The organism is Sporolactobacillus spathodeae (genome assembly GCF_016908935.1).
Lineage (GTDB): Bacteria > Bacillota > Bacilli > Bacillales > Sporolactobacillaceae > Sporolactobacillus > Sporolactobacillus spathodeae.
Map to the genome: position 1 here is coordinate 1 of NZ_JAFBEV010000014.1, position 57,671 is coordinate 57,671.

At 46.8% G+C, this 57,671-nt stretch carries 55 protein-coding genes and 1 other annotated feature (1 of these 56 running past the window's edge); of the genes, 1 reads left to right on the plus strand and 54 read right to left on the minus strand.

The annotated features are described in order from the left end of the window. Positions 1 to 167: 167 nt before the first annotated feature. The 9 genes from rnc to JOC27_RS08245 form a co-directional block, all read right to left on the minus strand. The gene (rnc, locus tag JOC27_RS08205) at positions 168 to 893 is read right to left on the minus strand and encodes a ribonuclease III (protein ID WP_205006807.1); all 726 of its coding nucleotides are present in this window, start codon (positions 891 to 893) and stop codon (positions 168 to 170) included. Between the two features lie 109 nt (positions 894 to 1,002). Further along, the gene (gene acpP / locus JOC27_RS08210; protein WP_205006808.1) at positions 1,003 to 1,245 is read right to left on the minus strand and encodes an acyl carrier protein; all 243 of its coding nucleotides are present in this window, start codon (positions 1,243 to 1,245) and stop codon (positions 1,003 to 1,005) included. Positions 1,246 to 1,353: 108 nt separating this feature from the next. After that, the gene (gene fabG / locus JOC27_RS08215; RefSeq protein WP_205006873.1) at positions 1,354 to 2,100 is read right to left on the minus strand and encodes a 3-oxoacyl-[acyl-carrier-protein] reductase; all 747 of its coding nucleotides are present in this window, start codon (positions 2,098 to 2,100) and stop codon (positions 1,354 to 1,356) included. Beyond that, positions 2,100 to 3,047, minus strand: coding sequence for an ACP S-malonyltransferase (gene fabD / locus JOC27_RS08220; protein WP_205006809.1), 948 nt, complete (start codon positions 3,045 to 3,047; stop codon positions 2,100 to 2,102). The genes fabG and fabD overlap by 1 nt, the downstream gene beginning before the upstream one ends. Before the next feature lie 53 nt (positions 3,048 to 3,100). Continuing rightward, positions 3,101 to 3,700, minus strand: coding sequence for a transcription factor FapR (gene fapR / locus JOC27_RS08225; protein WP_205006874.1), 600 nt, complete (start codon positions 3,698 to 3,700; stop codon positions 3,101 to 3,103). A gap of 197 nt (positions 3,701 to 3,897) precedes the next feature. Then, the gene (recG, locus tag JOC27_RS08230) at positions 3,898 to 5,940 is read right to left on the minus strand and encodes an ATP-dependent DNA helicase RecG (protein ID WP_205006810.1); all 2,043 of its coding nucleotides are present in this window, start codon (positions 5,938 to 5,940) and stop codon (positions 3,898 to 3,900) included. Next, positions 5,937 to 6,845, minus strand: coding sequence for an L-serine ammonia-lyase, iron-sulfur-dependent, subunit alpha (gene sdaAA / locus JOC27_RS08235; protein WP_205006811.1), 909 nt, complete (start codon positions 6,843 to 6,845; stop codon positions 5,937 to 5,939). Before sdaAA ends, recG begins: the two co-directional genes overlap by 4 nt. A gap of 36 nt (positions 6,846 to 6,881) precedes the next feature. Continuing rightward, complete coding sequence (sdaAB, locus tag JOC27_RS08240; RefSeq protein WP_205006812.1) at positions 6,882 to 7,544, minus strand: L-serine ammonia-lyase, iron-sulfur-dependent subunit beta; 663 nt, start codon at positions 7,542 to 7,544, stop codon at positions 6,882 to 6,884. 16 nt (positions 7,545 to 7,560) lie between these two features. Then, positions 7,561 to 7,947 carry an Asp23/Gls24 family envelope stress response protein gene (locus JOC27_RS08245; RefSeq protein ID WP_205006813.1) on the minus strand — a complete coding sequence of 129 codons (387 nt, stop codon included), beginning with the start codon at positions 7,945 to 7,947 and terminating at the stop codon, positions 7,561 to 7,563. 276 nt (positions 7,948 to 8,223) lie between these two features. On the opposite strand from JOC27_RS08245, the gene rpmB reads away from it, so the two are divergent. Continuing rightward, positions 8,224 to 8,412 carry a 50S ribosomal protein L28 gene (rpmB, locus tag JOC27_RS08250; RefSeq protein WP_205006814.1) on the plus strand — a complete coding sequence of 63 codons (189 nt, stop codon included), beginning with the start codon at positions 8,224 to 8,226 and terminating at the stop codon, positions 8,410 to 8,412. Positions 8,413 to 8,623: 211 nt separating this feature from the next. Here rpmB and spoVM read toward each other — a convergent pair whose 3' ends face one another. The 45 genes from spoVM to JOC27_RS08475 all read right to left on the minus strand — a co-directional run. Next, positions 8,624 to 8,704 (minus strand): stage V sporulation protein SpoVM, encoded by an 81-nt coding sequence (gene spoVM / locus JOC27_RS08255; RefSeq protein ID WP_010630993.1) that lies wholly within the window; start codon positions 8,702 to 8,704, stop codon positions 8,624 to 8,626. Positions 8,705 to 8,803: 99 nt separating this feature from the next. Further along, positions 8,804 to 9,445 (minus strand): thiamine diphosphokinase, encoded by a 642-nt coding sequence (locus JOC27_RS08260; protein WP_205006875.1) that lies wholly within the window; start codon positions 9,443 to 9,445, stop codon positions 8,804 to 8,806. Positions 9,446 to 9,469: 24 nt separating this feature from the next. Beyond that, a complete protein-coding gene (rsgA, locus tag JOC27_RS08265; RefSeq protein ID WP_205006815.1) occupies positions 9,470 to 10,351 on the minus strand; it encodes a ribosome small subunit-dependent GTPase A in 882 nt (293 codons plus the stop codon). A 56-nt stretch (positions 10,352 to 10,407) separates the two neighbouring features. Next, the gene (gene pknB, locus JOC27_RS08270; RefSeq protein WP_205006816.1) at positions 10,408 to 12,369 is read right to left on the minus strand and encodes a Stk1 family PASTA domain-containing Ser/Thr kinase; all 1,962 of its coding nucleotides are present in this window, start codon (positions 12,367 to 12,369) and stop codon (positions 10,408 to 10,410) included. Further along, complete coding sequence (locus JOC27_RS08275) at positions 12,366 to 13,115, minus strand: Stp1/IreP family PP2C-type Ser/Thr phosphatase (RefSeq protein WP_205006817.1); 750 nt, start codon at positions 13,113 to 13,115, stop codon at positions 12,366 to 12,368. Before JOC27_RS08275 ends, pknB begins: the two co-directional genes overlap by 4 nt. A 40-nt stretch (positions 13,116 to 13,155) precedes the next feature. After that, positions 13,156 to 14,520, minus strand: a complete 1,365-nt coding sequence (rsmB, locus tag JOC27_RS08280) for a 16S rRNA (cytosine(967)-C(5))-methyltransferase RsmB (RefSeq protein WP_205006818.1) — start codon at positions 14,518 to 14,520, stop codon at positions 13,156 to 13,158. Continuing rightward, positions 14,517 to 15,467, minus strand: a complete 951-nt coding sequence (fmt, locus tag JOC27_RS08285; RefSeq protein WP_205006819.1) for a methionyl-tRNA formyltransferase — start codon at positions 15,465 to 15,467, stop codon at positions 14,517 to 14,519. The genes rsmB and fmt overlap by 4 nt, the downstream gene beginning before the upstream one ends. Positions 15,468 to 15,509: 42 nt before the next feature. Continuing rightward, positions 15,510 to 17,927, minus strand: a complete 2,418-nt coding sequence (gene priA / locus JOC27_RS08290; protein WP_205006820.1) for a primosomal protein N' — start codon at positions 17,925 to 17,927, stop codon at positions 15,510 to 15,512. Then, entirely contained in the window at positions 17,924 to 19,138 is a 1,215-nt protein-coding gene (gene coaBC, locus JOC27_RS08295) for a bifunctional phosphopantothenoylcysteine decarboxylase/phosphopantothenate--cysteine ligase CoaBC (protein ID WP_205006821.1), read from the minus strand. The genes priA and coaBC overlap by 4 nt, the downstream gene beginning before the upstream one ends. Before the next feature lie 108 nt (positions 19,139 to 19,246). Further along, complete coding sequence (gene rpoZ, locus JOC27_RS08300; RefSeq protein ID WP_205006876.1) at positions 19,247 to 19,447, minus strand: DNA-directed RNA polymerase subunit omega; 201 nt, start codon at positions 19,445 to 19,447, stop codon at positions 19,247 to 19,249. 5 nt (positions 19,448 to 19,452) lie between these two features. Next, positions 19,453 to 20,070 carry a guanylate kinase gene (gmk, locus tag JOC27_RS08305; protein ID WP_205006822.1) on the minus strand — a complete coding sequence of 206 codons (618 nt, stop codon included), beginning with the start codon at positions 20,068 to 20,070 and terminating at the stop codon, positions 19,453 to 19,455. A gap of 24 nt (positions 20,071 to 20,094) precedes the next feature. Next, entirely contained in the window at positions 20,095 to 20,349 is a 255-nt protein-coding gene (locus JOC27_RS08310) for a DUF370 domain-containing protein (protein WP_338062790.1), read from the minus strand. A gap of 26 nt (positions 20,350 to 20,375) precedes the next feature. Further along, a complete protein-coding gene (locus JOC27_RS08315; protein ID WP_205006823.1) occupies positions 20,376 to 21,263 on the minus strand; it encodes a YicC/YloC family endoribonuclease in 888 nt (295 codons plus the stop codon). An 83-nt stretch (positions 21,264 to 21,346) separates the two neighbouring features. Continuing rightward, positions 21,347 to 23,071 carry an Rqc2 family fibronectin-binding protein gene (locus tag JOC27_RS08320; protein WP_205006824.1) on the minus strand — a complete coding sequence of 575 codons (1,725 nt, stop codon included), beginning with the start codon at positions 23,069 to 23,071 and terminating at the stop codon, positions 21,347 to 21,349. A gap of 158 nt (positions 23,072 to 23,229) precedes the next feature. Next, complete coding sequence (locus tag JOC27_RS08325; RefSeq protein WP_205006825.1) at positions 23,230 to 24,603, minus strand: amino acid permease; 1,374 nt, start codon at positions 24,601 to 24,603, stop codon at positions 23,230 to 23,232. Positions 24,604 to 24,780: 177 nt separating this feature from the next. Continuing rightward, positions 24,781 to 25,416 (minus strand): orotate phosphoribosyltransferase, encoded by a 636-nt coding sequence (gene pyrE, locus JOC27_RS08330; protein WP_205006826.1) that lies wholly within the window; start codon positions 25,414 to 25,416, stop codon positions 24,781 to 24,783. Beyond that, positions 25,398 to 26,126, minus strand: coding sequence for an orotidine-5'-phosphate decarboxylase (pyrF, locus tag JOC27_RS08335; protein ID WP_205006827.1), 729 nt, complete (start codon positions 26,124 to 26,126; stop codon positions 25,398 to 25,400). Before pyrF ends, pyrE begins: the two co-directional genes overlap by 19 nt. Beyond that, positions 26,123 to 27,031: a dihydroorotate dehydrogenase gene (locus JOC27_RS08340; RefSeq protein ID WP_205006828.1), complete on the minus strand. Its 909-nt coding sequence runs from the start codon at positions 27,029 to 27,031 to the stop codon at positions 26,123 to 26,125. The genes pyrF and JOC27_RS08340 overlap by 4 nt, the downstream gene beginning before the upstream one ends. Continuing rightward, complete coding sequence (locus JOC27_RS08345; protein ID WP_205006829.1) at positions 27,025 to 27,807, minus strand: dihydroorotate dehydrogenase electron transfer subunit; 783 nt, start codon at positions 27,805 to 27,807, stop codon at positions 27,025 to 27,027. The genes JOC27_RS08340 and JOC27_RS08345 overlap by 7 nt, the downstream gene beginning before the upstream one ends. Continuing rightward, entirely contained in the window at positions 27,804 to 31,043 is a 3,240-nt protein-coding gene (carB, locus tag JOC27_RS08350; protein WP_205006830.1) for a carbamoyl-phosphate synthase large subunit, read from the minus strand. Before carB ends, JOC27_RS08345 begins: the two co-directional genes overlap by 4 nt. Beyond that, a complete protein-coding gene (gene carA / locus JOC27_RS08355) occupies positions 31,036 to 32,127 on the minus strand; it encodes a glutamine-hydrolyzing carbamoyl-phosphate synthase small subunit (protein WP_205006831.1) in 1,092 nt (363 codons plus the stop codon). Before carA ends, carB begins: the two co-directional genes overlap by 8 nt. Positions 32,128 to 32,177: 50 nt before the next feature. Continuing rightward, entirely contained in the window at positions 32,178 to 33,086 is a 909-nt protein-coding gene (locus tag JOC27_RS08360; RefSeq protein WP_205006832.1) for an aspartate carbamoyltransferase catalytic subunit, read from the minus strand. A 253-nt stretch (positions 33,087 to 33,339) separates the two neighbouring features. Continuing rightward, positions 33,340 to 33,909 (minus strand): bifunctional pyr operon transcriptional regulator/uracil phosphoribosyltransferase PyrR, encoded by a 570-nt coding sequence (gene pyrR, locus JOC27_RS08365; RefSeq protein ID WP_275587810.1) that lies wholly within the window; start codon positions 33,907 to 33,909, stop codon positions 33,340 to 33,342. Positions 33,910 to 34,390: 481 nt separating this feature from the next. Beyond that, entirely contained in the window at positions 34,391 to 35,314 is a 924-nt protein-coding gene (locus tag JOC27_RS08370) for an RluA family pseudouridine synthase (protein ID WP_205006833.1), read from the minus strand. Then, on the minus strand, positions 35,314 to 35,784 hold the full coding sequence (lspA, locus tag JOC27_RS08375) for a signal peptidase II (protein WP_205006834.1): 471 nt from the start codon (positions 35,782 to 35,784) through the stop codon (positions 35,314 to 35,316). Before lspA ends, JOC27_RS08370 begins: the two co-directional genes overlap by 1 nt. A gap of 329 nt (positions 35,785 to 36,113) precedes the next feature. Next, on the minus strand, positions 36,114 to 36,770 hold the full coding sequence (locus JOC27_RS08380) for a TraR/DksA C4-type zinc finger protein (protein ID WP_205006835.1): 657 nt from the start codon (positions 36,768 to 36,770) through the stop codon (positions 36,114 to 36,116). 94 nt (positions 36,771 to 36,864) lie between these two features. Continuing rightward, positions 36,865 to 39,639: an isoleucine--tRNA ligase gene (gene ileS / locus JOC27_RS08385; protein ID WP_205006836.1), complete on the minus strand. Its 2,775-nt coding sequence runs from the start codon at positions 39,637 to 39,639 to the stop codon at positions 36,865 to 36,867. Between the two features lie 370 nt (positions 39,640 to 40,009). Beyond that, positions 40,010 to 40,233: a binding site (T-box leader), on the minus strand. A gap of 43 nt (positions 40,234 to 40,276) precedes the next feature. After that, the gene (locus tag JOC27_RS08390; protein WP_205006837.1) at positions 40,277 to 40,798 is read right to left on the minus strand and encodes a DivIVA domain-containing protein; all 522 of its coding nucleotides are present in this window, start codon (positions 40,796 to 40,798) and stop codon (positions 40,277 to 40,279) included. A 57-nt stretch (positions 40,799 to 40,855) separates the two neighbouring features. Then, positions 40,856 to 41,629, minus strand: a complete 774-nt coding sequence (locus JOC27_RS08395; protein ID WP_205006838.1) for a YlmH family RNA-binding protein — start codon at positions 41,627 to 41,629, stop codon at positions 40,856 to 40,858. A 7-nt stretch (positions 41,630 to 41,636) separates the two neighbouring features. Next, a complete protein-coding gene (locus JOC27_RS08400; protein WP_205006839.1) occupies positions 41,637 to 41,903 on the minus strand; it encodes a YggT family protein in 267 nt (88 codons plus the stop codon). A 22-nt stretch (positions 41,904 to 41,925) separates the two neighbouring features. Beyond that, the gene (locus JOC27_RS08405; protein WP_205006840.1) at positions 41,926 to 42,357 is read right to left on the minus strand and encodes a cell division protein SepF; all 432 of its coding nucleotides are present in this window, start codon (positions 42,355 to 42,357) and stop codon (positions 41,926 to 41,928) included. A 5-nt stretch (positions 42,358 to 42,362) separates the two neighbouring features. Beyond that, positions 42,363 to 43,055 (minus strand): YggS family pyridoxal phosphate-dependent enzyme, encoded by a 693-nt coding sequence (locus tag JOC27_RS08410; protein WP_205006841.1) that lies wholly within the window; start codon positions 43,053 to 43,055, stop codon positions 42,363 to 42,365. Further along, the gene (gene pgeF, locus JOC27_RS08415) at positions 43,052 to 43,897 is read right to left on the minus strand and encodes a peptidoglycan editing factor PgeF (protein ID WP_338062791.1); all 846 of its coding nucleotides are present in this window, start codon (positions 43,895 to 43,897) and stop codon (positions 43,052 to 43,054) included. The genes JOC27_RS08410 and pgeF overlap by 4 nt, the downstream gene beginning before the upstream one ends. 77 nt (positions 43,898 to 43,974) lie before the next feature. Next, positions 43,975 to 44,247 (minus strand): YlmC/YmxH family sporulation protein, encoded by a 273-nt coding sequence (locus JOC27_RS08420; RefSeq protein ID WP_205006842.1) that lies wholly within the window; start codon positions 44,245 to 44,247, stop codon positions 43,975 to 43,977. 164 nt (positions 44,248 to 44,411) lie between these two features. Further along, positions 44,412 to 45,191 (minus strand): RNA polymerase sporulation sigma factor SigG, encoded by a 780-nt coding sequence (gene sigG, locus JOC27_RS08425; RefSeq protein ID WP_205006843.1) that lies wholly within the window; start codon positions 45,189 to 45,191, stop codon positions 44,412 to 44,414. Positions 45,192 to 45,435: 244 nt separating this feature from the next. Then, on the minus strand, positions 45,436 to 46,146 hold the full coding sequence (gene sigE / locus JOC27_RS08430; RefSeq protein ID WP_415641049.1) for an RNA polymerase sporulation sigma factor SigE: 711 nt from the start codon (positions 46,144 to 46,146) through the stop codon (positions 45,436 to 45,438). A gap of 228 nt (positions 46,147 to 46,374) precedes the next feature. Then, complete coding sequence (gene spoIIGA / locus JOC27_RS08435) at positions 46,375 to 47,298, minus strand: sigma-E processing peptidase SpoIIGA (protein ID WP_205006845.1); 924 nt, start codon at positions 47,296 to 47,298, stop codon at positions 46,375 to 46,377. Positions 47,299 to 47,794: 496 nt separating this feature from the next. Continuing rightward, complete coding sequence (gene ftsZ, locus JOC27_RS08440; protein ID WP_205006846.1) at positions 47,795 to 48,964, minus strand: cell division protein FtsZ; 1,170 nt, start codon at positions 48,962 to 48,964, stop codon at positions 47,795 to 47,797. Positions 48,965 to 49,136: 172 nt separating this feature from the next. Then, positions 49,137 to 50,423 (minus strand): cell division protein FtsA, encoded by a 1,287-nt coding sequence (ftsA, locus tag JOC27_RS08445; protein ID WP_205006847.1) that lies wholly within the window; start codon positions 50,421 to 50,423, stop codon positions 49,137 to 49,139. A 597-nt stretch (positions 50,424 to 51,020) separates the two neighbouring features. Further along, positions 51,021 to 51,779, minus strand: coding sequence for a cell division protein FtsQ/DivIB (locus JOC27_RS08450; RefSeq protein WP_205006848.1), 759 nt, complete (start codon positions 51,777 to 51,779; stop codon positions 51,021 to 51,023). Between the two features lie 230 nt (positions 51,780 to 52,009). Then, positions 52,010 to 53,107 (minus strand): stage V sporulation protein E, encoded by a 1,098-nt coding sequence (gene spoVE, locus JOC27_RS08455; protein WP_205006849.1) that lies wholly within the window; start codon positions 53,105 to 53,107, stop codon positions 52,010 to 52,012. A 57-nt stretch (positions 53,108 to 53,164) separates the two neighbouring features. Further along, complete coding sequence (murD, locus tag JOC27_RS08460) at positions 53,165 to 54,526, minus strand: UDP-N-acetylmuramoyl-L-alanine--D-glutamate ligase (RefSeq protein ID WP_205006850.1); 1,362 nt, start codon at positions 54,524 to 54,526, stop codon at positions 53,165 to 53,167. Next, positions 54,526 to 55,497: a phospho-N-acetylmuramoyl-pentapeptide-transferase gene (gene mraY, locus JOC27_RS08465; protein WP_205006851.1), complete on the minus strand. Its 972-nt coding sequence runs from the start codon at positions 55,495 to 55,497 to the stop codon at positions 54,526 to 54,528. Before mraY ends, murD begins: the two co-directional genes overlap by 1 nt. A gap of 67 nt (positions 55,498 to 55,564) precedes the next feature. Then, the gene (locus tag JOC27_RS08470) at positions 55,565 to 56,950 is read right to left on the minus strand and encodes a UDP-N-acetylmuramoyl-tripeptide--D-alanyl-D-alanine ligase (protein WP_205006852.1); all 1,386 of its coding nucleotides are present in this window, start codon (positions 56,948 to 56,950) and stop codon (positions 55,565 to 55,567) included. 36 nt (positions 56,951 to 56,986) lie between these two features. Continuing rightward, on the minus strand, positions 56,987 to 57,671 hold the 3' portion of the coding sequence (locus JOC27_RS08475; protein WP_205006853.1) for a UDP-N-acetylmuramoyl-L-alanyl-D-glutamate--2,6-diaminopimelate ligase. Its footprint extends 782 nt past the window's final position; 685 of the gene's 1,467 nt are visible here — the last part of the coding sequence; the start codon falls outside the window, past its right edge; its stop codon occupies positions 56,987 to 56,989.

A 57,671-nucleotide genomic window follows, 5' to 3' on the forward strand; every position in this document is an offset into this window, starting at 1 on the left:
TTTTAATCACAAAATCGCATACATTCTTAACATACTAGAAAAACTTCGTTGAGCCAAGCCCTGTGAAAAATAGCTAATCCTTAGTTTCGCTTATACTTAATTCCCCTGAAATCTTATACATTTTTAAACGTACAGAAAAGACAGCCGAGAGTTCCCGGCTGTCTTTATTACCTGACGATGCTTTTTAATGCTTCACGTGCAGCATTTTGTTCCGAGTCCTTCTTTGAATGACCCCTGCCGCTGCCGATGACCTTGCCGTCCAGTACGACTTTCGAGACAAATTCGCGCTGGTGCGCTGAACCCTTCTCTGTAACTAGTTCGTAATCCAGTTCGCCAAGATTTTCCCGTTGCACCGTTTCCTGCAATTGGCTCTTAAAATCCATCACATGGGAAAAAGTACCATCTTCAATTCTCGGATAAACAACCGACTCCAAAAAGCGGCTGACTTCTTGCAGCCCCTGATCGAGATACAACGCGCCAATGAATGCCTCGAACACATCGCATAGCAGTCCTGGTCGCTTGCGGCCGCCCGTTGTCTCTTCGCCGCGGCCAAGGAAGATATTTTTTTCGAAATCGAGTGAATTTGCGAATTGGACAAGTCCGGTTTCGCAGACAATTGCCGCCCGAAGTTTCGTCATCTCTCCCTCGGATAAATTCGGATAATGCTTGAACAGATACTGAGAAACCATTAATTCAAGCACGGCATCTCCAAGAAATTCAAGCCGCTCATAATCATCCGTAGCGCCACGGCGATGCTCATTCACATAAGATGCATGGGTAAAAGCCTGTAGCAGCAGTTTTTCATTGGTAAAAACAAACGAGAATTTAGCCAACAGCTGATGAATGTGATCCAATGTTTCGTTTTGTTCTGCCTTCTTCTTTGATTCAGGCATCTATCATTACCTCCGCTTGCCCAAAACCCAGCCCTTTTCTCTAAATAAAAGAAAAATCCCGATTTCATAAAAATTATTTTATAAAAGCGGGACTCCATGAGTTAGGATGTCAAGATTTGTGGCTCTGTATGTAAGTAATGACATCACCAACAGATTGAATCTTTTCTGCATCTTCATCTGAAATTTCCAGATTAAATTCGTCTTCAAGTTCCATGACAAGTTCTACGATATCAAGAGAATCGGCGTCCAGGTCTTCTTTGAAGGAAGCTTCCGGTTTTACATCGGCTTCGTCCACACCAAGTCTGTCGACAACGATTTTCTTCACACGTTCAAGTACATCTTGTTCTGCCATGTCTTCACCTCCCCTCAAAGATACCCTAAATTAAAATAACAGGAAATGGCATAAGAGTCAAAACTTATTTTGCATACGACAGCTAAATGACGTTCTTGCTCAACTATTTTATTGCATCGCCATTCCGCCGTCAACGCTGAGCGTCTGACCCGTCATGTAATCCGCAGCGCCCGAAGCAAGGAAACAAGCGACATGCGCAATATCTTCCGGCTGACCCAGACGTCCAAGTGGAATATCAGCTTTCATTTTGTCCTTGATTTCGTCGCTGAGTTTATCAGACATATCCGTTGCAATAAAACCAGGTGCGATCGCATTGACTGTAATGCCGCGCGAAGCGACTTCGCGTGCCGTTGTCTTTGTCAATCCAATGACGCCCGCTTTAGCAGCGACATAATTAGCCTGCCCAGCGTTGCCAAGGATGCCGACAACGGAGGCAATATTAATAATCTTCCCCTTTTTCTGTTTCATCATCGGCCGAAGCATTGCTTTGGTCATCAGGAAGACACCCTTCAGATTCGTATTGATCACGGCATCCCAGTCTTCTTCTTTCATGCGCATCAGCAGACCGTCACGCGTAATCCCAGCATTATTAACAAGAATGTCAATATGTCCGAATTTCTCCAATGCACGCTTGCAGATCAACTGGACATCCTGTTCCTTTGAGACATCGCCCTGGCAGACAAAAGCCTCTCGTCCCATGGCCCGGATTTCCGCGGCTGTCTCTTCTGCGCGTGCCTGATTGCCCGAATAATTGACCACAATCGAGGCACCTTCACGCGCAAATGCCAACGCAATAGCACGGCCGATACCGCGCGAAGCACCAGTAATGAGTGCTGTCTGGCCTTCGAGAATCATCACTCTGCACACTCCTTTAATTGTTCACTGACCGAATCAAGTGAAGCGATATCGTAAACGGACAGGATACGGGCACCGCGATGAATTTTTTTAATTAATCCACTCAGCACTTTTCCCGGTCCGACTTCAATATACGTGTCAACACCATTTGCTTTAAGCCGTTCGATCGATTCAATCCAGCGAACCGGCGAATAGAGCTGTTCAATAAGATGCGTGCGGATTTCATCTACTTGCGTCTCTTCAATAGCCGTACGATTAGCAATCACAGGTATTTCCGCGTGATGGATCGAAAGCGTATCCAGTGTCTGTCGCATCGCCTCAGCGGCAGGTATCATTAAAGAAGAATGGAATGGTCCACTGACTGATAACGGAACCACGCGCCGAGCGCCGCTTTCGCTTGCTAGCGTCGATGCTTTTGACACACCCTGAATTGAACCGGAAATAACAATTTGACCTGGAGCGTTCAGATTTGCCAGTTGGACAGGATTACCTTCTGCGCTGACTTTGTGACATAACTCGTCGAGTACATCTGCTTCCAAACCGAGCACGGCAGCCATCGTTCCTTCTCCGGCCGGAACAGCTTTTTCCATATGCAAACCGCGTTGTCGAACCCCATAAACGGCATCCTCGAAAGAAAAAACGCCAGCCGCATAAAGGGCGCTGTATTCGCCAAGACTGTGTCCAGCAACATAATCGGGACGGATACCCTTTTTACGAAGCAGATCATAGAGCAGACAGCTAACCGTTAAAATTGCCGGCTGCGTATTTTCCGTCAATGTGAGTTTCTCTTCGGGTCCATTCATAATTAAATCAGTCAGCGGAAAACCGAGCCGCTTGTCCGCTAATAAAAACTTTTCTTTCGATTCCGCAGACTTCTCCAACAAGTCTTTACCCATGCCGACTTGCTGCGAACCTTGTCCCGGAAAAACACATGCCACTTTAGTCAATGGTCAATAACCTCCTCAGTAACTTACCTTGCACAATCAAACTTTATACGCGTTCATGATTCTTCGTGTGCCGGTGCTGTCACGCCAGCCGTTTTCGTTTTGCCACTTGAGCGAAACATTGTAAAAACGCCTCGGAATACATGATCCTGTCCGGCATAACTGTTGACCTCGACAATTGTTCGGACATGTTCCTTCTCAATCACCTTTGCTTTGGCAACAACCCGCTCGCCGGTTTTGACTGGGCGGATAAAGTGAATCGACGCTTTCGAAGTCAGTGCCAACGCATCATTAATGACAGCGACTGCAAGTGAATTGGCCTGGGCAAAAAGATGATGGCCACGTGCAATACCAGTCCGGGAAAAAACATGCTCCTGACCGATTTCAAGCAGCGAAATGGCCTGCGCATCCAGTTGTAAGTCGACAATTTCGCCGATGACCTCATCTTCATGAAGCGCCTTCACATCATCAAATTGCCGTTTTGCGACGTATTTAATTCGCTCCCGCAATTCGGGAATCGACAACTCCATCCTGTCCAAGCGTATCGTTTGAACACTAACACTGAATTTCTTTGCCAATGCATCATCCGTAATAAATGGATTCTCAGCTATCGTCTGTTTGAGCATCGCCTGGCGATCCTGCTTGCTCTTTCTCAAATTTCGGACACCGTCCTTTGCGCTTGCCCCATTGATGTTGATCAATCGCCGTTCTTATGACTAGATAATAATAGCAAGTATATCACAAGCGGGCGGGTCCGTGTAGGGCAAGGCAAAAAGGAAGAAACTGATCACCTTTTACAAGCTTTCCAACCTTAATAGCTTACGATTCAGATCCCGCCTAGGTTTCAAGAAATTTAATCAAGCCTCTTTTTATCAAGTATCCCTGCAGCTCTAAGCGGTGCACGAAGCAAATGGTACGCATCCTCTTGCCAAAATGACTGACTGCGAACCATTTTGGCTGCATCCTGCCTGGCTGCGGCAAGTGTTTGAAAATCATGCACAAGGTCAGCCAATTTAAAATCCGGCAGACCACTTTGTTTGCTGCCGAAAAAGTCGCCAGGTCCGCGTAACTTCAAATCTAATTCAGATAATTTGAACCCATCCGTTGTCTCTGTCATCCACTTCATCTTTTCCTTACTTGTCTCCGACTTTGCTTCAGCGACAAGCACACAATATGACTGATTGCTGCCACGCCCAACCCGACCGCGCAGCTGGTGCAACTGCGATAAACCGAAGCGGTCGGCGTCATTGACAATCATCAGTGTCGCATTCGGCACGTTGACACCGACTTCGACAACAGTTGTGGCGACGAGGACTTGCACCTGATTCATTTTAAAACGATTCATAACGTCCGCCTTCTCCTCAGGATTCAGGCGTCCGTGCATCAAACCGACCTGAATGCCCGTGAGTGCTTGTGTCAGCTGGCTATGCATATCGAGTGCATTCTGTACGTCAAGCTGTTCAGATTCTTCAATCAGCGGACAAACAACATATGCCTGGCGTCCGGCAGCAACGGCACGGCGGATAAACGTAATCACTCGATCCATCAAGTCATGGCGCACCCAATAGGTTTTTATTGGCTTTCTACCACCGGGCAATTCGCTAATTGTTGAGACATCCATATCGCCGAAGACAGTCAAAGCAAGTGTCCGCGGAATTGGCGTCGCCGTCATGTACAACACGTCCGGTTCCTGCCCTTTTTCCCGCAAAAGGCGTCGCTGAACGACACCAAAACGGTGTTGCTCATCGGTTACCACCAAGCCGAGGCGTCGGTAATGAACCTCATCTTGAATCAACGCATGGGTGCCAATTAATATATCAATGGCGCCTTCCTTCAATTGTTCAAGCAACAGCTTTCTTTTTTTCCCGCGAACATTCCCGGTCAGTAGTGCGGTCCGAATTGAAAAAGCGGAAAAAAGCTGTTCCAAGCTGTCCGCATGCTGTTCCGCTAGGATCTCCGTCGGCGCCATCAACGCCCCTTGATAACCAGCAGTCACTGCGGCGAATAAGGCAATCGCAGCGACGATCGTTTTCCCTGAACCTACATCACCCTGTAGCAGGCGATTCATCGCTGACGGTTGCTTCATGTCCTCAAGAATTTCATGGAGTACTGTTTGTTGCGCATCCGTCAGATGAAACGGAAGTGCCTCGATAAATGCCTGAAGACGTACGTTATCTACTGCAAAAGCCACACCGTTTTTTGCTTTCTGTCGCTTTAATCGATGTGCTTGCATTTTTAGTTCATATATGAGGAATTCTTCATAAACAAGTCGGCGCCGCGCCTGTTTCAAACGCTGAGTGGATGAGGGAAAATGAATTTCGCGTACGGCTTCTTCGCGTCCCAGAAGGCGGTAGCGCTCTCTAAGCGAATCCGGAAGATTCTCAGCTAATTGCCCGGCGAATTGTGTCAAGGCCTGGCGAACGATTGTCCGCAATTTTTTTACAGAAATTCCTTCTTTAACTGGATAAACCGGTAGCCATTCACCTTTGTCGGTTGGAAGGCCATTATGAAATTCAGTTACAGTCAATACGGCCCTTCCCTGTTCCCATTTTCCCGTCAGTGTCACCGTATCCCCTAACTTCAGCGTCCGCTTGAGATACGGCCGATTAAAGAGAACGGCGGTTATGAGATATCGACCGGAGAGCACCCGTACCGAAATACGTGATCGCTTTTTCGCATAATATGAAAAAAGCGGTTCGCTCTGAATCTTGCCGACGATTGTTGCATGCTCGCCATCAGCAATCGTGCTCAGATCCCGAACCGCATAATTTTCATAGCGATATGGAAAATAATTAATAAGGTCAGCCGCAGTAGCAATTTCCAGTTTCTGCAGCTGATCGGCAAAAGCGTGACCGACTCCTTTTATTGATCCAACTGGAAAGTCTGCAAGCGTCATGGATGCTTCGTGACGGATTTTTGTCCATCGTGTCCGAAGATCTGTCTTTTCAACGCTCTGCCTCTCGGCGTATCTGCGAGACCGCCTTGTGCTGTTTCGCGGAATGCGGCCGGCATCATCCTGCCAACTCGATACATCGCTTCAATCACTTCATCGCATGGGATTCGGCTTTCAATTCCTGCAAGCGCCATATCGGCTGCAACAAGTGCCGTCGACGCACCTACCGCATTTCTTTTCACACAGGGAACCTCGACAAGTCCGGCAACCGGGTCGCAGATCAGGCCAAGCATATTGCCAAGTGCGATCGCCATGGCGTGCGCCGATTGCTGTGGCGATCCGCCCGCAAGTTCCACCGCCGCCGCAGCTGCCATACCCGTTGCCGAACCAACTTCAGCCTGACAACCGCCCGCCGCTCCAGATATAGAGGCATTATTCGCGACGACAAAGCCGAAAGCACCCGCTGTGAACAAAAAGCGAACCATTTGGTCGCGTGTCGGTGCCGGTTTCAGACGCTCACATAAGCCAAACAGCGTTCCTGGAACAACGCCTGCCGATCCAGCCGTTGGTGTCGCGCAGATAACGCCCATAGCCGCGTTGACTTCATTCGTTGCCATTGCCTTGCTGACCGCGTCAAGCATGGCGACGCCTGAGAGCGTCTGCCCCTCAGCTAGATATGCCTGTAACCGTTTCGCATCACCACCGGTCAGACCCGAATGTGAACGGATATTTTCGCTAATGCCTCGCTTGACCGCGTCTTCCATTACATCCAGATTGCTGGACATTTTTGCAAAAATAGCTTCACGGTTGCTCCCGGTTGTTTCAATTTCCGTCTCTATCATAATTTCCGATATCTTTTTTTGATCTTTTTCCGCCAATTCGACAAGTTCTTTAACTGTCTGAAACATAAGTCAATCTTCCCCTTCTGCAAGCCTCTTGCACAGTTAAGATAAAACAGCAACATGAAGTATATTCGGCAAAAGCCCAACTTCCTCCGCAAGTTTCCCGCCGATTTCCTCATCGGTCTGAATCACCATCAGAGCGAGGCTCCCTTTAACTTTACGTGAGACTTCCATATAGGATATGTTCATTTCGTATTTTGCGATCAGTGAAGCAACTTCCGCCACCGCGCCATATTTATCCTGATGGAGAATAAACAGAGCCGGATTACTGCCAGACAGCGAAATATTAAAACCGTCGACTTCGATTATCTCAATCTTTCCGCCGCCTATCGACACCCCCACCACTTCAATGTCACTTTGCTGATCGGATAAGCGTATTCGGACTGTATTTGGATGTTCTGTCTCCGTTTCTTTATCGGCTATAAATGAGATTTTCAAATCCTCTTTTTGGGCCAACTCAAGTGCATCAGGCAAGCGCGGATCGTTGGGTTCGAAGTCGAGCAAACCGGCAATTATCGCCACATCCGTCCCATGTCCCTGATACGTTTCAGCAAATGATCCGTAAAGCGTAATCGCTGCTTCCATCGGCTGTGCGCCAAATAAATGACGCGCCACCCGCCCGATTCGTACAGCACCCGCGGTATGTGAACTGGATGGGCCAATCATTACCGGACCGATTATGTCAAAAACGCTGCGATATTTCATCAATCTATACTCCTTTTCAATCTTCTGAATCCTGATCCGCCGGCTTTTCAGCCAGGCGAACCCCCTGTACATAAACGTTGATTTCCACCGCCTGGAGACTGAGCATCTCACTCAGCGCCTCTTTTACGCGATGCTGCAGTTCAATGGCCACATTGGAAATCTGTGTGCCATAACTGACAATAATATACATGTCAATCAATAAATTATCGTCTTCATCAAAAGAAGCGACGACACCTCGACTGAAATTTTCTTTTTTCAGCAGTTCATCAAACCCGTCCTTCAACTGGTTTTTCGATGCCATGCCAACAATTCCTTCACATGAGACAGCTACTCCGCCAGCAATCTTTGTAATGACATCCATGGAAATATCAATTTGTCCGTAATTATTCGTCGATGCTATCATGTTCGTACTCCCTTCAGATTGTGAACCTTATTCTCATCAGCAATGTAACTGTTTCTTTTCATTCTTTCTTATCAATTGCTGTAACAAGCCATTCACGGACACGTTCCGCAATCTCCCGACAACCCACTTTTCCTACTAATTTTACACTAGCCGTTTTAAATTGGAAAGATTCAGCTTGACTGAGTCTAAATTATTAATTCTGGTTGCTTCCTCTTCCTGTGCATGGTAATATAAAATTATTGCTTAATGAATGTTTGTGCAGGGAGGGTATCTTGAATGGGACGTAAATGTTTCGTTACAGGCAAAACAACCAAATTTGGTCAGAATCGTTCATTTGCTGAAAATAAATCGAAACGTACTTTCAAAGCGAATCTGCAAAAAGTTCGCATTCTCGTTGACGGCAGTCCAAAACGCGTTTATGTATCAACTAAAGCGCTGAAGGCTGGAAAAGTCGAACGCGTTTAATGCAACGAAACCGTTGGTTGGAAACAGCCGGCGGTTTTTTTGTACTTTTAGTACCGCGGAAATGATCGCAGAATCATCAAATGGACCCAATTGTATGAGAAGTACTTTCTGGAAACAAGTGCAGTTAATTTTCGTGTAAAATCAAAGATTTCAATCTCGTAAAAAAGGTGCCCCGCGCTCGTGCGGGGCACCTTTTTTATCTGCCGCGTCCTTACCCCTTCCGGAAGGAACCGAGGAGGGCTCTAACAATACTACCTAAAAAACGCGGCAGTTTAATCGTGTAAAATTTCATGGCTACTCCTCCTTGTTGTCAAGCGCCGTCAACCATTATCACGTGCTTCTAGATTATATGAATGGACGATTGGATCTAGACCAAAGCCGTCCTACCGCTTTAATCGCTGCAGCGCATCATGAGCAAAAGCCCGGAAGCAAACGAAACTGAGGATACATTGCTCGCTTGCTCATTGCTGATACACAAGCTGGAACCTAACACAAGTTCCGCATCATGCAGAGGATATTTCACTCCTCGAAGCGTTAGCCCTGTGACTTTGCCGGAAATCGCCAGAAAAGAGAGGTAGGGGTAATTGGGCTCCTTCTCTAAATGGTATATGCCTGAATCCAATAATTCGATACTATTTTTTTTATCCACAAGCTGCATGCGCGTTGCTTTGCGACTCGCTTTAAGTAGCAAATAAACCGCGGAAAGGGCGTGATCTTGGCGCCCACCAGTCACGCCGAAGATCAGCAATTGTTGCGGTTTCTTGGCAAGCGCCCAGTCAATTGCCAGTTCCAAATCCGTTTTATCCTTCTCACATGGGAAAGTCTCGCAGTCAACCGCCTGTTCTGCGATCACGTGGTACTCCACTTTCGATACGGAATCAAAATCCCCGAATGCTTTGATCGGTTTAATGTTTTTACTTAAAAGGACAAAAGTCCCGCGATCTGCGCCTATCCATTGAAAGTTTTCATACTTTGGATCAAGTAAATCTGGAATCAGCGTCTCCGGTCCCCCGGCAACAATCGCCAGCTTCACTACCAATCGCCTGCCTTCTTCAATTCAATAAACCTTTTTTCTCTGACTGATTTCATGAAAAAACATACAATAGTGTTGATACCGTGCCTCACTAATTTGGCCGTGATCACGTGCTGTTTTTACCGCACAGTCTGGTTCAGCAATGTGCGTGCAGCCTCTAAATCGGCAGGAATCACGAAGCGTCCGGAATTCAGGAAAACAATCTTCAAGATCATTTGCTTCCACTTCTGCAAAGTCAAGCGAACTGAACCCAGGCGTATCGGCAACGAATCCACCGCAAACCGGCAGAAGTTCAACATGACGGGTGGTATGCTTACCACGCCCAAGCGCCTGAGAAATCGCCTGAGTATCAATCGAAAGCTGTTCGTTCAATGCGTTGAGCAAGGATGATTTTCCCACTCCGGATTGCCCGGTAATCACACTGATCCGCCCGCGTATCAGTCCTGAAACATCCTCCAGTCCATCGCGATGAAGGCTTGATGTCAAGAGTACCGGATATCCGGCTGCTTGATAAGGCGCGATCCGTTTCGATAGCTTTTCGCGCGCTTCAACACCTAGCAAATCTATTTTGGTAAGACAAATCAGCGACGAAATTTGGTGACTCTCCATATGAACGAGAAAGCGATCCAAAAGGCCGTCATCAAAGTCCGGCTCAGCAACAGAGAAAATCAGCAAAGCCTGGTCGACATTGGCGATTGGCGGGCGATTCAACACGTTTTTCCGTTCGTTGATGGACAGAATATAGCCGTCTATCGGATTTTCTGCTTCGAAGACCACTGAATCGCCAACGAGCGGGCTCACTTTCTTTTTGCGAAAGATCCCTCTTGCCCGGCATTGAATAACGTTCTCTCCATTTTTTACATAATAGAATCCGCTGAGGGCTTTAATGATTATTCCTTCTGGCATCGAATGGCTCCCTTTTGTTTTTTTCCGCGAGATAATTTGCTGAATGATTGTTTCTTTTACTGTCCGTTCGGATAATCAACGGTCCCTGTTTTCTCCTTATTGTCGTCAATCACAATTCGGTAACTTCCTTGGGTTCCCGGCAAGAGTTGAAAAGGAATCGTGTAGGTTTTCGTTTCAGTAATTTCTTCATCGGCAAAGAGTGAATCATGATGATTGGCGTCCGTATAGTAAATCTGCACGTGAGAAGGTTGTGAATTGGAACCTGCATTTGCGTTGGAATTTGCAGAATAAACCACTTTGATCGGCTGATCGACTTCCGCCATCGCCTGCTTCTTCCCTTTTGAGAAGGACACAACGATCTTTGTCCCCTTCGCGACCTGCTTGCCTGCCACCGGTTCCTGGCTGATTACTTCTCCTTTGGCAACACTATCTGAATAATCGCCAGGCATATATTCAGGACTTAATCCGGCCGCTTTGAGCATGCGAACCACTTCATTTTTTGTTTTGCCACTGAGATCTGGCACCGTCACTTGAGGTTCGCCGCCGCTATAGGTCAGTCTCAAAACCGTTTTTGACGGGACGACCCGTTTTCCTGGCATCGGACTCTGGCTGATCACCTGGCCTTCTGGAACGGTGGACGAATCCACTGCATGCCAAACGACATCTTTATACCCTACATCCGGCAACGTGTTTAGCAAAGAATCCCGATCATAACCGACATAATTGTCTACATTGATCGTACTCTGTCCCGTACTTACAAACAGAATAATCTTTGAACCCGCCTTTACTTCAGTTCCAGATTCTGGATTCTGTTTAATCACCGAATTTTTTTGCACATTTTTACTAGCCTGCGCAATCCGTTTGACTTTCAAGTGATGATCCGTCACAATCTGTTTGGCTTGAATATAGTTCTGCCCAACGACATTGGGTACTTGGACATTCGCCACATAAAATAGCTTCGGAAGGACGGCAAGACCAATAATCAGTCCAGTTGTAATGAGTAAAATCAGGATGCCAAGCATTGTCAACAACCGTTTGGCGCGTAATTTCTTCTTTTTCTTCGGTTTGTCAGCCTCTATCACTGCTTGATCAGTAATCGGATCGTTTTCCGTCTTCAGCGGCGGAATTTTAATCGTCTTCTCCGCATCCGCCTCGACCGTCTCTTCATCTGGGAAAACAAGCCGTTCTTCGCCGCTTCGTTCCGGAGACAAAGCCGTGTTGAGGTCAGCATACATCTCAGCGACATTGGCGTAACGATCGCCTGGATTTTTGGCCAATGCCCGAATGATAATATTCTCCAAACTCTGCGGAATTTCTGGTCGGAAATCACGCGGAAAAGGCATCGGTTCTTTCAACTGTTTCAATGCGACAGATACTGGCGATGTGCCGGGGAAAGGAACACGTCCAGTCAGCAATTCGAACATCACGATACCAAGTGAATAAATATCAGATTTGACGGTCGCCTTTCCGCCTTTCGCCTGTTCTGGCGACAAATAGTGGGCAGATCCCATTATTGAGTGTGTAAACGTGATCGTTGCGCTGCTGACCGCCATCGCAATACCGAAGTCGGTGACTTTAACGTGCTCAGATTCGTCGATTAAAATATTGTGTGGCTTAATATCTCGATGAATGATGCCGTGGGCGTGAGCATGCGCAATCGCCGCGTCAATTTGCTTCATGATCGGTACCGCTTCGCTGATTGCGAGCGGTGAATAGTCCTTAATAAATTCTTTCAGGCTCATGCCGTGTACATATTCCATGACGATGTAATAAAGATCATCTTCTTCACCGATATCGTAGATAGCTACGATATTCGGATGGGACAGACTAGCCACAGATTCAGCTTCTCGGTGAAAACGTTTGACAAATTCTTCATCGCTCGCTAAATCGGAGCGGAGAATCTTTACAGAGACTAGGCGATCAAGAATCAAATCCTTTGCTTTATAGACGAGCGCCATGCCGCCTTCGCCGAGACGGGAAAGAATCTGATAACGCCCACCAATTCGTCTACCTATCATCGCGTTTCACCATCCGAATCATGAGAGATGATGATTAGACTGATATTATCTTCGCCGCCAGCTTCATTTGCCGCCTGAATCATTTTCTCAGTTTTTTCTTCAAGGGGTCCTTCACTTTCCATAATCGCGCGCATCTGTAGGCTGGATAGCTTGTTCGTCAATCCGTCCGAACAGAGGATCAGATGAGAGCAGTCGCTCCAGTCACGAGTGAATGTGTCAAGCGCAATTGTCGGCTCAGTACCAAGCGCACGCATCAAAACATGCTTCTCAGGATGACTTTCAGCATCGGCGCGGCTGATCTGACCGCTTTTGACTAATTCATTGACAAGCGTATGATCTTCGGTAATTTGCCGTGCTTCAGAACCTTGCAACCAAGAATAAACGCGGCTGTCGCCAACCGTTGTAATCACTATAAAGTCTTCACTGCATAACGCAGCTGCGAACGTCGTTCCCATTCCACGGCAATCGTCATTGGCTTCTGAATAATCATAAAGATGGACATTCACCGTACGCACCAAATGGTTCAGCCAAGTAACAGCTGCATCTTCTGTCAGTGGTTCTTCGAGCTGATTCCATTTCTCTTCAGCGAACTTCAGCGCCATGCCGCTGGCTACCTCACCGGCCGCATGTCCCCCCATTCCATCAGCAACGACGCCGAGTAGCTGATTATTTTTATAAAAGACATTGACACTGTCTTCATTATGGCTTCGCTGCCTGCCGACATCACTGCCAAAAACAGCTCTCATGATTTTCCCTCCACTGCCAGATTTCACTCAGGTTAGATGCTTATTGTCCCGTTTCACTTCGGCGCAAACAGGCGATAAAAAAACCGTCCGTATTAAAATCAAACGGCATCAGCTGAAGCCAGCCTTCCAGCGGATGCACGCGCTCTCTGACACTGGCCGGCAAATGCTGAGCAAAATCCGAATCCGGCTCAAACTCCGGATGTTCCGCAAGAAATTGACTAATTTGCCAATCGTTTTCCGCTCGGCTGATTGTACATGTACTGTAAATCAATAAACCGCCGGGTCGGACAAGTGGTGCGGTACGTTCGAGTATTTCCTTTTGCACTTTGACAAGCTGAGCGATGTCTTCCGGATTCTTCTCCCAACGGATTTCCGGCTTCCGTCGAATGACGCCAAATCCGGAACAAGGGACATCGAGCAAAACGCGATCAAAAGACTGAGATGCAAACTGATCTGCCGCTCTACGCGCATCCAGTGCTCGTGTTTCAATACATGAATCGAGCCCGAGCCGTTTGGCGGCCTCATCAATCAGCTTCGTCTTGTGCGGATGCAAGTCGAGTGCAATAATCCGCCCCTTCCCGTCCATTCGTTCAGCAAGGTGCGTCGTTTTTCCTCCGGGACCGGCACAAGCGTCAAGCACGAGCATTGAGGCTTCGGGTGCCACGGCATCGGCAACAAGCATCGAGCTCTGATCCTGGATCGTCAACTGTCCAGATACAAAGAAAGGTGACGCAGCGATTGATCCGCTGCTTGCAAGAACAAGTCCATCTGGCGAAAGCGTGCTAGATTTTGCGTCGATTCCTACTTCATGCAGCTTGTCGATTAAGGTATCCGGATCCAGGCGTGTCCGATTGACGCGTACGGAAACAAGTGGCGGTTGGTTATCTGCCTCAGCAATGCGCCGCGCCGTCTCAAGATCCCACTCCTCGCGCCAGAGACGAAGCAGCCATTCAGGATGACTATTCTGAATCGCGTCGCGCCGTTCCTCTGGCTGAATTGCGTTGAAATCAGGAAGGCCTTCACGGATCAAACGACGGAGTACACCATTTACTAGGTTACTGATTCCGCGATGGCCACGTTTCTTCGCAATCTCTACTGCCTCATTCACGAGGGCATGGTCCGGGATGCGATCGAGATACATTTTCTGATAAATGGAAAGCCAGAGCAGCACCCGTACCCAAGTGTCGAGCTTTCTCTCTTTCGCAACATAAAGGGATAAGACATAGTCGAGCGTCATTTTCCGCTGCAGAACGCCGTAGACGAGTGTTGTGATTAACCCTCGATCATGCGTGCTGAAGGTATTCTTTGATAAAGCTTCATTTAAAACGATCGGACTATAGGATCCCTTTTTCAAAATCGCCAATAAAAGATCGAGCGATTGTTCACGCGCTGTTATCTTGTTCATCGGTTTACTCCAAACTGCATGCCGGTTTGAAGCGTGCGGCCGCTGCCATTTAGAAAATCAGTGGCGCGCATCCGTTTCTTGCCGGCCGGCTGACATTCGGTAATGCGAAGCACTTCCCCCGATCCGGTCGCGACGAGAATGCCGGCATGATCAAACGCGGTAATCTTGCCCGGTTCTTCCTCTGTCTGAAGCCCGGTTTGTTGGGCCGAAAATATTTTAAATACTTTACCATCTAGAGAAGTATAGGCACCAGGGAAAGGATTCAATCCACGAACTAAATTGTGGATTTCCTTGGCGCTTTTCGACCAAACAATGGCTTCATCTTCGTGCTGAATGCTTGGTGCGAAGCTGACACGCGATTCCTCCTGCTGAACAGGATGAACGCTTCCTGCCTCAATTGCTGGCAATGTTTCCATCAACAGTTGGCTTCCTGCAGCACTGAGTTTATCGTGCAATCCGCCAAACGTTTCATCGGCATTAATCGGCACGTGGACTTGAGCGAGCATATCGCCAGCATCAAGCTGCTTAACCATATACATAATCGTGACGCCGGTTTCTTCCTTACCATCAATGATCGCCTGCTGAATCGGGGCAGCGCCGCGATATTCGGGAAGAAGCGATGCATGAACATTGACGCAACCAAGCCTTGGCCCATCGAGTAGCGATTGTGGCAGAATCTGCCCGTATGCGGCCGTAATCAATAAATCCGGTGCATACGACAGAATATCGGCGACAGCATCCTTTCGCCGTACCTTTTCCGGCTGAAGCACCGGAATATGATGGCGAAGCGCTGATTCTTTGACTGGCGGTGCAGTCAGAACGTGCCGACGCCCTTTAGGCCGATCCGGTTGTGTCACCACACAAACAACTGTATAGGACGGTTCGCTGATTAAATTTTCCAAAATAGGTACCGCAAAATCTGGTGTTCCCATAAAAACGATTTTCATTAGATAATCATCCTCTATCTTGCACTGCACTTGATCGGATCCTCACATCAGAACTACTGGGTTCAGATCAATCGACAGCTGCAGTCCGTTTTTCCCAGTTTCACGAAAATGGCTGTTAATTTTTCGTAGCAGCGGCAAAAGCGCTGATTCTCTTTTGTATTTTACCATGCACTGGTAACGATATCTATCTTTGATCCGTGCGATTGCAGGAACAACGGGTCCATATATCAGCGCGTCGGGCGACAAATGCCGGCGCAAGGCCGCAGCGATCCGCTCGGCCGCTTCCGCCGCTTTCGCTGGCTCCGGATGGGTCAGATTAATCAGAACCAGATAATAAAACGGCGGATAGCCGCGACGATAGCGAATCTGCATTTCTTCCTGATAGAAGCGCAAATAATCATGTTGTGAAGCATCAACCACAGCATAATGCTCCGGTGTATAAGTCTGTATGATCACTTCTCCAGGGAGATCATGCCGCCCTGCACGCCCGGATACTTGGGTCAACAATTGAAAAGTTTTCTCTGAAGCGCGGAAATCCGGGAGATGAAGCATGGAATCAGCGGCAAGTACGCCGACAAGCGTCACTTTTGGAAAATCAAGGCCTTTGGCAATCATTTGAGTGCCAAGCAAAATATCCGCCTGCTGATCGCCAAAAGCACGCAATAGTTTCTCATGACCGCCCTTTCGTCGAGTTGTATCAACGTCCATACGAATGACGCGGGCTTCGGGCAACAGCCGCGCCAACTCAGCCTCAACCTTCTGCGTTCCTGTGCCAAAATAACGTAGCGAATCACTGCCGCATGAGGGGCAAGTCTCCGGAACTTGCTGTTGATAGCCGCAATAATGGCATTTAAGTAGATTCCCTTCGCGGTGATACGTCAGTGAAATATCGCAATGTGGGCATTTGATCACCGTGCCACAAGAGCGGCACATGACAAATGTCGAGAAACCGCGGCGATTCAAAAAGAGAACGGTTTGCTCGTTTCGAACAAAGCGCTCTTTTAATTTTTCAAAGAGTGTGCCTGAGAAAACTGTGTGGTTGCCTGAGCGCATCTCTTCACGCATATCGACGATCGAAACAGGCGGCAGCGGGTGATGATTAAACCGTTCCTTCAAAGTCAGCAGCGTGTACACCTTTTTTTGCGAGCGGGCAAACGATTCAAGTGAGGGCGTTGCGCTCCCCAGAACGACCGGACAGTGGTGTTGACGCGCCCGATGAACGGCCACGTCTCGTGCATGATAACGCGGCTGATCTTCTTGTTTATAGCTGCTTTCGTGTTCCTCATCTATAATAATCAAACCGAGCTTCTGGAACGGCGCGAATACCGCAGATCGTGCACCGACGGCGACCGACACTTGACCGTTGCGAATTTTCCGCCACTCATCAAATTTTTCACCTTTGCTCAGGCCGCTATGGAGGACGGCAACCGCTTCGCCGAAACGCCGTTTGAAGCGTTCGACCATTTGCGGCGTTAGCGCAATTTCCGGAACAAGAACAATAGCCTGTTTGCCACTCGTGATTACATGCTCGATCGCCTGTAAATAAATTTCAGTTTTCCCACTTCCTGTGACGCCATGACAGAGAAAGACACGGGATTCCTCCTGCGTAATGGCTGTGTCAATCGGCGTCAAGGCGGCACGCTGTTCCTGTGTCAGTGGAAGCTTATGCGTTTGGTTGCGCGCCTTACCCGCGTAAGGGTCCCGTTTCGCCTCGATTTTGCCAAGCTCAAGCAACCCTTTTTCGCAGAGACGGTGAATTGCTGTGCGGCTGAGCTGATGCATTCCGGTTAATTCTTTTAGTGCTATGTAAGTATCGCTAGCATGCTGCTCAAAAAAAGCAAGCACATCCTTCTGCCGCTGTGATCGCGCATCGAGCGCCTCCAGAGCGGCGTGCAATTTCTCTTTAGGAACCGCGGGGCGGCATGCTGGCAATTCCTTGATCTTAGCTTGATTTTTGACAACCTGGCGAACGATGATAACTTTTTCGTTCAATGCTTTCTGCAGGCTTTTCAACAGTTGCGGCGCTTCTTTGACCAACGTCTCCCATTCTGGTGCGACACCCGCAAATACACGTTGCAATTCAGGAAAATCATGTGTTAGCCGCGCCTCATCTAGAATAATCAGTTGCTTGCGGTATTCTGCTTTCATAACAGCAGGCAGCATCGCTTGATAGGCGGCGACAGTTGGACAGAGTGTGGTGTCAGCAAGCCAGCGCCCGAGATTAAGCAATTCGTCCGTTAGCACAGGTTGTGGATCAATAAGTGCATCCAAGGCTTTTAAATGCTCAAAAGCCGTTTCTGTTTTCAACTGGGTTACAAAACCAAGCCGGCGTGTCGTCCCAAAAGGCACCGTAACACGCATGCCAATCTGCAACGTGCCGATCCAGTCTTCCGGCACGAGATAATCAAAGGCGCGATCGACCGGAGCCGCTGGAATGTCGACAAAGACTTCGGCAATCACTGGCACTCACTCTCTTCAAATAGAGCAGCAAGGGCTGCACAAATTCTTGAGGCGACCTCATGTTTCGGTAGCCGTTGATGCGGCTCATATCTGCCATTGGCAAAATAAAAAGTCACCTTATTCGTATCTGTCGCGAACCCATCTGCGGCGAGATTAGCAACTAGCAGATCAAGATGCTTCGTTTCTAGCTTTCGCTTGGCGTTGGCTTCAAGGTTTTCCGTTTCCGCGGCGAAACCAATCAGAATCTGTTTCTCCTTTTTCAATCCGAGTTCCTTTAAAATATCTGGATTTCGCACGAGCCGAACCAGTAACGGACCGTCCTGCTTCTTTATTTTCTGCGCATGAGCCTCTTCCGGCCGGTAATCGGCAACCGCAGCAGATTGGATGACGGCATCGACATTCTGATAATCACGAAGTACGGCCGCGCGCATCTCCAATGCCGAAACGACACGCACAATGGTCACATTTGGCGGCGCATCAAGCTGCACCGGACCAGAAATCAACGTCACATCGGCACCGAGCCGAGCCGCCTGTTCGGCGATTGCATAGCCCATTTTTCCGGTTGACAAATTGCTGAAGAAACGGACCGGATCGAGTCCTTCCCGCGTCGGTCCAGCAGTGACCAGTATTTTTTTTCCTCTAAGCGGTGCATCTTTTTCCTGCTGTTCCATAAAAAATTCAGTGGCGCGTGCAGCAATCGCCTCGGGCGCAACGAGACGTCCTTTGCCCGTCCAACCGCAAGCTAGCTTGCCACTCTCCGGTCCGATAAAGTGATAGCCGTAGTCGGCCAGAAGCTTTATATTGTGCTGCACCGCTGGATGCTGGTACATATTGCTATTCATCGCGGGGGCTACGAGCACCGGGCAGCGGGCAGCCAGCACGACCGCCGTCAGCATATCATCCGCACGTCCCGCGGCCAGGCGCGCCAACGTATCCGCAGTGGCCGGTGCGATCACAATCAGGTCGGCATGATCTGCCAAATCTATATGTGCGATTTGTCCTTCTTTTTCATCCGTGAAGACGGAACAGTGTACGTGGTGCCTTGTCAATGCCTGAAAGGTCACCGCGCCGATAAATTGTTCCGCTGCCTTCGTCATAACGACATGGACAGATGCCCCTGCCTTCACCAATAGGCGAACCAGTTCTGCCGCTTTATATGCCGCAATTCCGCCGGTAACACCGACAATAACCGTTTTTCCGGCTATGCCCATGGCAATCTCCTCCTGTTGCCCGCCGATACGAGCACAATTCCTGCTGTATTTCTATAAATAGCAAAAAAGCAACAACCTGACTGCGGCTGCTGCTTATCCGATCATCGTTTACTTGCTGACTTTGTAATTGAGCAGTCCAGCACTAACTTCCTCAAGCGCCTGTCCGACAAGTTTCGACGAACGCGGATGCTGCAACATCAAATGGCCGGTCCCATCTTGAAGCTGGCGCGCGCGTTTTGCAGAAAGCGAAACGAGTGTATAAGTGGAATTTACTTTCTCCAGCAGGCTGTCAATTGACGGATAAATCATCATTTTCAATCAGCTCCTTCACTATCTTTATACTTTTCAATGATATGGTCTACACGGCAATGTTCAGCGAGTACAATTGACTCGATTCGATCGCACGCTTTTTCAACCTGATCATTTTCAACGACATAATTATAGTTCTCCATCAGTTCCATCTCCGATTTGGCGACAGACATCCGGCTTTCAATTAAATCGGCAGTTTCTGTGCCACGACCAATGATCCGTTTCTTCAATTCGCCAAGAGTTGGCGGTGCAAGAAAAATAAATGTAGCTTCCGGAAAACGGCGCTTGATTTGCAGCGCGCCTTGGACTTCGATTTCGAGAATGACATCCTGACCGGCATTGATCGTCTCGCGAACGTAATCCACAGGCGTTCCGTAGAAATTGCCGACATACTCCGCCCATTCAAGCAGCTTGTCTTCACGAATCATTTGTTGAAATTGTTCGCGGTCTCTGAAAAAATAGTGGATGCCGTCTTTCTCGCCTTCCCGCGGTTTACGCGTGGTGACGGAAATCGAATATTGTAAATGCGTCCCGCGTGCGCGCAAGGCTTTGCACACCGTTCCTTTTCCGACTCCTGAAGGACCGGAGAGAACAACGAGCAATCCTTTTTCTTTAAAACTCATGATTCCAATGCCTCCAACTGTTCTTCATTCCTCGACTTCACTCTGCTGCATGACCCGCTGAGAAATTGTCTCGGGCTGAACAGATGAAAGAATAATATGATCACTGTCTATGATCACCACGGCCCGTGTTCGCCTGCCGTAAGTCGCATCAATCAATTTATTGCTGTCTCTGGCAATTTTAATTAAGCGTTTCACCGGCTGTGATTCGGGGCTGATAATCGAGACGATCCGATTCGATGCAGCCATATTGCCAAAACCGATATTGACCAGTTTTGTCACCCGACACTCACTTCCCCCAAATTCAATTATTCAACATTCTGTATCTGCTCGCGGATTTTCTCAAGTTCGCTCTTCATCAGCACAACAGATTGGCTGACTGCCGTACTGTTTCCTTTTGCCCCTATCGTATTAATTTCCCGATTCATTTCTTGAATCAAAAAATCAAGTTTCCGTCCAACAGGTGCCGCGTCAGTATCCGGATCAAGAGAATTTTCCAACTGCTGCAAATGACTGTCTAAGCGAGTCAATTCTTCATCAATCGACGCCTTATCAACAAATATTGCGACTTCATTAAGGAGTCGTGCTTCATCCAAAGCCGCCTGATGATTTAAAAATTGTTCCATATGTTTACGGAGCCGTTCGCTATGCTTCTCGTGCACAGCCGGTGCAAGGCGCGCTAGGCTCGCCCGTTGTTCCTTTAGCGCAGCGATTTTCTCATGAAGGTCTGCACACAGATGTCGTCCTTCAGCCGCACGCATTTCGGACAGTTGCCGACAAGCGTCCTCGACTGCCTGCAGGATATGTGGCGCCGCTTTTAGCGCTGCATCAGATCCGGCTTCCTCCATTGAAAAAACACCTGGAAGAAGCGGCAATGCGTTGAATATCGTGTTTTCCGATCCGGTTCGCTCCTGCATTTCTTTAATTGACGCAACGTATTGATTGACGACAGACCAATTCGTACGCACATTTGGCCCGATCGTTGTCCCGCCGTCAATCGTCAGATACAGTGTCAATGCGCCTCTTTCAACATGCGATCGCACGGTTTTTTTGATGGCTTCTTCCAAGCAGGAAAAAGCACGCGGCAAATTCATCGTTAGATCGAAAAATCGATGATTGACCGATTTCAATTCAACCCGAACCGACATCTGTCCTTCCGAAACGACGGCCATGCCAAAGCCTGTCATGCTGTTCATCAAATCACTTCCACTTTCCATTTTATACAAAATGAGGGCGGCGAATCAAGTCACGTTGAAAAATAAATCGCTTATCCATGCGATTAAGGGTGCGCAGGCATATTTCTTAATTGGAGAACAAGTGCTTCATCCGGTGTCACATAAAGCGTCCGATTATCAGTATAGATAACAAAGCCAGGCTTGGCGCCGCTTGGTTTTTTGACAAATCGAATCCGAGTGTAGTCCACAGGCACGCCGCTACCCAGCCGTGATTTGCTGAAAAACGCCGCTAGCACTGCCGCTTCTCTTAGCGTGGCTTCGCTTGGATTCTCTGAACGAATCACAACATGCGACCCCGGGCTATTTTTTGTATGCAGCCAAATCTCGTTACGTCCAGCCAGACGCGTTGTCAAATAGTCGTTTTGTTTATTATTTTTACCGACGAGCATGACGGTGCCATCACTCGCATAATACTGATCAATCTCCGGCTTATTTTTTTTCATTTTAGCGGCGCCACGCACTGTTTTCTTTTTTAAGTAACCGCCCTCTTCAAGTTCCTCGCGAATTTCGCGGATATCTTTCAAAGAAGCGGATTCAATTTGCTGCGCGAGCCCGTCAAAATAACGAATTTCTTCATCCGTCTCCTCAATCTGCGTTTGAACAACTATCTTGGCTGTCTTCGCTTTGGCATATTTTTTGAAATAGGCCTGGGCATTCTCGGACGGTGTCCGGTTCGGATTAAGACTGATAGTGATTTCCTTCTGCTCGGGATCATAGTAATTAACAACAGCTACAGCACGCATGCCTCTTTTTAAGACATGCATATTCGCAGTCAGCAATTCGCCGGATAATCGATAGTGATCGGCTTTCTCTGCATCTTGAATCGTCCGCTTCAATTTCAGCAATTTAGTCTTGTATTTCTTTAGCTCCGTGCTGATGAAATGGCCAAGATCGCCGGCTTTTTGACGGACCGCATCCGTTTCTGCTTTAACTGCATAGAAATGATCAAGCATCGCGTGAACGTCGTCAAAAAGCTGCCTTTTTCCATCTAAATGTGTCATCTCCAGCACGTGAAAATCTTCTTTGCCATTCTTCAGACTGATAATCTCCGGATGATAAGCATTGGCTCGAAGTGCCTGTTGCAGTTCGGCAAATGCCGAAGCAATTGCATCCGGAGTTGCAAAGCCTGCGCGATCAACAATCTCCTGGCCAACTAGCGGTGAAAAGCCGCTGACAATGCCAACAATTTGGCGATCAATTTTTCCTGAATTCCACTCAATGCGGCGTATTAAATCATCAGGCGTTATCTGTAGCGGATCGAGTTTCCCTTGATCCGGCGGCGCGACATAGGTCTCTCCTGGAAGCACCACTCGATAACGATTCACAGCCGTCGTTAAATGTTTCATGCTATCGATGATTCGTCCGCTTGCCTTATCAGTCAAAATGACATTGCTATGCCGTCCCATCAATTCAACGATCAGCCGTTTTTGCGTTAGATCGCCGAATTCGTTGCGACCGCGCAAATCAAAATTCACGATTCGCTCAAAGCCAGGCTGACTGATTGATTCAATCACACTGCCTTCCAAATATTTGCGTAACAACATGCAAAACATCGGCGGCTCTTGTGGATTTCCTTCCATTAATTCGGTTAGATGCAGCCGAGCGAACGCAGCGTTGATCGAGATCAACAATCGACCGCGCGCGCTACGCGAACGGAGATGGAAAATTAGATCTGTTGCCGTCGGCTGATAAATTTTTGTGATACGACCGCCAGCAAATGCCTGCAGGTGCTGAACGACCGCATGCGTGACAATTCCATCGAATGCCATCAATAAACCCCCACTTTCAAAAAAAAACGGGCCTGTTACTCGCCCGTTTTACGTCCGTTTTCACCAGACTCTCATTGTCTCACTCTCGGCTAGGTTCCGTCAAGAACGTTCCCTTTTGTGTCTTCCCTGAGTATCTATTTCGTTTTAATTAATTGCAATTAAGACAGGTCACGATTTTCTGAATTCGCTTGTGGATGGACCAAGAAGGATACGATCACTAAAAACGCCATGATAACAAGACAAGTGAGCGTTCCAATTAAGTTTGCACGGTTCAACACAAACGAAATGAAAATGAGCGACAATGAAATCAAACCAATGAGGGTCACATAAGGAAACCCGGCAATTTTGAAAAATGGGAGTTTCTTATAATTCTTACGCAATTTCAATTCTGCTGCACAAATCGCAATCCATACAAGACAAATTGTAAAGCCCGGAATACTCATTAACTGGTTAATAATTTGCGCGGGTGAAAGATAGGCTAAGACGATACCAACTGCTAAGAAGCTCGTTGTCAGCGCAATTCCGCCAAGCGGTACGCCTTTTTTTGACAATTTGCGTACAAATCTTGGCGCTTCGCCGCGCTCAGCCATTGAATAGAGCGTCCGTGTCGTTGCGTAAATGCCCGAGTTCGCTGCAGACAGTACGGCTGTGAGCAGGACAAAATTCATCAGATGGGGCACACCCGGCATGCCAACTCCCGCGAATACTTGCACAAAAGGACTGCTTTTCGTTGCTGATACACTGCTCCAAGGCATCATGCCGCAAATAATGATGATTGGTAAAATATAGAACATCGCCACGCGCGACACAACGCTTTTAATAACTTTGGGTAGAACATGTGTCACATCTTTTGCCTCGGTTACTGTGAGACCAATCAGTTCGGAACCTCCGTATGAAAAAATAACAACAAGAAGTGCCGAAATGATTCCGTTAATCCCATGTGGGAAAAATCCGCCATAGCCGAAAATATTCTTCATTGGATCGACCGGGCTCGGAATCACCCCGAATAAGATCAATAAACCAAGAATTATAAACGCGATAATCGCACCAATTTTAATTCCTGCAAACCAGAACTCAAATTCACCGTATAGGCTGACTTGAAATAAATTAATCGAAACAATAAATAGACCACATATAGCGGCGAGTATCCATAAAGGAATGTGTGGAAACCAGTAATTTAGAAAACTTCCGGCCGCAAGAATTTCGACAATAGTGACAATCATCCAGTTGATCCAGTACAGCCAGCCGATCATGATTGAGATGCGAAAGCCAAAGGCCTTATGCATCAAATGCTGGATGTTCAACCCGGGATAAGCAATCGCCATCTCTGCCAAAGCAACCATAACAATAAATAAGATCAACCCACAAGCCAAGTAGGCAATCGTGACACTTGGTCCGGCAATTGATAATGTATCGCCACTTCCTTTAAATATACCTGTGCCAATCATTCCAGCCATCGCCATCAGCATAATATGCCGTGGCAGTAACCCGCGCTTCAGCGAGCCTTTTTTTTCTTCTGTTGTACCCATCATTTATATTCCTTTCTCTCTATGTGCTGCAAATACGCTTTAAAGCAATAAAGCGAATACGTTTCATTATATAGGATTCCAATAAACTGTCAAGATCATGATTAATAACAACAACAACTTTAACAGAGCCAAACAAAAAAAGAGCCCCTTGAACTGGAGCTCGGATAACGACTAGCTGGATTAAGCACGCCAAGCTTCTGAAGTCGGGTCGGCGTACCATTTCTTTAATTGGTCAAGCTGTGTCTGAGAAATATGCCCTTCGCTAACTGCGAGTTGAATCAAAGTTTCAAAATCAGTCAGTGTATGTAGCGCAACGCCGGCTTCATAAAAATTCACATCTGCTTTCGGCAGCAGATAAGTAAAAATCGCGGCGACACCAAGAACATTTGCCTGGACCTCTTCAAGCGCATGAACCGCAGTCAGCACACTGCCGCCAGTCGAAATCAGATCATCAATCACAACAACTTTCTGCCCTGGTTCGATAATCCCTTCGATCTGCTTCTTCCGTCCATGCGACTTCGCGGATGAGCGTACATAAGCCATCGGCAGATGCAATGCCTCAGCAATCAATGCGGCATGTGGGATGCCGGCGGTCGCCGTTCCAGCTATCACTTCAACGTCTGGATAATGCTTTTTGATTAAATCGACGAATGCAGCAATCACATCACCACGTACATCTGGATAGCCAAGTACGAGCCGGTTATCGCAGTAGACCGGCGAATGTATCCCGGAAGCCCATGTAAAAGGTTCGTCAGGACTCAGGACGACCGCATGAATAGCCAATAAATGCCTTGCAATTAATTGTCTGTTTTCCATTCCGTATTCCCCCATTCTTCAACCACTTGCCGATACGCGGCTGCCGGGTCGGAAGCGGCAGTAATGCTACGTCCGACGACGATATAATCACTGCCGAGCGTTCGTGCCCGTCCCGGTGTTGCCACGCGTTTCTGGTCCCCTGCTGCGTCCTTGGCGAGACGAATGCCAGGCGTAACAGCAAGGAATTGAGACGACGTTGCTCTTTTAATCGCCGCTGCTTCCCAAGCCGAGCAGACCACGCCATCCATGCCGGCGCGCGCAGCAAGCGATGCGTACGACTGGATCACGTCGACTATCGGCTGCTGGATTAAGATTTCTGATTCAAGCATTTCTTGACTGGTGCTCGTCAACTGCGTCACAGCAAGGCATATCGGTCGCTTGCCAACTGCGCCTTCTGCTAATCCTTCAGCTGCGGCGCGCATCATCACTGATCCGCCTGCCGCGTGAACATTAACCATATCGGCGCCAACACGTGCCAAGCCGCGCATCGCCCTTCGTACCGTATTCGGAATATCATGCAACTTCAAATCAAGAAAGACACGATAGCCACTGGCCTTTAACGCGCGAACAATGTCCGCGCCTTCCTGATAATAGAGTTCCATCCCGACTTTTACATAGCAGCCAGGCGCATTGATCTTAGCTAACAAAGCAAGCATCTCGTCTTTTGAAGGAACGTCCAGTGCGAGAATGATTTTTTCGTTGCTACTCATGATTTCCAGCTCCTTCCGACGAGTTCATTAATGTCAGCCACACCCATCTGCTCAAGTTTGTCAGGCAATGCTGCAATAATATCCGGGCAGACAAACGGGTTGACAAAATTGGCAGTGCCCACTTGAACCGCACTGGCACCCGCAAGCAGAAACTCGATGACATCGTCAGCATTCTCAATCCCACCCATACCAATGATCGGAATCGAGACTTTTTGGCTGACTTCGTAAACCATTCGAATGGCCACTGGTTTAATCGCCGGTCCACTCAGCCCACCAGTCAGATTGGCAAGAACCGGTCGCTGCGTTTTCAAATCAATTCGCATGCCAAGCAGCGTATTAATCAGCGATAAACCATCTGCACCGGCTTGTTCAACAGCAACAGCCATACCGACAATATCTGTGACATTTGGCGAGAGCTTGACATAAACGGGTTTCTGCGAGACGGCTTTGACTTTCGCTGTGAGTTCCGCCGCCACTTCCGGCACGGTGCCGAAAGCAATACCGCCATGTTTGACATTTGGACAACTGATATTAAGTTCCAAAGCCGCGACCTGTGGCTGCGCCGACATTTTTTCTGAAGTGCGGACATAGTCATCCATCTCACTGCCGGCAATATTGGCGATTAAGGGCAGATCAAAAGCAGCAAGACGTGGCAGTTCATCTGCAATAATCTGATCAACGCCAGGATTCTGCAGTCCAATCGCATTCAACATGCCGTCTGGCGTCTCAGCTACGCGCGGCGTCGGATTACCGAAACGCGGTTTCAGCGTTGCCGCCTTCATAACCAACGCCCCAAGTACATTCAGATCGTAGAGCGCACCATATTCTTTACCAAAAGCAAAACATCCTGACGCAGGCATGACCGGGTTTTTCAAAGCCAAGCCTGGCAAATGTACCCCTAGCATAACTCGACCTCCCCAGCACGAAAGACCGGTCCATCGCAGCAAACGCGGCGATAGCCTTTTTTGTCCTCGGGATTGATCGTATGAACCACGCACGCGAGGCAAGCACCGATGCCGCAGCCCATTCGCTCTTCCAACGAGAGAAACAGCGGTTTGTCTACAATCAGCTGCTGCACAGCCCGTAACATCGGCAGCGGGCCACAAGCATAGGCTGCATCAAACGACAACTCCCCCAGCGGTTCAGTTACAAGCCCTTGCCGTCCCCTGCTACCATCTTCGGTAAAAATATAAGTGGTTCCGAGTGCAGCGAACGCTTCTTCGTAAAATACATCCTTAGCAGAACGAAAACCGAGCAAATGCGTCACAGTAACACCGCGGGCAGTCAACGCCTGTGACAAACCATAGAGCGGCGGAACCCCGACGCCGCCACCAATCAGTACAGCTGAGCCGCCGGGCGCAACGGCTTCAACTGGAAAGCCATGCCCAAGCGGACCGAGAACATCCAGTTTATCCCCTGGTTGATTGGCTGCAATTTGCTCTGTGCCGATCCCAGCGCGGCGGAAAATCAGCGTCAATTCCTGTTTTTCTTTATTTGTGTAACAAATACTGATCGGGCGCCGAAGCAATGCTGTACCATTTTGCGCCGTGCCAGACGGTTTAATGTGAACAAATTGTCCCGGCTCGGTCACCTGATTGGATAGTGTACCTTTTAATTTCATTTCAATGATCTGATCGGCAATTCCGCGAATAGCCGTTATCTGCATTTTTTCCTGAATCATTGCGGCGCACCCGATCCACTTCCGATTAAGCCAGAGGCCGTGCGATCATCCATCTGAGCCATGCACTCCGTCTGGAAAGCAAGCGATTCAAGTACCTTGAGCAGTGCCGCCGTTGTGTCGAGCGATGTCAGGCAGACAACGCCGTTTTCAACGGATTCACGACGAATGCGGAAGCCGTCACGCGCTGGTCGCTGGCCACGAGTTAACGTATTGACAACGAATTGAGCGCCACCGTGGCGAATGACATCGAGCAGATTTGGTGCCGCGCCGCCGATTTTATTCACCGTCGTTACCGGAATCTGACGATCGGCAATCATCTTGGCCGTTCCTTCGGTTGCGAGTATCGTATAACCGATATCATAGAAGCGTTTAACAAGATCTAAAGCCTCTTCCTTATCCTTATCGGCAATCGTAAACAACGCGGAACCGTGCGATGGAATCATCATCCCGCTGGCAAGCAGGCCTTTATACAACGCTTTTTCCAAGGTCGTGTCCTGACCCATGACTTCACCGGTTGATTTCATCTCTGGTCCGAGTGTAACATCCACACGGCGCAGTTTGGCAAAGGAGAATACCGGAACTTTGACATAGACACCGCGCTGCGGTTCTGGATGGATGCCGGTCACATAGCCGAGATCCGCCAACTGTTCGCCAAGGATTAATTGTGTCGCCACTTTTGCCATTGGCACACCGGTAATTTTGCTAAGGAACGGTACCGTTCGGCTAGCACGTGGATTCACTTCAATGACATAAACATGATTGTGTTGAATCACATACTGAATATTTAACAAACCGACGACACCGAGCCCGCGCGCGATTTTCACCGCTGTTTCGACCACTTCTGCTTTTATCGATTCGCTCAGTTTCTGAGGCGGATAGACCGCAATCGAGTCGCCCGAATGGACGCCAGCTCGCTCGATATGTTCCATGATACCTGGGATATAAACATCCTTGCCATCGGACAGGGCATCCAGCTCAATTTCGCTGCCGACGAGATAGCGGTCAACTAACACAGGATGTTCTGGATTAATCTGTACTGCATTTTCCATATAATGACGAAGTGCGTCTTCGTGGTAGACAATTTCCATCGCGCGTCCACCGAGCACATAAGAAGGGCGAACGAGCACGGGATAACCAAGCCGATTGGCAATCTTGACAGCTTCTTCAGTAGAAAAAGCAGTAGCTCCTGCTGGGCGATCAATTGACAGACGATTAAGTAATTGTTCAAATCGGTCGCGGTCTTCGGCTTGATCCATTGCGTCAAGCGTTGTCCCAAGAATTTTTACACCACGTGCGGCAAGTCCCGATGCAAGATTGATCGCTGTCTGGCCGCCAAATTGCACGACCACGCCCTTCGGCTTTTCAAGGTCAATCACGTGCATCACGTCTTCAATTGTCAACGGTTCAACATAAAGCTTATCGGAGACGCTGAAGTCTGTCGACACCGTCTCTGGATTATTATTAATCATAATTGCTTCATAACCTTGTTGCTTGATAGCCCAAACCGCATGAACCGTTGCATAATCAAACTCGACACCTTGTCCGATACGAATCGGGCCAGAACCGAGCACAATCACGCTTTCTTTTTCGGTAACGACCGATTCATTTTCTTCATCATAAGTGCTGTAGTAGTAGGGCGTTTCCGATTCGAATTCACCGGCACATGTATCAACCATTTTATAGACCGGACGTATCCCTGCAGCCTTGCGCCAATCGCAGACTTCGCGCTCCGTTTGTTTCCAACAATCGGCAATTTTCCAGTCAGTAAAACCGAGTTTTTTCGCCTGAATTAATACTTTTTTATCTTGTGGATGTGCGCTTAGTTCCTTTTCCATTCGCACAATATTGGCGATTTTTTCAAGGAAGAATGGATTGATTTGTGTTCGCTGCCAAAGCGCGTCAATGGATTCGCCTCTGCGTAACGCTTCAGCAATAAAATAGAGACGGCGGTCGTCTTTCTTATCAATCGCTTCACGAATCGCCTCAAGATTCATCGCAGCGGCTTCTTTTAACTCCAGATGCATCGTGCCATTTTCGAGTGAGCGAACCGCTTTGAGCAGCGATTCTTCGAAGTAGCGACCCATCGCCAGCACTTCACCAGTCGCTTTCATTTGTGTGCCGAGTGTCCGTTTCGCCGTATCAAATTTATCGAACGGCCAGCGCGGGATTTTCGTAACGACATAGTCAACGGTCGGTTCAAAGCTAGCATAAGTGGTCCCCGTCACCGCATTTTTGATTTCATCAAGATGATAGCCAACAGCGATTTTTGCGGCTACTTTAGCAATCGGATAACCGGTTGCTTTTGATGCCAGCGCGGAGGAACGGCTGACCCGCGGATTAACCTCAATGATATAGTATTGATCGCTCGCTGCATCCAGAGCCAGCTGTACGTTGCACCCGCCTTCGATTTTCAGCGCGCGGACAATTCGCAACGAAACGCTGCGCAAATTTTGCAGGTCGCGATCGCTCAGCGTCTGACACGGAGCAGTGACAATCGAATCACCGGTATGGATGCCAACTGGGTCGATGTTTTCCATTGGGCAGACGGCGATTGCTCCATCATTGGCGTCTCGCATCACTTCAAATTCAATTTCCTTGAAACCGGCGATGCTCTTCTCAAGCAAGACTTGATGGACCGGGCTCAATTTCAGTCCATTTTCGGTAATTGTTTCAAATTCTTCCTCTGTCGAAGCGATACCGCCGCCGGTGCCGCCAAGTGTGAAAGCGGGACGGATAATCACCGGAAGATGAATTTTTTCAACAAAAGCACGCGCTTCTTCCAAATTTGTCACCGTTTCGCTTGGTGGAACCGGTTCGCCGAGTTCAATCATTAGATCACGGAATTTCTCACGATCTTCTGCTTTTTCAATGGTGTCAAGATTCGTCCCAAGGAACTGAACGTGCATTTCTTCAAGAATCCCGCTCTGATGCAGCTGAACAGCGAGGTTCAATCCTGTCTGACCACCGAGTGTCGCGAGCAGACCGTCAGGATGTTCCTTGCGGATGATTTTGCTGACAAATTCAACAGTTAATGGTTCAATATAAACCCGATCCGCAATGTCGGTATCGGTCATGATTGTTGCCGGATTAGAGTTGACAAGGACAACTTCGTAGCCCTCTTCTCGAAGCGACTGGCACGCCTGTGTGCCTGAATAATCGAATTCTGCGGCTTGACCGATGATAATCGGACCAGAACCAATCACAAGAATTTTTTTGATATCTTTACGCTTAGGCACGACGGGCACCTTCCTTTCTGCTCTCGTTCACCATCTTGATAAATTCGTCAAAGAGTTTCTGGCTGTCATCCGGGCCTGGCGAGGCTTCGGGATGATACTGGACGCTAAAAGCAGGATATTTAGTATGGCGCAGTCCTTCAATTGTTCCATCATTGATAGCAAGATGCGTCACTTCAAGATCGGTACCTTCCAAGGAATCCTTTTCAACTGTAAAGCCATGGTTTTGCGAGGTAATATCGAATTGACCCGTTCGCAAATCTTTAACTGGATGATTGACACCGCGATGACCAAAGCGCATTTTCACCGTATTCGCGCCTGAGGCAAGCGCGAATAGTTGATGACCGAGACAGATGCCGAAGATCGGCAGCTGACCGAGCAGGCAGCGTACGGTTTCAATCGCTTCCGGTACAGATTTTGGATCACCAGGGCCGTTACTAAGCAGCAACCCATCCGGATGCAACTTCAATATATCTTCCGCTGAAGTGTCATAGGGAACAATCACGACATCGCAGCTGCGACGGATGCATTCGCGAAGAATTCCCTGCTTGGCGCCAAAATCCATAAGGACGATACGCGGTCCAGACCCAGGTGTCACATAAACCGACTGCGTTGATACATGACTGACTTGATCCGTCGGCAACGGCCATTGTTTCAGACTTTCAGTGACTTCACGCGAATCGGCTGATATATCTGTGATTTTCCCGCGGAGTGTTCCGTACTGACGGATAATTTTCGTCAGTCGTCGGGTATCGATGCCGGCAATGCCGGGAATATCATATTCTGCTAACCAGTCGCTCAGTGTCTTGTCTTTCTGCCAATGCGACGGTGTCTTTGCTGCTTCGCGAACAACCAACCCTGAAATACTTGGCCGCCCTGATTCATTATCAGAACGATTGACACCATAGTTGCCAATCAGTGGGTAAGTCAGCGTGACAATCTGTCCGTAGTAGGATGGGTCAGTAATAATTTCCTGATACCCTGTCATTCCAGTATTAAAGACTACTTCGCCTTTTGAGTCTCTCGTGCTTCCGAAACTTTCGCCGATAAATACAGCGCCGTTTTCCAATACAAGTTGTTTTTTCAACACGTATTCTCTCCTTTTATTTTGCGCGGCGTCACCGCCGGAACCATTCTTTAAATTATCTGCGGTTTTCTTCCATCCTGAAGCGTCCATTGCAAGCTGGCCATTCGAACCGCTACGCCATTGCGGATTTGTTTGAAATAGCGTGAGCGTTCACACTCGACAAGGTCGCTGTCCATTTCCACACCGCGGTTAATCGGACCGGGATGCATGATAATGCTTTCCGGTTTCATCCGGGCGGCACGTTCACGGGTCAGTCCGTAGCGCTGATGGTATTCTTCCTTGGTCATCGCCATCGCTGATTCATGACGTTCATGCTGAATACGAAGCATAATCACAGCATCTGCCCGTTCAATCGCCTCATCAACGGATACCCTATCACCTGGTAGCGCCTCATTCTTCCATTCATCCGGTCCGGAAAGAAGCACATGAGCCCCGAGTCGCGTCAGCACTTCAGCGTCCGTACGGGCGACGCGGCTGTAGCGCAAATCGCCAATAATCGCCACAGTCAATCCTTCTAAAATCAAAAATTCCTGCTGCAGAGTCAACAAGTCGAGCAATCCTTGGGTTGGATGGTCACCAGCGCCATCTCCAGCATTGAGAACCGCGATTCCATTGGCATTGAGCAATTCACGATAGTATCCCTCTTGTGGATGACGAATCACAACCGCACGGCAGCCGATTGCTTCCATGGTCTTAACGGTATCATACAGTGTCTCACCTTTTTTCGCGCTCGACGTCTGGCTGCTGAAATTCAGCACCTGATAACCAAGCCGTTTTTCGGCAGTCTCAAAACTGAAACGTGTCCGGGTGCTCGGCTCGTAAAAAAGATTGGCCACCAACTCCGAAGCGGGAGCCTGCTGCCATTCATCCGGAGACAATTTTAGGAAGTGGTTAGCCTGGTCGAGAATACCGTAGATCTCCAAATCGGAAAGATCATTTAAGCGAAGCAAATTTGCCATGGAAAATACCCCCTCAGATTTAATTTGCACCTTTACCTTTCATCCATTTAACAGAATGCTTGCCAAGTTTATCCTGCATGAGTGTAATAAGGCTTCATAAAACTTAAATAGCATCAAAAAAACCTCAATGCCAACACTGGCAAAGAGGTTTTGGGCGCGCAAACGAAACGCGTGATCTTCTTTTATCACTCTTTGTCAGTCTCTCTGGACTGCCTTTAAAAGATAATCATTCATTTTTTCAGTAAAAAATCGATTAACGTGTCGAGAAAATCAACACGCTGTCTTCACCGTCGGCCTCGTCTAGTCGCACGGAAATCAGTTCATTCTTCGCTGTAGGAATATTCTTTCCAACGTAATCAGGGCGAATCGGTAATTCACGGTGACCCCTGTCTACAAGCACAGCTAACTGAATACGCTGCGGGCGGCCGATATCCATCAATGCATCCATTGCCGCGCGCGCTGTGCGTCCTGTATACAAGACATCATCGCAAAGAATAACTGTCTTTCCCTCAATGGACACGGGTATATCGCTGCCGAGAATCTCTGGATCTTCTTTTTTTTGTCTCAGATCATCTCGGTAAAGTGTGATATCCAGTTCACCAACTGTGACGCTACGCTTTTCAATATTATGAATCCGTTGTGCCAGTCGGTCGGCCAGGTAAATGCCCCGTGTTTTAATACCGATTAGCACCACAGATTCTACGCCTTCATTGCGCTCAATGATCTCATGGGCAAGTCGGGTTAATGCCCGCGCCACCGCTTTTTCATCCATGATTTTTTTCGCGTCCAAATTTCTTGACACCTGCCGCTTCATTCCGGCCATAAAAAAATCTTGCTTCTTCAAGCAAGAGACCGTTGTGCTGGTAAATGACTTTATCATTCATCATCACCCTTCTTAGCCTCTCGGGACTAATTTAAAAGGAACATTATTAATTTTTCATCTCATTAATTATGACAAAGGCCGGCTTGTCTGTCAATGAAAAATCTTAAAAAAGCTATGTAAAACCAGACAATCCCTCGTCCTTTTTTGCCATCAAATGCACTTCGGCTGTGCCGCATTTTAGCCACAATATCATATACAATCTTATCTTTTCATGCCAGGTCCTTTTTTGCATCAATTATGCTCCGGCTGCTCGCTTGCCGCGGGCGATCCGTGAGCCTCCTCAAACAGGCTGGAATCTGCGGGGTCTCACTTGGCTCGCTTCTCCCGCAGGCGTCTCGCGCCTTCGCTCCATTTTTCATGAAAAATCATATATTTTATTTAATTAGGACAAAACGCTTCGTATTTTATCGAACAAAAAATCTTAGCTGTTGATCTGCGTTTTCAAGAGTTTCAACAAATGTGTAAAATCCTCCGGCGGGTCTGCATGGAATGATAAAAATTGTCCGGTTTCCGGATGAGTGAAGCCAATTTCTGCCGCATGAAGGGCTTGTCCCTCAATCGGCAGCGTTTTCTTCGGTCCATACTTCGGGTCACCGGCAAGCGGGTGGCCGATATAAGCCATATGGACACGAATTTGATGCGTCCTTCCCGTCTCCAGCCTGCATTGGATAAAGGTATAGTTCAAAAAACGCTCGATCACTTTGAAATGTGTCACCGCTTGCTTGCTATTGGATCGAGTCACTGCCATTTTTTTGCGGTCTTTCGGATCACGCCCAATCGGTGCATTAATCGTGCCCTTATCCTGACTGATGACGCCATGTACAATTGCGTAGTAAAGCCGCTTCGTTGTTTTATCTTTAAGTTGTTGTGCGAGCGAATGATGCGCTTGATCATTTTTCGCAACCATTAGAAGTCCCGATGTGTCTTTATCAATCCGGTGAACAATCCCCGGTCGCAAGATGCCATTGATGCCAGACAAGTCATGGCAATGATAAAGCAACGCGTTAACTAGCGTGCCACTCGTGTTACCAGGTGCAGGGTGAACAACCATCCCTCTTGGTTTGTTGACGACAAGTACAGACGAATCTTCATAGACAATATCAAGCGGAATATTTTCCGGCGCCACTTCAAGCGGTTTCGGGTCAGGGATTACGAATAGGACATGATCGCCGCAACGCAATTTGTAACTAACCATCGTTTGCGTCTGACCGTTAATTTTTAATTGTCCCGAACGAATCAATTCCTGCAGACGGCTTCGTGATTCCGACGGAAAAGCTTGAGCTGCCCAGCGGTCAATTCGTTGTCCTTCTTCACATTCCTGAATCTCCTTTTCCCACTCTGCCATCAATTTCCGTCCTTTCGATCCTTTTTCAAGCTATCGCGAATTAGGTAAAGCAGCAATAGCGCGACACCAATAAAAAGCGACGAATCCGCCAAATTAAATACCGGATAATTATAGCGAATAATATAGACATGAATAAAATCAACAACTTCACCACGGAAGATACGATCAATAAAATTGCCAATCGTCCCACCGATGATTAAACTAAGCGACGTCCCGAGTAGCCGATCGTGTCGGCCTATCTTTTGCAAATAATAAATGACAACTATCAGAACTGCGATTGTGATTATGAAGAAAAAGATGAATTGGCCTTCAAGAATACTCCATGCCGCACCTTTATTTCGCAGTGAGGTCAAATAGAAAATGTTCGGTATCATTGGAATGCTTTCGCCTATCGCCATTTTTGTTGCGACAAGCCATTTTGATATCTGATCTAAGAGTACAATCAATAATGCTAAAAGATAATAGATCATTTAAATTCCCCTATTCTCATGAATAATCACGCATTTTGCAAGGTTCACTGATGTAAAACAATTCCTTTTAGCATTTTATCATAAACTGCAGAACGAAGCATGATTGCCTTGGCATGTTTCAGCGAGGCTACTACAATTTATCAATTATCGTGGTTGATTAATGATGAGGAGAATTTGGCATAGCCAAATCCTCTTTTAATAATTGTGCTTCGGCTGCTCGCTTGCCGCAGGCGCCAATGCACCTCGCTACATTTTTTTGCGAAAAACTTTATACTTTCCTATCTCTTAAAAAAACCAGCCGGCCCTTTTAGGGAGCAGGCTGGTAATTTTTAGTCATCTGTCAGCTGATGGCCAATGTATTTATTACGGATATACTCGACCTCTTCATCACCGGTATAGCCGCCAATGCCGGTCGCCGCGATCGCTTCAATATCTTCGACAAAACCGAGACTTTCCTGATCTTCCTGATAAGGCGCGTCTTCAAATGTTGTCGGTAATTCATTATACTGCGCGACAAGGTCAAACGCATTGGTTTCATCAAAACCGTCCGATTGAAAATTAGTAATCCCTTCTTCTTCCATATCAGCGATCACTGATTCTTCAACAGGTCGTTGCTTATAATGATGCTTTGGCGGGACCCCAGTTATAGCGGTCCGCGCAGTCGGCAGCGCTTGCAGTCGTTTAAACGGGATTCTTTTTCCAGTTTTTTCGTCAAGACCGTACACGCCTTTATCCATTTTACGTAAAGCGTCATTAATATCTGTTAATTCATCACGGAATCTTTTTTGAAACGCCAAGTCTTTTTCTCGATCATATAGCTGCGTCGCTGTATCTGCCGGATGATTATCATAGGTAGACAATTCACCGCCTGCAAAATCGGTTATTGAACCAAGTTCTTCAGCCGTTTCCTGGTCGCTTTTCAATTTCTGTTCCAGCCAACTCTTCCGTTTCAACAATTGCTTCCTTATGCCTCTGTATCGAAACAAATAAATCCCTCCTTGTCCCGGCACTCTTAGTGTGGAACAAATAGAGGGATTTAGACAGTCCAAAATTTAAAGGTTCTGGCAAAACTGACCGGAATTAGTCAAGGCTGACGCCTGCATAATCGTGCCGCACGGTTTCACAGCAATCGGCGCAAAGTGTTGGATGCTCTGTGTCACAGCCAACCGACGGCAAAATCGCCCAACAGCGTTCACATTTTTCGCCTTCAGCGTGAGTTACGACTACAGAACCAGCTGAATACGTATCTGCCTGATCGGGTACAGTCGTTCCCGGTTCTGCGATAGTTAATACAGAAACAATAAAGAATTTGTCAAGTGCCTTTTCTTCTGTCAGCCAGCCAAATTCTTCAGAAGGATAAAGCGTCACTGCTGCTTCCAAAGATTTACCGATTAATTTCGCATCGCGGGCTTTTTCTAACGATTTGAGTACATCATCTCGAACAGCCATCAATTTCGCCCATTTTTCGGTTAAGCGGTCGGTATCAGGAACATCGATCAGATTCGGCATATCCGTTAATTGAACATAATCAGAAACAGCCTCAGTGCCAGGAATAAATTTCCAAACCTCTTCTGATGTATGTGGAATAACTGGCGACAGCAATTTAGTCAGTGCAACGACCGTGTGATAAAGCACAGTCTGTGCCGAACGGCGTACCAAACTATTCTTCGGCTGAACATAGAGTGCGTCTTTCACAACGTCCATGTAAAAAGCGCTCAATTCAGTCGAAACAAAATTCTGAATGGATTTATAAACGTTTAGGAATTGATACGATTCATAGCCATCGAGACATGTTTTGATAAGCCCATTAAGGCGAACAAGCATATATCTCTCCAATTCCGGCATCTTAGCCACAGAGACCTGATTTTCAACTGAAAAATCGTTTAAGTTGCCGAGCATGAAGCGTACAGTGTTGCGTATCTTTTTATACACTTCGGCAACCTGGGCAAGGATTTCATTCGACACGCGCACATCCGATTGATAATCGACTGAAATGACCCAAAGACGGATAATATCGGCTCCGAATTGTTGCATCACTTTCATCGGATCAATTACGTTGCCCAATGACTTACTCATCTTCATGCCCTTAGCATCCATTGTAAAACCGTGACTGAGCACTGCTTTATAGGGTGCGTGACCTGTGACTGCAACTGCTGTAGATAGGGAAGAGTTGAACCAGCCACGATACTGATCGGAACCTTCAAAGTATAGATCCGCTGGTCGCTGTAATTCTGGACGCGTCGTAAGCACACCTTGATGTGACGAACCAGAATCAAACCAGACATCCATAATATCAGTCTCTTTGCGGAACTCACCGTTCGGGCTATGTTCCGATGTAAATCCTTGCGGCAACAAATCTTTTGCCTCGCGCTGAAACCAGATATTGGATCCGTATTCACGGAATAATTCAGCCACATGATGAATGGTTTCCTGCGTGATAATCGGCTGGCCGTCTTCACCGTAGAAAACTGGAATTGGCACACCCCAAGCACGTTGACGAGAGATACACCAGTCTTCACGGTCCTTGATCATATTCGTCATCCGCACATCGCCCCATGACGGGATCCAATGAACTTCATGGATCGCGTCAAGAATTTCTTTGCGGAATGCTTTAATTGAGGCAAACCATTGTTTTGTGGCGCGCCAAATAACCGGTTTCTTCGTCCGCCAGTCATGCGGATAGGAGTGAGTAAACATACCTTTTTTCAGTAGCGCGTGGACATTGCTTAATTTTTCAATAACCGGCTCATTGCAGTCAGAATAGAACATACCTTCAAAACCCGGTGCTTCATCCGTCATACAGCCTTTATCATCAACTGGGCAGAGGATAGCCAAGCCGTATTTTTTGCCGACATTAAAGTCGTCTTCGCCAAAGCCTGGAGCTGTATGCACACAGCCAGTTCCGGCATCAAGCGTGACATGATCACCAAGAATAACAACAGAATCACGATCATAGAACGGATGCTTGCAGACCACACCTTCTAACTCTTTACCCGTGAATGTGCGGAGCACTTCAGTATGTTCCCATTCAAAAGTTTTCTTCAATGATTCAGCAAGGTCAGTAGCGACCACGTACTTCGTGCCATCTGCCTGTACAACGCTGTAATTGAACTTCGGATTGAGACAGATCGCCAAGTTTGCTGGGAGCGTCCATGGCGTCGTTGTCCAAATGATCACTTTCTCATCCGTATTTAGAACACCTTTACCATCAGTGACATTAAAAGCAACAAAAATGGAATACGATTTAACGTCCTTGTATTCGATTTCCGCTTCAGCCAGTGCGGACTCGGAAGATGGGGACCAGAACACCGTTTTTTTATCCTGATAAATATAGCCCTTTTTGGCCATCGCACCGAAAACTTCGATCTGTTCCGCTTCAAATTCTTTTTGCAGCGTTAGATATGGGTGATCCCAATCGCCGCGGACACCAAGCCGTTTAAATTGTTTCTTTTGACGTTCAACTTGTCCAAGCGCGTACTCTTTGCATTTTTCTCTGAGCTCTGCGACCGACATTTTTTTGCGGTCAATGCCTTTCTTAGCGAGCTGCTGTTCGATCGGCAGTCCGTGTGTATCCCATCCGGGCACATAAGGGGTTTGAAAACCAGTCATTGATTTATAGCGGTTGATGATATCTTTAATTGTCTTGTTTTCAGCATGGCCGATATGGATATCGCCGTTTGCGTATGGTGGCCCGTCATGCAGAATGAATTTTGGTTTTCCTTCATTTTGCTTCAGTGAACGTTCGTATAGTTTTTCTTCATCCCATTTGGCCTGCATCGCCGGTTCTTTTGTCGGCAGGCTGCCCTTCATCTTGAAATCTGTCTTGGGCATTAATAATGTTTTCTTATAATCCAATGGTTTAACGCCTCCGTTATTTGAAAAAATTCTATTTAGAAAAACTTGGTGTTGCCAAGTCCTTTTCACAATTAATGCACTTCGGTTGCTCGCTTGCCGCGGGCAGGACGGGAGCCTCCTCAGACAGACAATTATCTGCGGGGTCTCCCCTGTCCTGCTTTTCCCGCAGGCGTCTCGCACCTTCGCTGCATTTTTTTTACCCTTTCAGATAACTTCTTAACCGGTATGAAAAAGTTCGTGTTGCCAAGTCCTTTTCACAATTAATGCACTTCGGTTGCTCGCTTGCAGCAGTCATGTGCCAGAGCGCCTGCCCGGTATTCTTCCACCAAAAGTCGTATTCTTTTTTACCGATCAAAAAGTCCTTCCATCCCAAAGGGACGGAAGGACCGCGGTACCACCCTAATAACATTTTCTTCTAGAAACTGTCACTCAAGTCGCTCAATAACGCGAGCGTAACGTCCGACCTTACTAACTAAGCGTTCAGGCCTGATTTCTCAAGGGTGATCTTCATTTCCAATGGAACACCGGACTCGCACCATCCTCCGGTTCGCTGCGTTCTTTAGTGGAAATTACTATCCCTCTCATCGACACTTCCTGTTTATTTTTAAGAACAGTATATGCAAATCATAAAGGCGCGTCAAGCTTCTGGAGCTAAACTGCCCGCTTTATCTGCTTCACCGCTTTCCTCCGGTTCCTGAGTAACCGAAAACTTCTGCCAGTCAGTCCCTTTCAAGAGTTCCAACTGTGCTTCGATCAGCATTTGGAATCGTGTGCGATAGACATTGGCCTCTTTCTTCAATTCTTCAATGTCCAATGTAATCTTGCGCGACTTCTCCAACGCCTCGTTAATAATACGATCAGCATTTTTCTTGGCTTCCATGACGATTAGCTTGGCCTCTTTATTGGCATTCGCCTTCACGTCCTCCGCTGTCTCCTGGGCAACGAGAATGCTTTTATTCAGCGTTGTCTCAATATTAGAAAAATGGCTGAGCTTTTCCTCGGAATTCTTGACCGCCTGATCCAAATCTTTTTTCTCGCGAATCAGCGTCTCGTAATCCTTAATAATCTGATCCAGAAAATCATTCACTTCGTCTTCATCATATCCGCGAAAACCGCGCGAAAATTCTTTATTATGAATATCCAATGGCGTTAATGGCAAGCCGGTCACCTCCAAATCGGAAAAAGAATAAATTATAAGTTCAAATACTCTGCTTGTCTAATCTAGTTTACCATAAACAAGCCGAATTTTGTTCTTTTTTGTCAAGCCGTCCGCAGATAATATTTTACTCCGCCCAAACCCTCTTAAGGAGAGCATATCGCCGGCTGCAAGCATGAAATCCCGCTTCTCCACAGCCTGCCAATTGACCTTGACCAAGCCATGCGTAATTTGTTCCGAAACTTTCGAACGCGAAAGATGATAAATTTCAGAAAGCACAGTATCCAGTCTTAACGATGACACAGTACCCGTCTCTTCAATCCAATTCGTTGTAACTTTTGGTAATGTCGCTGCCTCAATCGGATGCAACGCAACCTTTTGACGACCGACAGAGTCAATGGTCATTGTCAGATATGCTTCGACATCACGCGCACAGAGGAATAAAGCCCGTCCATCCACAAAAAGCAAATCACCGATCTTTCGCCGATCGACGCCGGTTCCGAGAATCGATCCAAGCAGTTGCGGATGGCTCAATGTCGCAAATTTACTTGGATAGTCGACCTCAAGGCAAGCAATGTCGAACGTCTCCTCAGCATCATCCGCGTATGGCGGCAGCAATAAAGCCCGCTGTCTCTCTGCTCCCGGATAGCCTCCTGAGAAAAGCAATTGCACATCATCCTGTTGACCGATGACTGAATTCAAGATAAATTGTTCGCGTGGATCAAGAAAATCTGTGATCCGGCTTGTGAAGCGGCGCGTCGTTTGTTCCTTCAAATCAAGGAAATGTTCAATCAGCGGCCTTTCTTCTGGCCTGAAGTGATCAAAAACAGACATAGCCGCCTCACCCGAACGTCAGAAGAATTTGGATAATGCCGCGCGAAGCAAACTGCAACACGAGGAAAGCAATGACCGGTGATAGATCCAATACGCCGCCAAGCGGTGGAATAAAGCGGCGGAAAGGCGACAAGTAGGGTTCACATACTCTGGCAAACAAATAACCAATTTGGGAATTCTGAATACTCGGTACCCAACTCATTAAAACGTAGATCATTAAGATCCATGAATAAATTGAGATGGCTTTCGAGATGATAACAGCAACTAGATACAAATAATTCACCTCATTGAATTCATTAATTCTCTGTTTTCCAATCACTGATCATTCCGGAAATGTCGATATGATCAGGAGCAAACAGAAATGTATCTTTTCCAATCTTACGCACTTGACCGTCAAGGGCAAATAATGTGCCGCCCATAAAATCAAGAACACGCTGTCCTGAAGCTTTGTCGATACTTTGCAGACTGCAGATCACGGTCTGGCGGCTTTTCAAATAACCGACAAATTCCTGAACCTCTTCAAAACTTTTCGGCTCAACGAGGACAACCTTACCTTGCTGATGGACATTCTGCAAAGCAACAATTCGGCCGCCTTTTTCTATCACTTTTCTATCCTCGCGATTGTGGCTGCTCTCGAAACGTTCTGTCGTATTGTCGTCATTGTCAGTGGGAACCATCGTTTCTTCTTCAAGATCAAAAAATCTTTTAAAAGTCGATTTCAGGCTCATTCCTTTTAGCTTCCCTTCTGTTCATTACCGACAAGTGCGGTGCCAATCCGCACAAACGTCGCGCCTTCTTCAACGGCGATTGGGTAATCATGTGACATGCCCATCGAGAGTTCTGTGCAAGGCGCATAAGAAAGCTGCCTTTCCTGTATACTGTCCCGCAGTTCGCGCAGCCGGCGGAAAACACTGCGAATTAAATCGGTGTCTGCCGTGTTTGGTGCCATCGTCATCAATCCGGCTACCTCAATTGCTGGGAAATCAGCAAGCCGCGTGAGAAAGGAATCCAGCTCACCTATTGAGAGACCATGTTTACTTTCCTCACCGGACACATTCACTTCAATCAAGCATTTCAATCGCTCGTCGCTCATTCGTTTCTGAATCTCTTCTGCTAGTTTCAACCGGTCAAGTGCATGAAAATAGTCAATTTTGCCGATAACATCCTTGACTTTTCTCGTCTGCAGCGTGCCGATAAGATGCCAGACTGCCTGATCCCTTGCAATTTCAGTCTGCTTCTCGAGTAATCCTTCCCGCCTGTTTTCCGCGAGATTGTGGATACCGCAAGCCAGCGCTTCTTTTGCCCGTTCAACGCTCACATATTTCGTCACTGCAATCACTGTCACATCTGACACATTCCGCTTAGAACGCAAACAAGCCTGCTGGATCTGTTCATTAACTTGTTTCAAATTAACTGCCACTGTCACTGTGCCGACTCACCTTCCGCTTTCAAACCTATAAAACCGATCATCCGTCCCGTACATCCCTGGTCCCGCCGATACGAAAAAAACAGTTCCGGACACTGATAAGTTGTATAATCCGTCATTTCAATCTGTGCGGATGAAAGCCCTGAATCAAGCAAAATTGCTCGGTTTAATTCCTTCAATCCAAGCAAATAATGTCCATTTTCTGTTTTCGTAACCGCCTGATTCCAGAGTTTCGGTTTAAGCTTTGTTACTTCACGGAACACTCGGTCATCCACTTCATAATCTTGCTGTCCAATTGCAGGACCGATAATCGCATGAATCTTTTTCGCTGAGGAAAGATGCAGTTGTTCAACAAGTAAATCAACCATTTTCCGTGCGCCTTGACCGACTGTACCACGCCATCCCGCATGCAAAATCGCAATGGCTGCAGGATCTTCCACATAAAAATAAACAGGGACACAGTCTGCGAAGCAAAGAGCAAGAAGCACGTCAGGAGATGTCGTCATTAACCCATCGGCCCCTTTGACGACCGTTTCCAGTTCTTTTGCGCCGGAACCGACCTGCGTTTCTGTAACAACAGCGATTTCCGTACCGTGTATCTGCTCCGCACAAATCCAGCGTTCCAATGGAAAGCCAATTGAATCAGCAAGCACAGACCTATTGGCTATCACATCTTCCGGAATATCACCAACATGAAGACCAAGATTTAAAGTTGACCAAGGCGGCTTGCTTTTCCCGCCTGTTCGCAAAGAAAATCCCGCCATTATTGTTTGGTTTCCCGCAGCTTGAACGGGAGCACCGTAAACCGCTGTCTTCTTCCTCAGCGAAAAGACATCTTTCACCTTTTTTGCCCTTCCTTCAGCAAATCAAGCGCCTAAAATCTTACTTTATTCTACCATATCTCACATTAAAGCGCTTGTTATTTGTTGTCTCTTTCAGATATCGACGCATCGGATCCATGGTAGAAGCGAACGAGAATAACGTCATCTCCGATCCGGACAATATTGTTCCATGGCACAACAATATCATTTTCACGTCCAAACAGGCCCATAACCTTTCCAGAACCGGGAATGATCAGATTCTCAATTTTTCCCGTTGTCAGATTGACATCCAGATCGCCAATATGACCGAGCCGCTTCCCATTTTCAACATTAACGATTTCTTTGGTCTGAAAATCAGAAATTCTTGGCATTTATTTTCCTCCCCCAGTCTGTCTCTTTTTAATATATGGGGCAGAGAGTCGATTGAGAATAAAAAAAGAATAGCCTGTAACCTGGAAAGTAAAATGACTTTAACTTAATTTCTCTAAAATCTTATCTTTTCAAGCGTAAAAAAAACGCTTGAATCAACAAGCGTTCAAGGACCAATATCCTGATTCATCTCTTTAATCGCCATTTTCTCCAAACGGGACACTTGGGCTTGCGAAATACCGATCTCCTGAGCAACCTCCATTTGCGTTTTGCCGTAAAAAAAACGCATGGCAACAATTCTTTTTTCGCGCTCATGCAATTTAGCCATTGCTTCTTTGAGCACTAAATTGTCAACCCATTCTCTGTCCTTATGTTTCTCATCGCTAATTTGATCCATAATAAATATTGGATCACCGCCATCGCTGTATATCGGTTCAAACAGCGAGACCGGGTCCTGAATCGCATCCATCGCGAAAACGACATCTTCGACTGGCAGATCAAGTGCTTTCGCAAGTTCTGCAGTTGTCGGCTCTTTCGAATGCTTGCTGACATAGCGTTCTTTAGCCTGAAGCGCCTTATAGGCCATATCCCTCAGCGATCGGGAAACGCGGATCGGATTATTGTCCCGCAAATAGCGGCGGATTTCACCAATGATCATCGGTACCGCGTAAGTTGAAAAACGTACATTCTGGCTTAAATCAAAATTGTCAATCGATTTCATTAGCCCAATACAACCGACCTGGAACAGATCGTCGACAGATTCTCCGCGATGATTAAAACGTTGAATCACGCTTAATACCAATCGTAGATTTCCGTTGACCAGTTCCTCGCGGGCTTCGGTTTTCCCGGACTGAAGTTCGGTGAACAACTGGCGCATTTCTGCATTTGTTAACACAGGAAGCTTTGCTGTGTCAACACCACAGATTTCAACTTTGTGCCGTGCCATAAAGGGCCCCCTCACTACCTGCGCTTGCTTTCAAAGAATGCCTTCGAAAAAAACATCGTCTGTGCCATTTTGTTCAGACGCTTCTTTATCGAAATTTCATCCGTTTGCACCATCTCCAGCTCATCAAGCGGTCCAATGAAGCGCCGAATCGCTACGAACTTTCAATTGGTTACAAGCACAAGTATTTCCGTTGATGGTCTTTTTATGCACGACAATTTCTGCCGGGATCGAACAAGTACTGGTATCAGGCCATTTTGCTAAATTCTTTTTTTAATCGTTTGATAATCCTTTTTTCAAGTCGTGAAATATACGATTGCGAGATACCAAGCTGATCGGCGACATCCTTCTGCGTTTTCTCTTTTCCTCCTTCGAGTCCGAAGCGTAGCATCATGATTTCTTTTTCACGGTCGCTTAGCATCAACATCGCCCGTCGCAGCAAGGTATGGTCCACCTTCCGCTCCATTCGCCGCGTCGTGATATCATTTTCTGTACCCAGAACATCCGAGAGTAGCAATTCATTACCATCCCAGTCTACATTGAGCGGTTCATCAAGCGATACTTCTGAACGCGTGCGGTTATTACGGCGCAAATACATTAATATTTCGTTCTCAATGCATCGCGATGCATAAGTTGCAAGTTTAATTTTCTTTTCCGGATTAAACGTGTTAACCGCTTTTATCAAACCGATTGTCCCGATACTAATCAAATCTTCGATATTAATTCGGGTATTATCGAATTTACGCGCAATATAGACAACGAGACGGAGATTGTGTTCAATCAATGTTTCCCGAACTTTCGGATCGCCAGATGGCAGCTTCTCCATCATTTCCGCCTCTTCTTCTTTAGTCAGCGGCGAGGGCAGACCATCATTTCCCCCAATATAATAAATTTCCTCAGGTTTCAAATGCAGAAGGCGCAAAAGTTTATTCCATATGTTCCGAAAAGTTTTTCTCATCCGATTCATCTCCTTATTCTTTTTGTCTTGGCTTTTTTTAATATCTGCTGTTATTTTTCATCGTGTATCGCCATGTGTTCGCTTGCCTCAGGCGTCTCACACATTGCATATTTGGTTATAAAAGCAACATTGAATAAAACAACTTTGTCTGAGCAACTTGCACATGTTCTTTAAACAGCGATCCTTTTTCTATTTCAGTTTCAGCCAGATGAGCATACGCTAGGATTGTCAGGAAGCGGTCTTTGCACTTTTGCCATTCAGAAGCAGATCCGGGTGAAGAATGCAATTGAAATCACCTGTGGAACTAAGCTGATGACTTGTTGGTGCAATCAATACGCGATTCGTTTGATACACATGACCCTCGTGAATCAATGTGAGTTGATCCGGCCGGAACGCCCAGATAAACTGTTTTTTTCCATCGACAGCCTGATAGGGAATGAGCGCCAGGCGGAGTTGCCAGTCTTCAGACAGCGTCTCTATCCATTGGGTAGCTTCTGATGCCTGTTCCTGGCTAAAAAGCACCTCAGGAAACTCGTCTGCACAAGCGTCGCGGCTGAGGAAGATGACCGGCTGACGAGTCAGCGGATCACAGAGTTTATTACCGCTATCAATCATTCCTTTCGCCTGAACCACATGATCATTAATTGTTATGTTGACCGATGCGAGCGTTGATTGGTTCCATTTGCGGATAACGGTTTGATTGATCCGACGCTTAGAAAAATACCAGAGCAATGGAAATCCCAAGACTACAAATAGCCAGCTGATCGGATCACCGTAGTTCATTGTTGTCAAGAAATGATTATTGGCGTAAAACGATTCATTTTGCATAAAATAGTGAAGAGCAAAGAGTCCGCCACCGATGGCAAACGCAGAGAAATAGAAGGCAGCAAGGTTCTGCAGAAAAACACTGGCCTTGTTGTAGCCAAAGGCAATCAGAATGATGATCATGGAAAAGACCAGCTTTCCTGCCGGACCGCCGAGAACGAAGGAAATGGGTGTGAAAAGTAGGACAACGATCAGCGATGCGAACAGCGCGCCGAGCCACAAACGCCACCAATGGATGTCGCGCTTGAGCATAAAGGCGGTTAATTTCAGGAGGCAGGCATCGATCAGCAAATTGAGCAGCCAAATCGCATCGAGGTAGACAACCAATTGCTCACCCTCTTTATACATGTTTAGCACTAGTATAATTGCGCTTGTCTGTTAATGTCTGTCATACTGTGACCGGGTTTTTTTTGTTTTTTTGACTAGTTTTGTCGGAGGAAGATGAAGATGGGGCTGGAAAGGTTGCGATGCCTTTTGGTCTGAAAAGCAACAATAAATTTAAACATAGATGAGAATAACTTTGGCGAGCCAGTCCTTTTTCAGCAAGTTGTGCTTCTGTTGCTTGCTTGCCGGCGGGCGACTCGCGCCTTCGCTCCATTTTTCATAAAAAATCTTATACATTCTTTTTTTTTAGAAAAACTTGGTGGGCCAATTCTTTTGAATAATGATCAAGCCTTAGTTTTTCTGATGCTTAATTCCTTTGAAATCTTTATACTTTCTTAAGCCGTATAAAAAAAACAGCGCCGACGTTGTCGCAACGCCTGTGCTGCTTCTTTATAAAAAATCTGTTTGAATGAGAGAAAATTCAATTCATAATTTGCTGTTACTGATTTTTATTACGACGATTTCTCAGAAACGTTGGGATGTCCAATGTCTCATCATCCTCTGAAAAACTATGTGTCCGTCGCGCGGGTTGCACATGCACTGCGTTTTCCTTTGGTTTCCGAGCATCCGGAGCTACAGTACTTGCTGTTTCTTCCTTCTGCTGTGGACTGATTCGACGGCGGCTCGATACATCGGCCTCGTGACCCGTATGTACCTCTTCGTCAAAACCTGTTGCGATCACGGTAACAACAATCTCGTCTTCAAGCTCTTCACGAATCACGGAACCGAAAATCATATTAACTTCCTCATCAGCCGCTGTGGCCACAATATCAGCGGCTTCGTTGACTTCGTACAGACTGAGATTGCTGCCGCCGGTAATATTCATCAGCACCCCTTTTGCACCATCAATCGACTTTTCAAGAAGTGGGCTGGAAATTGCCTTTTTCGCTGCTTCAGCGGCTCGATTTTCACCAGAAGCGATTCCGATTGCCATCAGCGCCGACCCGCCTTCGGTCATGATTGTTTTGACATCGGCAAAATCAAGGTTAATCAGTCCAGGAATAGCAATCAGATCGGAGATGCCCTGAACACCTTGACGCAGCACATTATCCGCTTCACGGAAGGCATCAAGCATCGGCGTATTTTTATCAACGATTTCAAGTAGCCGATCATTTGGAATAACAATCAGCGTATCCACTTTTTCTTTCAGTGTCGCAATGCCGAGTTGCGCCTGCTTTGCCCTTTTTCTTCCCTCAAAAGTAAAAGGACGCGTGACCACGCCGACCGTCAGCGCGCCTGCTTCTTTAGCGATTTCGGCGATCACTGGTGCAGCGCCTGTCCCGGTGCCGCCGCCCATGCCTGCTGTGACAAAGACCATATCCGCACCCGAGAGAATTTCTTCAACCTGGTCACGGCTTTCTTCAGCCGCTTTCTTGCCAATATCAGGATTGGCTCCTGCCCCGAGACCACGGGTCAGTTTCTCGCCTAGCTGCATTTTCATACTCGCTTTTGATAATTTGAGTGCTTGAGCATCCGTATTGGCACAGACAAAGTCAACACCCTGAATGCCGTTTTCAATCATTCGGTTTACTGCATTATTCCCGCCGCCGCCTACACCAATCACCTTAATATTGGCCAAGCGATCCGCTTGCAAATCGTACTCTTGCATCGTTCATTTCCTCCCATTCAGAGGTTGTTATTTTTTCATTTTTTTATCTTTACACTAGAACAATAAAACATATAATGTAGAGACGGATCAGACTGTGCTGATGTCAAGCATTCTTCGTCTGATTCACGTAACCCGAACCTATTTCATAAGAATGCCGCCTGTTCTACCTAAATCAGTCAAAAAACATATTAAACCAATGTTTAAAACGTTTCGAGACGCTTTGCCGGTCGTTATTCTTTGACGCCGGCGTATTCTTCTGTCTCTGCGGTTTTGACGTCTCTTCGAAATGGTCGTCCAAATCAATGGCTGAGGCAACTTCCTTGCCTTGGATTTTGACATTTCGATAGGCAAATTGAATCAGGCCAATGCCAGACGTATATTTCGGGTCGCGCACACCGATATAATCCGGTACAGCAATTCGGACGTTGCTACCGAGTTTTTGGACAGCCAAGTCGAGAATGCCCATCATACCCGAAACACCACCAGTCAGTACAAAACCGCCTGGAAGGTCATAAATGCCGATTCGTTCCAGTTCTTCACCGATTATATCAAAAATTTCACCCATTCGGGCCTCGATAATCTCAGCCAAATCAATTTGAGTCAAATTTTGTTTTTTGGCACTACCGATTTGAGAAACAGAAAAAGAGTCTTCATCAGATGCAGAATTATAATAGGCCGTGCCGTGTTTCACCTTGATTTGTTCCGCTTCATCCGTCGGGATGCGTTCAATTATTGAAATATCTTTTGTGATGTGGTTACCACCGACCGGAAGTTCGAAGGTCGAAAGAAGGGAACCTTGCCCATAAATGGCAACATTTGTCGCGCCGCCGCCAATATCGACAAGCGCGACGCCAAGATTTTTCTCATCATCGGTTAAAGCGACAGCCCCGGAAGCAAGAGACTGCAGACAAATATCCGAAACACGGAGACCCGCCCGTTCCACGCAGCGCAGCACATTGTGTAGCACCGTCTTCGATCCGGTGATTAGCGTGCCTTCCATTTCCAGGCGTACGCCAATCATCCCGCGTGGATCACGGATTTCATCGACTCCGTCAACAATAAATTGTTCAGGAATCACATCGATAATTTCTCTTTCCGGAGGAATTGACAGCACTTGTGCCGCATCAATGACTCGGGCAATATCGGTGTCGCCTATCTCATGATTTTCATTGGCTACTGCAACAATGCCATGACAGTCCCTTAATTGGATATGATTTCCTGAAATCCCAACAATCACGCTTTTAATGGTCAGACCAACCATTCGTTCCGCCTGCTCGACGGATTGTTGAATCGATTGAACAGTGGCATCAATATCCACAATCGATCCTTTTTTAATTCCAGAGGAAGCCGCTTCACCTACACCGATGATGTTGAAGGCTCCCCCGGCCATCTCGCCGATAATTGTTTTAACGCTGGATGAGCCGATATCCAGGCTCACATAAATATCTTTGCTGTTCATTCTGCGGCACCCCCTTTATTCTCTTTTCTTTTTTCTCTATTCAGGGATGTTTGGATTCGGTTGCAGTGTTTTGTTTGCAAGATTTCAATGTCATGAACCATATCGTTCAACCCATTAATCTCTGTTCCTAGAAAATAGAATACATCCTATTTCTTTGTATTCTACAAAACGGAACATATCCCTTTATTTTTGTTAGAAAAAACTTGGCGTTACCAAGTCCTTTTTTGCAACAATAACGCTCTGGGCGCTCACTTAGCTCGCTTTCCCTAGCCACATTCTACGTACAAAGTCATAGACATTCTTACTTGCTAGAAAAAACGGACATCGCCAAATTCTTTGGATGACGCTAGGCATTATTTGATTCCAATCTAGTTTTATACATGCTCAAAATCTAAAAAAAACTTATCCTTTTTGATGTATCGGCTGTTTCTAATTAAATTTCAATACTTGAAACAATAGTTTTTACGAAACAAAGGATGACATAACCATGGCAACTAATGTATAGTCTACACCAAGTTGATAGAGTAGAAAAGACATAATTAAGTCTCTCCCGAAAAATATTTCCAGAATATTCACCGTAATCAATAAGCCGTAAGACTATTTTCCCACCTGTTTTGAGTCTGGCACATAATAGCTCCCAACGCTCAAATGAATCGTTCCTGTCTTGCCTTTCGGTAGGTTAGCGGCAATTTCTGGATAAACACGGATATTGGTAGCAAATGTTCGTGTGCTGGCCACAACTTTATTGCCATCATTCATGTACAGGATCAGGTCATTGCCGCTTGACGCGTGACCTATGTAATGAATATCAGAAATATTATGAATGATTGCCCGCGGGACGTCAGAAAGTCCTTCAGCCACACGTTTCAATGCCTCTGTTTGATTAAAACCGATCAGAACGGGCGCATCCATCGGCAGTTTGCCTTTCGGAAGCATGGATAATTTCGACCCATTTTCCAGTATTGGGTAGTAGCGCCCTTGCCACAACAAATAAGCTTTACGTCCGTACTCCTGAACACGTATGGTGACAATATTTGGAAAAGAGACAGTAATTGTTGCATGCGCTACACTGGGCACTTTTTGCAGCTTGCGTGTGATCGATTGCGCATGCACATCCCAAATATGGGTCGCATTTGAGATACCGCTTGCCTTCAAAATGCTCGCTTCGCTCGCAATTTGTTCACCGCTAATCCGAATTTGATTCACTCGGCTGAGCGGTGACTGAAAGAAAATGACAGAGAGCATAAGCAGAAAGAATATGAGTGTATAGAACGCGAAACGCCGACTGGCCCTTTTTTTTCGTTCCATTTTCAATTGAGGGAGGCGATCTTCAAGAGGTATTACTTTACGTGCCATGTGTTTCATCCTCGCTCTCTGCCGGCACTTTTGCCAAGCTGATTAGAAAAACTTGGCAAGCCAAGTCTTTTGAACAATGGCGAAGCCTTAGTTTTTCTTATACTTAATTCTTTTGAAATCTTTATACTTCTTTATTAACGTAAAATAAATCTGCTACTTTATTATTTTAAAAGTTGTGGCGTAAAAAGCAAACCCTGTTTCTTAGGAAACAGGGAATAATTAGCTATTTATCAATCTGTCCATTTGCTGATGTTGAGCAGAATACCAATTGAAACGAGTATTAATGTCAGCGAAGATCCGCCATAACTTAGAAATGGAAGCGTAATGCCCGTGACCGGTATCAAACCTGTAACAACAGCGATATTAATCATGACCTGAATCGCAATCATGCCGGTGATGCCGACTGCGAGCAGCGTACCGAATAAATCGGGTGCTTTAATGGCGATCAATATGCCACGCCACAGCAGCAAGCAGAACAAAAGAAGGACAAAAACAGCCCCAATCAGACCAAGCTCTTCTGAAATAATTGAGAAAATAAAATCATTCTGTGCTTCAGGCAAGAATTGATATTTCTGTCGGCTCTGACCGAGACCGAAACCAAATAAGCCCCCAGGTCCAATCGCCAGTAACGATTGAATGATTTGAAAACCGGTGTAATTGGGATCCTGCCACGGATCAAGAAACGAAGTGATCCGTTTCATTCGATAAGGCTCCGAAATGATCAGCGCGGCAAAGCCACAAACACCGGCGAGCCCCATCATTAGAAAATGTTTGATCCGCGCCCCGGCAACGAAAATCATCGTCAGGCAGGTTAGAACAAGAACCATGCCTGTTCCAAGATCCGGCTGCAGCATAATCAACCCAAAAGCAAGAAGTACTGGTGAAAGTTCAACGAGCAGTCCTCTGGCGAAGCGATCCAGTTTGTTCTGCCGCTCCGTCAAGTGCTTGGCGAGATAAATAATCAATGCGAACTTCATAAATTCAGACGGCTGAATGGAAAAAGCACCGATGCCGAGCCAACTCCGCGCACCGCCACGCGCCAAACCGACACCTGGAATCAGGACAATCAGTAAAAGCAGAAAACAAACGCCAAGACCTATTTTCGCGTATTTGCGCCAGACATGATAATCAATCTTCATGACCGCTAGTAACAGCGCAACGCCGACACCAGCAAAAAGCATCTGCCTTTTAAGAAAGTAAAGGGCATCTCCAAATTTATTGGAGGCAGAAACGACACTTGCGCTATAAACCATCACAAGTCCTATCACAAGTAGTGCAAAAGTGGCAAAAAGCAGAAGCCGATCCGGCGTTGATCGACGTTCCGACATGCGCAACACTCCGTTCAGACAAGGCATGATTCCGGATTGAATTGACCCGGCCTGTCCTTATCTAAACTTATTCATTTCCTCAGTAAAAATGTCACCGCGCACTTCAAAAGATTTGTATTGATCCCAGCTAGCACAGGCAGGAGACAGCAAAATCACATCACCGGGTTCCGAAACAGCATACGCTTCCGGTACAGCTGCTTCAACATTGCGGACACAATGAATGGATTGAATGCCCGCCTGCTCGCAGGCATTCTTTAATTTTTCAGTCGTCTCGCCAAATAGGAAGACCACTTTTATTTCTGCAGCTTTCAGACTAGGAACAAGCGCATCAAAAGAATTGCCGCGGTCAAGGCCGCCGGCAAGCAGCACAATTTTCTTGCCTGGAAATGCCTTGAGTGCCTGAGAAGTCGCCAAGATATTGGTCGCTTTTGAATCGTTGTATACCGTTCGCCCTTGAATATTGCCGACAAATTGAAGCCGATGACGGACGCCGGTAAAGGCTTTAAGTACTTCAGCAATCGATGTTGCCGGCACACCAAATGACGCACTGGCAGCAATCGCCGCTAATGCATTCTGCAAATTATGCGCGCCAGGCAACCCCATTTCGCTACAAGCAAGAATCCGCTGATCTTTGAAAAAGATGACGCCATCTCTGACATAGGCACCTTCTTTTTCAATACGCTGTGTACTGAATGGCACTTTGATTGCTTTTGTTTTGTCTGCAATAAAATCGACGACACGTTCGCTATCCGCATTGTAAATCAGATAGTCGTTTGCCGTTTGGTTTGCCGTAATCTGTGCTTTTGCCTCCGCGTAGTTCTCCACCGTCCCATGATAGTCAAGATGGTGATCAAAAATATTCAACACAACTGCAATATGCGGATGAAATGTGCGAATGCCAAGCAATTGAAAACTTGATAATTCGGCAACAATAATATTATCCGCCGTTGCTTCTTCAACAACGGAAGTCAGCGCGGTTCCGATATTGCCAGCAACGATCGGTTGTTTCGCTGATCCCTTCATCATCTCACCGATCAACATCGTTGTCGTCGTCTTGCCATTGGATCCTGTGATGCCGATAAACGGGGCCAACGAAAGTTCTCCAGCGATTTCGACTTCTGTAATTATCGGGATTTTCCGAGCTTCGGCTTCTTTGACAAGCGGATTCGAATAGGGGATTCCTGGATTCTTAATCATCAAATCAATGCCGTCTAACAAGTTGATTGGATGACCGCCACCGACAACCGTCAGCCCGAGTGCTTTCAATTCTTCCGCATGCGGCTGACCATCCATATTATTCTTGTCATTCACCGTTACAAAAGCACCAAGCTCATGCATCAGTTTGGCTGCCGCGTAGCCGCTCTTGCCTAAACCGAGTACAAGTACATTTTTATTCACATAAGCTGTTGTCTTCTTCATTAGAGCATCCCCACTTTCAGATAGACTGAAATAATCGCCAGCACAAGACCGGCAAGCCAGAAGACCGTGACAACCTTCCATTCGGACCAGCCCGAAAGTTCAAAATGATGGTGAATCGGGCTCATTTTAAAAACCCGCTTGCCTGTCGTCTTAAAAGATATCACCTGAATAATCACCGATAACGTTTCAATAGCAAATACACCACCAATGACGGCGAGCAGCAATTCCGTTTTCGTTAGAATTGCCATTCCAGCTAACGCGCCGCCAATCGCAAGCGATCCGGTATCACCCATAAACACTTTAGCCGGATGCGCATTGAAAATCAGAAAACCAAGTACCGCGCCAAGCATAATTGTTGAAAAGAGAGCAACACCAAGACTATTCATGGCAATGGCGATGGTCGCGTATGCCGCAAAAGCAACGGCAGACAAACCCGACAAGAGGCCATCCATACCGTCGGTGAGATTGGTAGCGTTGGGCCAGCCGACGAGCCACAGGACAGCAAAGAGTGGATACACCCAATGTAAATCAATCGTCCAGCTCGTTCCTGGGATGTTCAGGAATGTGGCATAGTCATAGCGCGTAACAAAAAACCAGAAAATAACCGCAATGACAATTTGGCCAAGCATCTTCTGTTTGGATGTCAGACCCATATTCCGTTTCATCACAATCTTAATAAAGTCATCGATAAATCCAACCAGTCCGAACCCTAGGGTGACAAAAAGCAGCATATACGTATCCTGGGTGGCAAAATGATATTTAGCCATTACAATGACTGCGACAATCATTCCAACAAGAAAAATGACGCCGCCCATCGTCGGTGTCCCCGCCTTTTTCATATGGCTTTTTGGTCCTTCTTCACGAATATACTGACCGAAATGCAATTTTCTCAGCATTGGAATAAATAAAGGTGCAAAAATAAGCGTGCAGAGAAATGAAATGGCTAAACCAAACAAATAAAATAATGTCATGAATCGTTACGCTCCTTAACAATAACTATCAAACCATTAACACCAACATGCATCAATTTTGGCATGTTTAGTGATCGATCGGTTTGCTTTCACTTAAATCGTTCACCAATTCTTCAAGCGCAAGCGCTCGTGATGCTTTAAACAACATCACTGTGCTGGCATCAAGAAGCGAAGCCAAATAGGCGCGCGCGTCTGCTTTCTCCTGAAAGGACTTCACTGTGAGATCCGCCGCACCAGCTTCCAATAATGGTTCGGCGATCCAGGCACCACGGCCGCCGATAGTGATCACATGCGTGATCGGCGCTTTGAGCACATCGGCGACACTTCGATGGAGCGCCTTTTCATCGGAACCAAGTTCATACATATCGCCGAGGACAGCAACTCGCTTGTCAAAGCCAGGGAGTACCTTCAAGGTCTCAAGCGAGGCTTTCATTGAAGTTGGACTGGCATTATAACAATCGTTAATCAACAGCGATCCGCTGATACCGGCCACTTTTTCAAAACGCATTTTCGTCAGACTGAGGTGTTCCAATCCAGTGATAATTGACTGCGGATTTATATTCAGCAATCGAGCAGCAGTCAGACTGTAGACGGCATTCTTGACATTGTGACGGCCAAGAACGGGAACAGTATAAACGTTCAATCCATGGTTCAACGAAAAGCGGTAGCCGTCTGTTCCTTCTTTAACGTCAGTAATACTCCAATCGTTATCTGGATTATAGCCGCATTTGATAATTTGGAAAGCATTCGTTTTCACTTGGTTAAGGAGTGGTTCGTCACCGTCAATAATCAGCGATCCATGCTTTTTCAAACCATTTGTCATTTCGAGTTTCGCCTTGGCAATGCCCGCTCTGCTGCCGAGAAATTCAATATGTGATTCACCAATATTGGTAATTATTGCAATATCAGGTTTCGCGAGCTGGCTGAGAAACGTGAGCTCGCCAAAATGATTCATGCCCATTTCGAGAATCAATACTTGGGTATCTGCCGGCATTGAGAGAATCGTGAGCGGCAGACCAATATGGTTGTTGTAATTTCCTTGCGTCTTATAGGCTTTGAAAACACGGCTGACAATGCTGTATATCATGTCCTTTGTTGTTGTCTTTCCATTTGAGCCAGTAACAGCAACCACTTTCGGACGACATTGGTTCAGATAAGCTTTTGCCATGCTTTGCAGTGCAGTCAGCGTATCGCCGACAAGAAATAGTGGAAAATCTTTTGGAAGTGCTTCGGGAATGGGTTCTCTTTCCATCCATAGCGCAGCTTTTGCCCCGTTTTCAATCGCCTTCATCAGAAATTGATGGCCATTGAATGTTTCACCAACTAGCGGTACAAACAAACCGTTGACAACCAGTTTGCGGCTGTCTGTCATAATATTTAATTGATCGAGCTGATCGCCATTCCCTTTAACCTGAATCGCCTGGCCGCGTACAATATCTACACCGATACTCATATGCTGTATTCCCCTTTGTTAGTGTCTGTGAATGCGTTATTTTTTTTCAAGAATCGCTTGTTTTGCTGTTTCACGATCATCAAAATGATGTTTGACTGTACCGATAATCTGGTAGGTTTCGTGTCCCTTCCCTGCAATTAAAACAATGTCGCCAGGTTTAGCCATGCGCACGGCAAAGCGGATCGCCTCACGACGATCGGTTATTTTCTGATAATCACTGCCCGACACACCGGTCTCCATCTCTGCAAGAATACTTTCCGGATCCTCTGTTCGCGGATTATCCGAAGTAAGAATAGCCAAATCACTGTTATCCACTGCAATTTTCGCCATAATCGGCCGTTTGCCGCGCTCGCGATCACCGCCGCAGCCAACCACAGTAATAATCTTGTTTTTGGCGAACTCTTTGATTGTCGTCAAAGCATTTTCCAAACTATCCGGCGTGTGCGAGTAGTCAACAATCACTGAGAAGTCCTGGCCTGCGTTCACTGTTTCAAAGCGTCCGGATACACCTTTAATTTCCGCGATTGCCGCTAACATCCGTCCAATATCGAAGCCCTTTAAAGAGCAAGCTGCCAAAGCGGCAAGAACATTATAAACACTGAATTTGCCAATCAGCTGCATGGACACCGGATAGGTCTGACCTTTGTTGTTCAGCAAAAAAGTCGTTCCATGAGGCGTAATGCAGATTTCACTGGCTGTAAAATCTGCTGGTCGGTCAATG

Coding starts and splice junctions, on each gene's coding strand:
- ftsA (WP_205006847.1), bottom strand. CDS start 50,423: ATGAACAGCAAAGATATTTATGTGAGCCTGGATATCGGCTCATCCAGC.
- JOC27_RS08325 (WP_205006825.1), bottom strand. CDS start 24,603: ATGATGGGTACAACAGAAGAAAAAAAAGGCTCGCTGAAGCGCGGGTTA.
- JOC27_RS08450 (WP_205006848.1), bottom strand. CDS start 51,779: ATGGCACGTAAAGTAATACCTCTTGAAGATCGCCTCCCTCAATTGAAA.
- pknB (WP_205006816.1), bottom strand. CDS start 12,369: ATGATAGGTAGACGAATTGGTGGGCGTTATCAGATTCTTTCCCGTCTC.
- JOC27_RS08405 (WP_205006840.1), bottom strand. CDS start 42,357: ATGAGCCTGAAATCGACTTTTAAAAGATTTTTTGATCTTGAAGAAGAA.
- sigE (WP_415641049.1), bottom strand. CDS start 46,146: ATGAGAAAAACTTTTCGGAACATATGGAATAAACTTTTGCGCCTTCTG.
- JOC27_RS08340 (WP_205006828.1), bottom strand. CDS start 27,031: ATGCTAGGGGTACATTTGCCAGGCTTGGCTTTGAAAAACCCGGTCATG.
- rpoZ (WP_205006876.1), bottom strand. CDS start 19,447: ATGATTTATCCGTCAATTGACAGCCTGCTGGAGAAAGTAAATTCCACT.
- rsmB (WP_205006818.1), bottom strand. CDS start 14,520: ATGAACAAGATAACAGCGCGTGAACAATCGCTCGATCTTTTATTGGCG.
- JOC27_RS08420 (WP_205006842.1), bottom strand. CDS start 44,247: ATGCCAAGAATTTCTGATTTTCAGACCAAAGAAATCGTTAATGTTGAA.
- sigG (WP_205006843.1), bottom strand. CDS start 45,191: ATGGCACGGCACAAAGTTGAAATCTGTGGTGTTGACACAGCAAAGCTT.
- JOC27_RS08320 (WP_205006824.1), bottom strand. CDS start 23,071: ATGGCATTCGATGGAATTGTCACGCATGCGGTCGTTCAGCACCTGCAG.
- ftsZ (WP_205006846.1), bottom strand. CDS start 48,964: ATGCAAGAGTACGATTTGCAAGCGGATCGCTTGGCCAATATTAAGGTG.
- fmt (WP_205006819.1), bottom strand. CDS start 15,467: ATGAAAATCGTTTTTATGGGAACACCAGATTTTGCGGTACCTATTTTG.
- JOC27_RS08315 (WP_205006823.1), bottom strand. CDS start 21,263: ATGAACAGCATGACAGGCTTTGGCATGGCCGTCGTTTCGGAAGGACAG.
- pyrF (WP_205006827.1), bottom strand. CDS start 26,126: ATGAGTAGCAACGAAAAAATCATTCTCGCACTGGACGTTCCTTCAAAA.
- mraY (WP_205006851.1), bottom strand. CDS start 55,497: ATGACATTATTTTATTTGTTTGGTTTAGCCATTTCATTTCTCTGCACG.
- spoVM (WP_010630993.1), bottom strand. CDS start 8,704: ATGAAATTTTACACGATTAAACTGCCGCGTTTTTTAGGTAGTATTGTT.
- JOC27_RS08245 (WP_205006813.1), bottom strand. CDS start 7,947: ATGATAGCATCGACGAATAATTACGGACAAATTGATATTTCCATGGAT.
- sdaAA (WP_205006811.1), bottom strand. CDS start 6,845: ATGTTTCAGACAGTTAAAGAACTTGTCGAATTGGCGGAAAAAGATCAA.
- pyrR (WP_275587810.1), bottom strand. CDS start 33,909: ATGGCCGGAATGAAGCGGCAGGTGTCAAGAAATTTGGACGCGAAAAAA.
- coaBC (WP_205006821.1), bottom strand. CDS start 19,138: ATGGGCATAGCCGGAAAAACGGTTATTGTCGGTGTTACCGGCGGAATT.
- JOC27_RS08360 (WP_205006832.1), bottom strand. CDS start 33,086: ATGGCAAATTTGCTTCGCTTAAATGATCTTTCCGATTTGGAGATCTAC.
- spoVE (WP_205006849.1), bottom strand. CDS start 53,107: ATGTCGGAACGTCGATCAACGCCGGATCGGCTTCTGCTTTTTGCCACT.
- gmk (WP_205006822.1), bottom strand. CDS start 20,070: ATGAGTTTTAAAGAAAAAGGATTGCTCGTTGTTCTCTCCGGTCCTTCA.
- JOC27_RS08470 (WP_205006852.1), bottom strand. CDS start 56,950: ATGAGTATCGGTGTAGATATTGTACGCGGCCAGGCGATTCAGGTTAAA.
- sdaAB (WP_205006812.1), bottom strand. CDS start 7,544: ATGAAATATCGCAGCGTTTTTGACATAATCGGTCCGGTAATGATTGGC.
- acpP (WP_205006808.1), bottom strand. CDS start 1,245: ATGGCAGAACAAGATGTACTTGAACGTGTGAAGAAAATCGTTGTCGAC.
- recG (WP_205006810.1), bottom strand. CDS start 5,940: ATGACGCTTGCAGACTTTCCAGTTGGATCAATAAAAGGAGTCGGTCAC.
- JOC27_RS08345 (WP_205006829.1), bottom strand. CDS start 27,807: ATGATTCAGGAAAAAATGCAGATAACGGCTATTCGCGGAATTGCCGAT.
- JOC27_RS08275 (WP_205006817.1), bottom strand. CDS start 13,115: ATGAGAGCTGTTTTTGGCAGTGATGTCGGCAGGCAGCGAAGCCATAAT.
- pyrE (WP_205006826.1), bottom strand. CDS start 25,416: ATGGAAAACAGACAATTAATTGCAAGGCATTTATTGGCTATTCATGCG.
- rpmB (WP_205006814.1), top strand. CDS start 8,224: ATGGGACGTAAATGTTTCGTTACAGGCAAAACAACCAAATTTGGTCAG.
- JOC27_RS08395 (WP_205006838.1), bottom strand. CDS start 41,629: ATGTCTGTTTTTGATCACTTCAGGCCAGAAGAAAGGCCGCTGATTGAA.
- rsgA (WP_205006815.1), bottom strand. CDS start 10,351: ATGCCAGAAGGAATAATCATTAAAGCCCTCAGCGGATTCTATTATGTA.
- murD (WP_205006850.1), bottom strand. CDS start 54,526: ATGAAGAAGACAACAGCTTATGTGAATAAAAATGTACTTGTACTCGGT.
- lspA (WP_205006834.1), bottom strand. CDS start 35,784: ATGATCTATTATCTTTTAGCATTATTGATTGTACTCTTAGATCAGATA.
- JOC27_RS08370 (WP_205006833.1), bottom strand. CDS start 35,314: ATGGCAGAGTGGGAAAAGGAGATTCAGGAATGTGAAGAAGGACAACGA.
- rnc (WP_205006807.1), bottom strand. CDS start 893: ATGCCTGAATCAAAGAAGAAGGCAGAACAAAACGAAACATTGGATCAC.
- fabG (WP_205006873.1), bottom strand. CDS start 2,100: ATGATTCTCGAAGGCCAGACAGCACTCATTACTGGTGCTTCGCGCGGT.